General features: G+C 68.4%; 43 protein-coding genes and 5 pseudogenes (1 of these 48 running past the window's edge). 28 read left to right on the forward strand and 20 right to left on the reverse strand.

Annotated elements, in window-relative coordinates:
- Window positions 1-101: 101 nt before the first annotated feature.
- Window positions 102-512 (forward strand): hypothetical protein, encoded by a 411-nt coding sequence (locus J7I98_RS26755; protein WP_214927074.1) that lies wholly within the window; start codon window positions 102-104, stop codon window positions 510-512.
- A gap of 325 nt (window positions 513-837) precedes the next feature.
- On the opposite strand, the gene mihF is transcribed toward J7I98_RS26755, so the two are convergent.
- On the reverse strand, window positions 838-1,152 hold the full coding sequence (mihF, locus tag J7I98_RS26760) for an integration host factor, actinobacterial type (protein WP_214927076.1): 315 nt from the start codon (window positions 1,150-1,152) through the stop codon (window positions 838-840).
- A gap of 313 nt (window positions 1,153-1,465) precedes the next feature.
- A complete protein-coding gene (locus J7I98_RS26765) occupies window positions 1,466-1,891 on the reverse strand; it encodes a hypothetical protein (protein WP_214927078.1) in 426 nt (141 codons plus the stop codon).
- A gap of 756 nt (window positions 1,892-2,647) precedes the next feature.
- Here J7I98_RS26765 and J7I98_RS26770 point away from each other — a divergent pair.
- The gene (locus J7I98_RS26770; protein ID WP_214927080.1) at window positions 2,648-3,454 is read left to right on the forward strand and encodes a hypothetical protein; all 807 of its coding nucleotides are present in this window, start codon (window positions 2,648-2,650) and stop codon (window positions 3,452-3,454) included.
- A gap of 185 nt (window positions 3,455-3,639) precedes the next feature.
- Here the strand turns inward: J7I98_RS26770 and J7I98_RS26775 are convergent, their stop codons facing one another.
- Window positions 3,640-3,813: a hypothetical protein gene (locus tag J7I98_RS26775; RefSeq protein ID WP_214927082.1), complete on the reverse strand. Its 174-nt coding sequence runs from the start codon at window positions 3,811-3,813 to the stop codon at window positions 3,640-3,642.
- A gap of 259 nt (window positions 3,814-4,072) precedes the next feature.
- On the opposite strand from J7I98_RS26775, the pseudogene J7I98_RS26780 reads away from it, so the two are divergent.
- A pseudogene (locus J7I98_RS26780) lies at window positions 4,073-4,996 on the forward strand (site-specific integrase); the annotation flags it as partial.
- Window positions 4,997-5,017: 21 nt separating this feature from the next.
- Here the strand turns inward: J7I98_RS26780 and J7I98_RS26785 are convergent.
- Complete coding sequence (locus tag J7I98_RS26785) at window positions 5,018-6,235, reverse strand: IS110 family transposase (RefSeq protein ID WP_214927255.1); 1,218 nt, start codon at window positions 6,233-6,235, stop codon at window positions 5,018-5,020.
- Between the two features lie 257 nt (window positions 6,236-6,492).
- On the opposite strand from J7I98_RS26785, the gene J7I98_RS26790 reads away from it, so the two are divergent.
- The 3 genes from J7I98_RS26790 to J7I98_RS26800 all read left to right on the forward strand — a co-directional run bounded on the left by J7I98_RS26790 (window position 6,493) and on the right by J7I98_RS26800 (window position 9,039).
- Window positions 6,493-6,840: a hypothetical protein gene (locus J7I98_RS26790; RefSeq protein WP_251021244.1), complete on the forward strand. Its 348-nt coding sequence runs from the start codon at window positions 6,493-6,495 to the stop codon at window positions 6,838-6,840.
- A 675-nt stretch (window positions 6,841-7,515) separates the two neighbouring features.
- The gene (locus J7I98_RS26795) at window positions 7,516-8,616 is read left to right on the forward strand and encodes a hypothetical protein (RefSeq protein WP_214927086.1); all 1,101 of its coding nucleotides are present in this window, start codon (window positions 7,516-7,518) and stop codon (window positions 8,614-8,616) included.
- Window positions 8,617-8,649: 33 nt separating this feature from the next.
- A complete protein-coding gene (locus J7I98_RS26800; RefSeq protein ID WP_214927093.1) occupies window positions 8,650-9,039 on the forward strand; it encodes a hypothetical protein in 390 nt (129 codons plus the stop codon).
- A gap of 41 nt (window positions 9,040-9,080) precedes the next feature.
- On the opposite strand, the gene J7I98_RS42320 is transcribed toward J7I98_RS26800, so the two are convergent.
- From J7I98_RS42320 to J7I98_RS26820, 5 genes are all read right to left on the reverse strand, one after another.
- A complete protein-coding gene (locus J7I98_RS42320) occupies window positions 9,081-9,212 on the reverse strand; it encodes a hypothetical protein (RefSeq protein WP_285438087.1) in 132 nt (43 codons plus the stop codon).
- A gap of 521 nt (window positions 9,213-9,733) precedes the next feature.
- The gene (locus J7I98_RS26805) at window positions 9,734-10,948 is read right to left on the reverse strand and encodes an IS110 family transposase (protein WP_214927100.1); all 1,215 of its coding nucleotides are present in this window, start codon (window positions 10,946-10,948) and stop codon (window positions 9,734-9,736) included.
- Window positions 10,949-11,215: 267 nt separating this feature from the next.
- Window positions 11,216-11,986: a hypothetical protein gene (locus J7I98_RS26810; protein ID WP_214927112.1), complete on the reverse strand. Its 771-nt coding sequence runs from the start codon at window positions 11,984-11,986 to the stop codon at window positions 11,216-11,218.
- Between the two features lie 4 nt (window positions 11,987-11,990).
- Window positions 11,991-12,770, reverse strand: coding sequence for a hypothetical protein (locus J7I98_RS26815; protein WP_214927130.1), 780 nt, complete (start codon window positions 12,768-12,770; stop codon window positions 11,991-11,993).
- A gap of 426 nt (window positions 12,771-13,196) precedes the next feature.
- A complete protein-coding gene (locus J7I98_RS26820) occupies window positions 13,197-13,592 on the reverse strand; it encodes a cupin domain-containing protein (RefSeq protein WP_214927137.1) in 396 nt (131 codons plus the stop codon).
- Window positions 13,593-13,644: 52 nt separating this feature from the next.
- On the opposite strand from J7I98_RS26820, the gene J7I98_RS26825 reads away from it, so the two are divergent.
- The gene (locus J7I98_RS26825; RefSeq protein ID WP_214927139.1) at window positions 13,645-14,637 is read left to right on the forward strand and encodes a GlxA family transcriptional regulator; all 993 of its coding nucleotides are present in this window, start codon (window positions 13,645-13,647) and stop codon (window positions 14,635-14,637) included.
- 39 nt (window positions 14,638-14,676) lie between these two features.
- Here J7I98_RS26825 and J7I98_RS26830 read toward each other — a convergent pair.
- A pseudogene (locus tag J7I98_RS26830) lies at window positions 14,677-14,796 on the reverse strand (site-specific integrase); the annotation flags it as partial.
- Between the two features lie 307 nt (window positions 14,797-15,103).
- Here J7I98_RS26830 and J7I98_RS26835 point away from each other — a divergent pair.
- The 4 genes from J7I98_RS26835 to J7I98_RS26850 all read left to right on the forward strand — a co-directional run bounded on the left by J7I98_RS26835 (window position 15,104) and on the right by J7I98_RS26850 (window position 19,759).
- On the forward strand, window positions 15,104-17,629 hold the full coding sequence (locus tag J7I98_RS26835; RefSeq protein WP_308377946.1) for a DnaB-like helicase C-terminal domain-containing protein: 2,526 nt from the start codon (window positions 15,104-15,106) through the stop codon (window positions 17,627-17,629).
- Complete coding sequence (locus J7I98_RS26840) at window positions 17,629-18,201, forward strand: hypothetical protein (RefSeq protein WP_214927141.1); 573 nt, start codon at window positions 17,629-17,631, stop codon at window positions 18,199-18,201. The genes J7I98_RS26835 and J7I98_RS26840 overlap by 1 nt, the downstream gene beginning before the upstream one ends.
- 73 nt (window positions 18,202-18,274) lie before the next feature.
- Window positions 18,275-18,730 (forward strand): hypothetical protein, encoded by a 456-nt coding sequence (locus J7I98_RS26845; protein WP_214927143.1) that lies wholly within the window; start codon window positions 18,275-18,277, stop codon window positions 18,728-18,730.
- A 129-nt stretch (window positions 18,731-18,859) separates the two neighbouring features.
- Window positions 18,860-19,759 carry a hypothetical protein gene (locus J7I98_RS26850; RefSeq protein ID WP_214927145.1) on the forward strand — a complete coding sequence of 300 codons (900 nt, stop codon included), beginning with the start codon at window positions 18,860-18,862 and terminating at the stop codon, window positions 19,757-19,759.
- Window positions 19,760-19,910: 151 nt separating this feature from the next.
- On the opposite strand, the gene J7I98_RS26855 is transcribed toward J7I98_RS26850, so the two are convergent.
- Window positions 19,911-21,347: an IS1380 family transposase gene (locus J7I98_RS26855; RefSeq protein ID WP_214927264.1), complete on the reverse strand. Its 1,437-nt coding sequence runs from the start codon at window positions 21,345-21,347 to the stop codon at window positions 19,911-19,913.
- Window positions 21,348-22,230: 883 nt separating this feature from the next.
- Between J7I98_RS26855 and J7I98_RS26860 the strand changes: the two genes are divergently transcribed.
- The 5 genes from J7I98_RS26860 (at window position 22,231) to J7I98_RS26880 (ending at window position 34,243) form a co-directional block, all read left to right on the forward strand.
- Window positions 22,231-25,734 (forward strand): LamG domain-containing protein, encoded by a 3,504-nt coding sequence (locus tag J7I98_RS26860; RefSeq protein ID WP_308377947.1) that lies wholly within the window; start codon window positions 22,231-22,233, stop codon window positions 25,732-25,734.
- Window positions 25,735-25,846: 112 nt separating this feature from the next.
- Entirely contained in the window at window positions 25,847-32,308 is a 6,462-nt protein-coding gene (locus tag J7I98_RS26865; protein ID WP_308377948.1) for an RHS repeat-associated core domain-containing protein, read from the forward strand.
- Window positions 32,309-32,316: 8 nt separating this feature from the next.
- The gene (locus J7I98_RS26870; RefSeq protein ID WP_214927147.1) at window positions 32,317-32,679 is read left to right on the forward strand and encodes a hypothetical protein; all 363 of its coding nucleotides are present in this window, start codon (window positions 32,317-32,319) and stop codon (window positions 32,677-32,679) included.
- Between the two features lie 500 nt (window positions 32,680-33,179).
- Window positions 33,180-33,719, forward strand: coding sequence for a winged helix-turn-helix domain-containing protein (locus J7I98_RS26875; RefSeq protein ID WP_214927149.1), 540 nt, complete (start codon window positions 33,180-33,182; stop codon window positions 33,717-33,719).
- Window positions 33,644-34,243 (forward strand): transposase, encoded by a 600-nt coding sequence (locus tag J7I98_RS26880; protein ID WP_308377949.1) that lies wholly within the window; start codon window positions 33,644-33,646, stop codon window positions 34,241-34,243. The genes J7I98_RS26875 and J7I98_RS26880 overlap by 76 nt, the downstream gene beginning before the upstream one ends.
- A gap of 168 nt (window positions 34,244-34,411) precedes the next feature.
- Here J7I98_RS26880 and J7I98_RS26885 read toward each other — a convergent pair whose 3' ends face one another.
- From J7I98_RS26885 to J7I98_RS26900, 4 genes are all read right to left on the reverse strand, one after another.
- Entirely contained in the window at window positions 34,412-35,674 is a 1,263-nt protein-coding gene (locus J7I98_RS26885) for an IS110 family transposase (protein ID WP_214927153.1), read from the reverse strand.
- Between the two features lie 303 nt (window positions 35,675-35,977).
- On the reverse strand, window positions 35,978-37,483 hold the full coding sequence (locus tag J7I98_RS26890; RefSeq protein WP_214927274.1) for an ISL3 family transposase: 1,506 nt from the start codon (window positions 37,481-37,483) through the stop codon (window positions 35,978-35,980).
- 49 nt (window positions 37,484-37,532) lie between these two features.
- Window positions 37,533-38,567: an IS3 family transposase gene (locus J7I98_RS26895; RefSeq protein ID WP_308377950.1), complete on the reverse strand. Its 1,035-nt coding sequence runs from the start codon at window positions 38,565-38,567 to the stop codon at window positions 37,533-37,535.
- A 20-nt stretch (window positions 38,568-38,587) separates the two neighbouring features.
- Window positions 38,588-38,971 (reverse strand): hypothetical protein, encoded by a 384-nt coding sequence (locus J7I98_RS26900; RefSeq protein ID WP_214927155.1) that lies wholly within the window; start codon window positions 38,969-38,971, stop codon window positions 38,588-38,590.
- A 1,101-nt stretch (window positions 38,972-40,072) separates the two neighbouring features.
- Here J7I98_RS26900 and J7I98_RS26905 point away from each other — a divergent pair.
- From J7I98_RS26905 to J7I98_RS26920, 4 genes are read left to right on the forward strand one after another with little or no spacing between them, the layout of a single operon-like run.
- Entirely contained in the window at window positions 40,073-41,671 is a 1,599-nt protein-coding gene (locus J7I98_RS26905) for a TIGR02677 family protein (RefSeq protein WP_308377951.1), read from the forward strand.
- Complete coding sequence (locus tag J7I98_RS26910) at window positions 41,668-43,125, forward strand: TIGR02678 family protein (protein WP_214927157.1); 1,458 nt, start codon at window positions 41,668-41,670, stop codon at window positions 43,123-43,125. Before J7I98_RS26905 ends, J7I98_RS26910 begins: the two co-directional genes overlap by 4 nt.
- Window positions 43,122-47,231 carry a TIGR02680 family protein gene (locus J7I98_RS26915; RefSeq protein WP_214927159.1) on the forward strand — a complete coding sequence of 1,370 codons (4,110 nt, stop codon included), beginning with the start codon at window positions 43,122-43,124 and terminating at the stop codon, window positions 47,229-47,231. The genes J7I98_RS26910 and J7I98_RS26915 overlap by 4 nt, the downstream gene beginning before the upstream one ends.
- Window positions 47,221-48,498 carry a TIGR02679 family protein gene (locus tag J7I98_RS26920; protein WP_214927165.1) on the forward strand — a complete coding sequence of 426 codons (1,278 nt, stop codon included), beginning with the start codon at window positions 47,221-47,223 and terminating at the stop codon, window positions 48,496-48,498. Before J7I98_RS26915 ends, J7I98_RS26920 begins: the two co-directional genes overlap by 11 nt.
- 102 nt (window positions 48,499-48,600) lie before the next feature.
- Here the strand turns inward: J7I98_RS26920 and J7I98_RS41370 are convergent.
- Window positions 48,601-48,744 (reverse strand): annotated as a pseudogene (locus J7I98_RS41370) (DNA-binding protein); the annotation flags it as partial.
- 127 nt (window positions 48,745-48,871) lie between these two features.
- Here J7I98_RS41370 and J7I98_RS26925 point away from each other — a divergent pair.
- Complete coding sequence (locus J7I98_RS26925) at window positions 48,872-49,969, forward strand: integrase core domain-containing protein (RefSeq protein WP_214927177.1); 1,098 nt, start codon at window positions 48,872-48,874, stop codon at window positions 49,967-49,969.
- A 24-nt stretch (window positions 49,970-49,993) separates the two neighbouring features.
- Here the strand turns inward: J7I98_RS26925 and J7I98_RS26930 are convergent.
- Window positions 49,994-50,167 (reverse strand): annotated as a pseudogene (locus tag J7I98_RS26930) (integrase core domain-containing protein); the annotation flags it as partial.
- Between the two features lie 35 nt (window positions 50,168-50,202).
- Between J7I98_RS26930 and J7I98_RS26935 the strand changes: the two are divergent.
- The 4 genes from J7I98_RS26935 (at window position 50,203) to J7I98_RS26950 (ending at window position 53,549) form a co-directional block, all read left to right on the forward strand.
- Window positions 50,203-50,478 carry a DUF5372 family protein gene (locus tag J7I98_RS26935; protein WP_214927179.1) on the forward strand — a complete coding sequence of 92 codons (276 nt, stop codon included), beginning with the start codon at window positions 50,203-50,205 and terminating at the stop codon, window positions 50,476-50,478.
- 174 nt (window positions 50,479-50,652) lie between these two features.
- A complete protein-coding gene (locus tag J7I98_RS26940) occupies window positions 50,653-51,144 on the forward strand; it encodes a helix-turn-helix domain-containing protein (protein ID WP_214927187.1) in 492 nt (163 codons plus the stop codon).
- Window positions 51,145-51,184: 40 nt separating this feature from the next.
- The gene (locus J7I98_RS26945) at window positions 51,185-51,529 is read left to right on the forward strand and encodes a hypothetical protein (protein WP_214927189.1); all 345 of its coding nucleotides are present in this window, start codon (window positions 51,185-51,187) and stop codon (window positions 51,527-51,529) included.
- Window positions 51,477-53,549 (forward strand): recombinase family protein, encoded by a 2,073-nt coding sequence (locus J7I98_RS26950; RefSeq protein ID WP_214927191.1) that lies wholly within the window; start codon window positions 51,477-51,479, stop codon window positions 53,547-53,549. Before J7I98_RS26945 ends, J7I98_RS26950 begins: the two co-directional genes overlap by 53 nt.
- A 24-nt stretch (window positions 53,550-53,573) precedes the next feature.
- Here the strand turns inward: J7I98_RS26950 and J7I98_RS41375 are convergent.
- Together J7I98_RS41375 and J7I98_RS26965 are read right to left on the reverse strand one after the other, a co-directional pair.
- Window positions 53,574-54,254, reverse strand: a pseudogene (locus tag J7I98_RS41375) (helix-turn-helix domain-containing protein); the annotation flags it as partial.
- A gap of 34 nt (window positions 54,255-54,288) precedes the next feature.
- Window positions 54,289-55,056 carry an IS3 family transposase gene (locus J7I98_RS26965; RefSeq protein ID WP_308377956.1) on the reverse strand — a complete coding sequence of 256 codons (768 nt, stop codon included), beginning with the start codon at window positions 55,054-55,056 and terminating at the stop codon, window positions 54,289-54,291.
- Between J7I98_RS26965 and J7I98_RS41380 the strand changes: the two genes are divergently transcribed.
- The 3 genes from J7I98_RS41380 (at window position 54,991) to J7I98_RS26975 (ending at window position 57,388) form a co-directional block, all read left to right on the forward strand.
- The gene (locus J7I98_RS41380) at window positions 54,991-55,194 is read left to right on the forward strand and encodes a hypothetical protein (protein WP_251021262.1); all 204 of its coding nucleotides are present in this window, start codon (window positions 54,991-54,993) and stop codon (window positions 55,192-55,194) included. The genes J7I98_RS26965 and J7I98_RS41380 overlap by 66 nt on opposite strands.
- A 237-nt stretch (window positions 55,195-55,431) precedes the next feature.
- Window positions 55,432-56,043: a hypothetical protein gene (locus J7I98_RS26970; RefSeq protein WP_214927195.1), complete on the forward strand. Its 612-nt coding sequence runs from the start codon at window positions 55,432-55,434 to the stop codon at window positions 56,041-56,043.
- Window positions 56,044-56,725: 682 nt separating this feature from the next.
- Window positions 56,726-57,388, forward strand: coding sequence for a GPP34 family phosphoprotein (locus J7I98_RS26975; RefSeq protein WP_214927197.1), 663 nt, complete (start codon window positions 56,726-56,728; stop codon window positions 57,386-57,388).
- Window positions 57,389-57,403: 15 nt separating this feature from the next.
- Here J7I98_RS26975 and J7I98_RS26980 read toward each other — a convergent pair.
- Window positions 57,404-57,671 (reverse strand): IS5 family transposase gene (locus J7I98_RS26980; RefSeq protein ID WP_374225176.1) (it continues 592 nt past the right edge of the window). Within the gene, window positions 57,404-57,671 belong to an annotated coding region that runs on past the window's edge; the region does not span the whole gene.

The raw sequence follows: 57,671 nt of genomic DNA on the forward strand, positions 1-57,671 counted from the left end.
GCGTTAGAGCGATAGTCCGGCGTGTGCGGCGGAGACGGGAGACGACGGCCGCGCACAGTGGATCGGGGCCGGCCGCGGCCCTCCAGGGAACGGAGACGCCGATGATGGCCACGGACGACATGACGGGCGAGGAGCTCGCCGACAGCCTGCTGCGCGACGTGGGCAACGAACGGATGCGGGCGGCGACCAGGCTCCTGGGCGCTCACCGCGACGGCTTCTGGCTGCGGCGCTTCCTCGACGACCAGGAACTCTCGGACGCTGCCGGGAACCCGCTGATCGACAGCTCGGGCACCCACCCCTCGGTCGACTGGACCGCGCTCGGGCGGCTCATGCTCACCCTCGGCTGGTCGCGCCGGTCCTCCAGCAGCGAGGTCGCCGTGCCGGAGTTCGCCGCCTCCCTCGTGGGCTCCGGCGCCGTACAACTCCAGCAAGTCATCCAAGCCGTCGACGAAGGCGAGTTCCGGCTCCTCGTACGGGCGCTGGAGGAAGCCGCGTACGGCGAAAGGCGCTGAATCCACGTCGGCGGGCGGGTGATGACGCACGGCCCGGGTGCTTCACCCGGTGCCGCGTAATCCGGCTGAGCCTGTGGCGTCAGGCGGGAGTCGGCGGCGTGGGTGTTGACGCGGGGCGTGTCCTGCCGGGCCTGGTGGGCGTTGGGCGGGTGACGCGGGCACGGGTCGAACCGACCCCACGGGGCTCGTGCTCGTCAGCCGTCCCCGGGCATCCAGCGCTCTGGCGTCCGGGGACGCAGCACGGTCCACCCCTCCGGACCGGACGTGAAGGCCCTGGTGTCCACCCGGACACCAGGGCCTCCGTGGTCTTGCATGGTGTCGCTGGTCAGGCCGCTGACGGGAAGAGTTCGAGGAGGCGTTCCTTCTGGCGGGCGCCGAGGCCCTGGACGCGGCGGCGCTCGGAGATGTCGAGGTCGGCCAGGAGCTGGAGGGCGCGGACCTTGCCGATGCCGGGCAGCGACTCCAGCAGGCGGCGGACGTACACCTTGCCGACGACGGAGTCCTCGCGCTCCAGCACCTCCTTCAAGGTGACCTTGTTCGTCTTGAGGGCTTCGAGGACCGCGCCGCGCTCCTTGCGGACGGCGGCGGCCTTCTTCAGCGCCTCGGCGCGGGCCTCGGGTGTGAGCGGGGGCAGAGCCATGATGGGGGCGGTCCTTACGTCGTACGACACGGAACGCCCCCATCATGGCCCCACACAAAGGGCTTTGACCAGCAGTAATGCGGCTCCGGACACCTCAGCGCCCTTGAGGGCACTGTCCAGCCCCACACTGAGCAGTCGGGCGGCCCGTCACCAGCCGCAACCAACTGGGGAATTACGTGGAGCCGAAGGTGCCTCCGATGGGGAATTGCATGAACGCTCACAAGGCGCGCCCCTCATGGCTCGGCGGTCTGGCTGGAGTTGCTGTGTCTCCTTCAGATGAGGTGGCGCCCGGAGAGGAACCCACGCCACTCGTTCACAGCTTCTTCGGTGATCTCCAAGACGTCGTGCTCCTTGCCACCGGACGCAGTGTAGAAGCGGTGCGCTGAGGTGCCCGTGCCGACGAATACGACGACGTCGTTCCGCGCGATTGTCGTGGAGTGGTACCGGTCTGCGTGCGATGCTGCGGGTCCAGTTTGAAGTGCTTCGAGCCGTTGGCGAGATCTGCACAGAGCTGGAGAGCCGGGCTGCCATCGATCAGGGTGTGCACCTCAGCCGTCGTCACTCCGCTCGCCGGATCGTTGGTGAGCCAGTCCTTCAGGTGGTGCACGGTTTCGAAGAACGGCAGAACCGCGTCGATTGCAGCGTCAGTGCCGCCCGGCGCGCCTTTGTAGACGGCCCGCACATCCTCAAGACGGCGGCCTACCCGCTCCCACTGGGACAACCAACCTTGACCAAGCATGGAACGAGTGTGGCAGCAGGAGGAGCCCGCACTAGACATTTGATCGTCAGCGACCCGGGTGCACCGCTAGGTTCGAAGACGGTTGCTCAGCCAGCGCCGTGGACGACGCCGCCGTTCCGCACGATCGTGAAGCCTCCCCCGAAGACCTCGCGGCCGCCGCCCAGATGAAGGAAGAGCCCGGCCACTCCATGCGCCGCGGCTCCATCCAGGCCCTGCTCGACGCCGGCAACCCGCCCGGGGCCGTCGCCCAGCACTCCCGCCAGGGACGGGGTTGTGGGCTCGGTTCGGGATCGGCTACCCGGCCACGGGGTCGCCGGACAGCTGGCCGGGAACGGTCGCGGCCCGGGCTGTCCCGACGGACGGCCCGGGCGTGGGCAACCGGGGCGTGAACGTGGACCCGCGGCCCTTCGACATCTCCACCAACACGGCCCTGGCTGCAGCGCAGTCGCCGGCCGCGCGGTGCCCGCCCCGAGCGGGAGCCACCGGATGGAGCCGACCCAGGCGGCGTAGTGTGCGGCCCAGCACTCCCGAAGCTGTTGCGAAGTGACAAATAGCTCTGTGTAATCGACATTCTGGTCCTCATCCAGCAGCGTCCAGACGTCGAGGCGACCCCTCTGTACCGGTCAGGCGGACTGGAGCACCTCGCCCGGCTCCGTGAAAGCGGCGTGCTCGGTTCCCCGAAGCCGTCCGCGGTGTTCACTGAGGTCAACACGAAGTAAAATTCCGCGCATTGATCCGCTTAGCCTAGGAGGAATCGTGCTGCCAGAGACTCTGACCGCGGTGGCCTCGATGGCAGGGACCGCAGTAGTACGGGCTGCTGGTACCGACGCCTGGACCAACTTCCGAGGCCGATTCAGCCGGACGCTGGGGCGAGGCGAGGAGCAGGCCGCGAACGGCGAGCTCGCACGGCTTGACCGAACGGCTGCTGAGCTTGCCTCTGCCGATCCGGCGGAGGCCGACGCAGTGAGGGCGTATCAGGCTGGAGTGTGGTGCACCCGGGTAGAGCTGGCGTTGGAGAACCTCGAAGAGTCGCAGCGAGAGACGTTCGCAGCCGAGCTGCGTGCCGCCGCGGAAGAGGTCGTTGGCAATGACTCGAATCGGCAGGTCGGGAACAGCACCGTCAGCACAGACGGCCGCACGACCGGCGGTGAGGACGCTTCCAGTGTGGCAACGAAAGTAGGAATGTGGATCGGTATCGCGGTGTCGCTCCTTGCGGTGCTGGCGTTTTTCGGCATTAACGGTGTTGGCGACCTTGATTTCAGGACAAAGAAGGTCTCCGAGCTCAAAGCCTGCGAGCTGGCCAATGACGTCTGGACAGAGTATTTTCCGGCTCGGGATGCTGATCCGGAGGAATTTCGCACTTACGCTGACAAGCTTGCGAAGGTGAAGGAAAGAACCGACGGCGACTCGTGGTTGCATTGGTTTCTGGAGAGCGATATTGAGTATCAAAATGGCTGGGCTAGCAGTGCGGAAGACTATCCTGAGGGGATAGAGGGGGATCCAGATCCTCCTGATTCGAGTTCCTGGATAGAACACTGCGAGGAGATAGCCGAGAACAAGTAGCTCTGTGTAATCGACATTCTGGCTTCCTCCAGCAGCATCCAGACCTCGATCAAGTCCTCCGGTTCCCACTCACGAGGCACGCCCAGCTCCTTCCCTCGATCACCACTACGCGACCAAGGTGATGCGAGCACAACAGAGGCAGGGCCAGAGTGCTGGATGAGGACCAGAATGTCGATTACACAGAGCTACTTGTCACTTCGCGACAGCTTCGGGAGTGCAGTGCAGGAGTCCATCAGGCAGTACCAGTTGTCCCAGGGCTCGAGGTGCATCGGCTGCTTGCCGGCCCGCCGGGTGTCGCCGAGGACGATGTTGCGGTCGAAGGAACTGTTGTACGCACAGATGACACGGTCGCGGGTCACCTTGCAGAGCCGGGGCAGCACGTTCTCCCACGGCCGCCCCCCCCAACGTCCTCGTCGGACAGGCCGTGCACCCAACTGGAGATCCGACGGGTTCCCGTACAGCCCTCGCGTGTACATACACGCTGTTCGTGCTGGTTGTGGCTCTGCGGGGCCGGTCCACACGAACGTGTGAGGTTCTCGCGGTTACTGGCAGATTCCTGGAGATCGGCCCGTAATTTGCTGGCTCGTGGCGGATTCCGGGACTCGTCGCTTCTCGCTCATCACGGGCGCGAGCGGTACGGGCGTACAGGACGAGGCCCGGCCGGAGGCCGGGCTTGCCGACGTGTTCACGCTTCAGCGGAAGGCGGCCGAGACCTCCACGCCGGCGGACGAGCGGGCCCTGTTCCAGGACACGCTCGCCGAGTACTGCTGGGCGAGGGACGTGGCGGGGTTGTCCGCGAAGACGCTCCAGGCCCTGGTGGCGCCGGTGCTCGAACTCTGCTCGTTCTACGACGTCGTCCCGTGGCGACTGACCTCGCGTGACCTGGACCGGTACTTCGCCGGCCCGGGCAAGCCGGGTCGGCATACGACGCTGCGATCCAAGCTGACGAAGATCGACGGCTACTTCGCCTTCCTCGAACAGCGCTACGCGGGCGAGATCCTGCGGCGGTTCGGGGCGGCGGTGGAGTCGCCCATCGACCCGTTCAACCGGCCGCGGCACCGCGGCGACTTCGGGTTGAGGATCCCGCCGTCCGCGCGGGCCCTGAAGGAGTTCTTCGGCTCCTGGCGGGACGCGCTGCCGACCGAGCGGAAGTATCCGGTGGCCGCCCGGAACTACGTGATGTCCAAGCTGACCTACATCTCCGGGGTTCGGGCCGCCGAGCTCTGCGCGGTGCGGATGGGAGACGTTCACTGGGAGAACGGCCAGTGGGGCCGCTTCCTCGTCTTCGGCAAGGGAGCCCGCGGCTCCGGACCACGCGAGCGCGAGGCGTTTCTGTTCCAGGAGGGCCGTGATCTTCTGTGGTGGTACATCGAGGAGATCCGCGGCGAGTTCCGCGACGACGCGAGCGATCCGCACGCACCGCTGTTCCCCTCCGAGCGGCTGCCGAAGGCGATCGCGGCGCTGAACATGCCGATCGCCCCGGCGGTGCTGCCAGACACCTTCCGGAGGGCCCTGAAGGCCGCTTCCAAGCAGTACTTGACAGACATCCCATGAGCTGGAGTGTCAAGCGGCGAGTGCGTGGGCTCGGTGGGACCAAGCTGTCGCCTCGTCGTACGGTGTGCCGGTTTTGAGGCAGCCGTGCAGGATGCCGACGAGCCGGTTGGCGAGTTGGCGCAGGGCGGCGTTGAATTCGATGCCGCGAGCTCGTTGCCGTTCGTAGTAGGCCCTGGCTCCGGCGGAGACTCGCAGCGCGGAGAAGGCCTGGGCGATCAGGGAGTCGATGAGCCGGTCGTTGCGAACAAAGCGGGCGGTCACGACTTTCTTCTTGCCGGAGGCGCGGGTGATGGGGCTGGTGCCGGCGTAGTTCTTGCGGGCCTTGGCGCTGGCGTAGCGGTGCGGGTCGTCGCCGAACTCTGCGAGGACCCGGGCGCTGAGCATCGGGCCCAGTCCGGGCTGGGAGCGGATGATCTCAGCGTTCGGGTGCCGGCCGAAGTAGTCCTCGACCTGCCCGTGCACGAAGTTGACCTGCTCGTTCAAGGTGACCAGCAGCGCGACGAGCGCGCGTACCGAGTCGGCGTAGGCCGCAGTCACAGCGGCGGGCTGACCCAGGTGCTTGGCGCGCAGCACGGCCTGGATCCTGGTGGCCTTGTCGGCGATGTTGCGCCGGCGGGCGCGCTTGAGGGCCGCGCTGATCTGCGTGGTCGTCAGCTTTGCCGCGGCCGCCGGATCAGGTGCCTTGGCCAGCAGCTCCAGGACGTCGGGCGCGTCCAGGTCCTCGAACGCCTCCAGGGCGGCGGGGAAGTAGTCGAGCAGGGCGTGCCGCAGCCGCTGCGTGGTGCGGGTCCGTTCCCAGATCAGGGTCTTGTGGATGCGCGTCACCACCTTGACCGCTTCGGCGTCGGCGGTGTCCCCGGAGATCGGGCGGAGCTGGTGGGAGTCGGTGCGCACCATGTCGGCGAGCACGTGCGCGTCGGCCGCGTCGCTCTTGGCCCCTGACACCGCCAAGCGTTCCCGGTACCGGGAGGCCTGCAGCGGGTTGACCGCATACACCGTGTAGCCGGCAACGATCAGCGCCTGCACCCACGGGCCCCGATCGGTCTCGATCCCGATCACCACCTCGTCCTTGCTGTCCTCACCGAGCTCGGCACCGATCATCGCGTGCAACCGTTCGATTCCCGCCACGCCCTCCGGCAGCCGAGCCTTGGATAACCGGCGTCCTGCGGCGTCCATCAACTCGACGTCGTGGTGGTCCTGGGCCCAGTCGTCCCCAACGAACAGCAACTCGTCCTCCGTCATCGACCTCGATCGGCAGTAGCCCGCAGGAGAACCATCAGCGACCTAATAAGGCTGTGCTCACTCCGCAACCGGGCGGGCACGACATCCCATCAGCGATTTCACTCCTGGCTGACCGGCAGGGGCACGATCTGTCAACAGGACTCGATGTCCAGGGAACAAAGGGTGCTCACCTGCCGGTGGCTACCGGGCACCGAGTCTGCCGGATGGAGCCTCGGTAGGTCTTATTAGGGAACGGCGACCACATGGGCCACCCCCTGTACTGCGGGCTCACCCTGGAGAACTTCACCGACCGGCGGAAGGCCGAACGCGCCTCGACCGCCGGGCAACTCCACATGCGCGACGCCGCTGCACGCGTCCTCCGCATTCGCGCATCGGACTTCGACCACCTGGTTCGTGCCGGACTCCTGACCCACGCGGCCACCGCCCGCTCCGGCTGGAACAAGCACGACGTCGTCCTGCTCTACCGCCAGGCCGACCTGGACCGGCTCGCCCGAAGCCGCCGTATCGACTGGGATGCCGTCCGCGTGACCCCCGAGGGCCATCGGTCCCCGCTTGCCGCGCTCCCCACCCAGCAGGCGGCCGGGCGATGACGGCGACTGAGCCGGGCACGGACTGGTACGCCGAAGTCGCGGCGGGCTGGGCGGCGCTGCAACGTGCCGAGGACGAGAAGTGGTGTATCCCTGAGGGCGGGCTGTTCCGCACCCACTGCGGGCGGTGGGTCGACGGTGCCGGCCGGGACTGCCCCCGGGTGATCGCACACTCCGGGCCGTGCGGGCTTCCGCCGGACAGCGAGGACGACGGTTGCCGCCGCGACTGCCCCGAGGGCGAGTGCTACTGCCCGATCCCCGGGGAAAGCCCGATCAACCCGGCCTGCGGGACCTCCAGTCGTCGGTGTGCGACTACGGGTGCGGCTGCTGCACCCTGTGCGTCGGATGCCACTGCTGGGAGTAGCCCCGTCCTGAGACCTCGCCTTCGCGGCCCCGGCGCCGCTGACCATGTCCTGCTGTGTGTGTCTTTGGCCATCGGTTCCGGCCCCGGTCGCGGAGCGGTAGGGTGCGGGCAGGTCGACGCATCGGCCCAAGCCCGCACCCCGGCCCATGACCGGGCGCGCCACGGCGAAGGTGCCCGCGGACTCTCACACGAGGTTCCGGTCTGTGCAGCATCAGTGCGAGGTGTACGTCAACTCCCGGCGGCCACACAGCCGTTGGGCCTTCCGCATGCTGCTCTTCATCGCGCGCATCGGGTCATGGGGCCGGAGCGCGGAAATGAGAGAGCCGTATGACCAAGAGCCGCGGCCGCAAGAGCCGGGCGAGGAACAAGAGCCGCAACCGGGGCGCCGCGTACGCCGCCGCCAACGCCGCACCCTCCACCAGCACGACAGCGGTCCGACGGACAAGGACCTCCAGCTGGCCGACCCCAGCCGGTGGGGGGTCGAGACCGTGCCGGACATGCGGACGGCGTCCGCGCTGATCGGCGCATGCGTCGAGCGGTGCGCACCGTGCCAGCAGTCCCTTGCCGCGAAGCTCCTCGATGAGGACCCGATCGTGCTGGCGGTGACGGCCGGATCCGTCTACAGTCTGCACGCCGCTCACGAGCCGGGTGCGGGGAGCCTCGCCTCCCGGCCAACCCAGGTGTTCTTCCGCCTCGTTCAGCAGGCCCGCGACCACGGCGGCGACGCCCGGATGATGCGCGCCGGGGTCGAGATGATGAACCGCGGCGACCGTGCGGCGCTCCTGGAGGACGCGCTGGACCTGTGGACGTTCTACGGCCACAAGTTCCCCGGCCTGATGCGCGGCCAGGACGCCGGCCCGGAGAACCTGGCGGACATCACCATCACCGTGCCGGGCAGCGAGCCGCAGGACGCCGGCCCGGGCACGGTGGTCGATGTCTCCGGTCTCATCCACCCTGCCACGTACGGCGCCCGGGCCGATATGACGGTGACCGGCTTCGGCCGCGTCGCCTCGGTCGCGCTGTTCCCGCACCCCCAGACACCCGAGGCCGGATACGACGACCTGCGCGAGCGCTGCGCCTGGGAGCCCCTCATTCCCCAGGGTCTGCCCGAGGAGGATCCGGCCTGGGTAGTGAAGGTCGACCAGGCGAGTGGCGCCCTGCTCGGCATCGTCCGGCTGCTGGATGCCACCCTGCTGCCCGACCAGCCGCACTGGGAGTGGCGCAGCGACGTCTACGACGTCATCTTGTGGCGGGCCCCGGTGCTGAAGCCGGTATCCGCCACCTGGCTTGAGGCCGCCCGCGACCGGGGCTCTGCCCTGCTGTACGGACCGCTCGATGCGACCGGCGCGACGCCCGCCGACCCGGCCCGCCTGCTGTCCGTGCACGCGCGCTGCCACTTCACCGACCGCCTGTAACTCACACCCGCGCCAAGGAGAACCCGGATCAGCATGAGCGAGAACACCGACAACACCGAGACCGTCGAGCAGCAGGCGGAGGGCGCGGCGCGCTCCCTGGTCGAGCTCGTCAGCGCCCTTGAGAACGGCGGGCTTCAGTACCCGCTGGAGGCGTACCGCATCTACAGCTACTTCACCCGCGCCGCCGCGGAGATGGGCAACGCCCTCGATCTCATCGGCGCCTGCGTCCAGGGCCTGCACGAGAAGGGACGCCTGATGTCCGACTACCGGGGCGAGCCCCTCGACGAGGTGCTCGAGCGCTTCACCCAGTCGTCCGGGAAGGCGCGGGACCTCGCGGGCGAACTGCACGGCAGCTTGAGCAAGGCCCACGCCGCGGTCGGACGCATCGCGTACGACGACGCACCCGAGGTCGGGCGCCGGTAAGAATCCGGTCAGGAGCCGCAAACGGCGGTGAGAGGGCCTTGTCAGTCGGTATGCCGGAGGGCTTTGAGGACCAGGGGGCGGGACATCGCGCCGCGGACGCGCTCGGCGAGTTCGTTGGCACTGGCGCCGGTCTTTGCCTGCTCGGCTCGCAGTGCGACGCCGAGCCAGGGCACGGGCCTTGTCGACCTTGTCGAGTGCGTCCAGGACGGAGTCGACCGCGTCGGTGATGCTGGGCGGTGGCTCGGTGGTCAACGCCTTGACCGCTTCGACGGCGGGCTCGGACCCCCCTGGGTCCTCTTCCGGTTCGACCTGGGGGTGGTCAACGGGTTGACCACCCGTGGCGGGTGCACCTGGGTACCGGCGGCTGGAGAGGTCGAGGACCTCCCGCTGCCACGGGGCGGGTTCGGGGTAGCCGATGGACCTACCTTGCCGCAACCGGCCGGCAAGTGACCAACGCGAGCCCAGGTCGTTGAACTTGGCGCACGGAGAGTGAACGGACAAGCCCCGGGTCCTCGTGGTCCCGGGGCTTTGTGCTGTTCCTCGAACCGGGGGACAGCCGGCCAGCGACAGCTCCCAGTCGCTCCCTGTTCCGAGACCGCGCGGGGGTGGCCTGGCCCCCGTCGGCGCACCGGGGGGGGTGCCTCTATGTCTTTCGTCAAGCCCGCGCTGTCGTTCTTGGGGGCGTTTGTCCAGTTCATGCGGCAACGGTTTCGGCGGGGGTTCGGGGTTCGTAGAAGGTGCCGTCGCGGAGCATGGCGAACAGGACGCTGATGCGCTGGCGGGCGAGGCGGAGGAGGGCCTGGGTGTGGGTTTTTCCGCGGGCTCGGTGCTTGTCGTAGTAGGCGCGGGAGGCGGGATCGGCGTTCATGCAGGCGAAGGCGGAGAGGAACATGGCGCGCTTGAGCTGCCGGTTGCCGCCTCGGGGTGCGTGTTCGCCGTGGATAGAGGTGCCCGACGACTTGGTGGTGGGGGCGAGTCCGGCGTAGGAGGCGAGGTGGGCGGCGGTGGGGAAACTGGTGCCGTCGCCGACGGTGGTCAGCAGGACGGCGGCGGTCCTGACGCCGACTCCCGGCATCGAGGTCAGGACCGGGGAAAGAGGGTGGGCCTCCAGCAGGGTGTTGATCTGGGCTTCCAGGGCCCGGCGTTGAGTGTGGACGGCGGCAAGCGAGCGGGCCAGGGAGGGCACGACGATGTCGAGGGTGCCGGTGCCGGGGACGATCACGGTCTGCTCGTCGAGGGCGTCGAAGATGTCGTCGATCAGCCGGGTGGCCATGCGCGGGGCCTTGGGCCGGATGAGCTCGACGAGTCTGCGGCGGCCGGCCTTTCGCAGGGCGGCCGGGGATCCGTGGCGTTCCAGCAGCCAGGTGACAGCCTGGTGATCGAGACGCGGGCCCAGGACGCGCTCCAGGCTGGGGTGGAACTGGGTGAGCAGGCCGCGTATCCGGTTGCTGGTGCGGGTGGCTTCGGCGGCGAGGTCCTGGTCGAAGCCGGTCAGGACCGTGAGTTCGGCGGTGATCTCGTCGGTGAGCTCCAGGGAGCGCAGGGTGTGGGGCATGGTGCGGGCGGCGTCCGCGATCACCGCCGCGTCCTTCGCGTCGGTCTTCGCCTCGCCGGGATACAGGTCAGCGATGCGGCGCATCGCCAGGCCGGGCAGGTAGGCGACCTGGCAGCCCGCGTCGCGGGCGACGGTCAGCGGGAGGGCGCCGATGGAGGCGGGCTGGTCCACGATCACCAGGACGGTGCCGAACTTCGCGGTCAGCTTGTCGAAGACGGCCCGCAGCTTCGGCTCACTGTTGGGCATCGGCTTGTCGAAGACCTTCTTCCTGGCCGGGGTCAGGCCGTGGCCGTGATGAGCGGTCTTGCCGACGTCCATGCCAAGGAAGACGCCCACGTCGCTGGTGTCGAACATCGCACCCTTCCAGGGGAGTTGACCGGGCTGGCCTCGGCGATGGTGTCGTACGCGCGCATCCACGTTATGCAGACCTGCCGCCCGCGAGCTGTCCGGCATTGCGCCGGACCGGACGGTGGCCGGACCTCTCATCAGCGTCTCCGACGGCACCTCCCGGGCCCGGTGACACCACCCCCCAGGTCATGCCTTCGACAGGGGGACACAGTCATGCCGGGCCCGGAGGCCAGCGGCCCTCTTGCAGGACCGCGAAAAACATAACGCGGAGGGTCAGAAGGGGCGCGGGGTGCCGATGCGGTAGAAGACTCGGTTGCGACACTGCGTGGCGAGGCGGCTGTTGCCGTAAAAGCGGGCCTGGTCCCGGACGACAACCGGTACCCAGGAGAACGGGAACTCGGCAAGGTCGGCGTTGTACTCGATGCCCACCTGGTAGGGCGAGTGGAACTTAAGTGGGCTGGAGTTCTCGTCAGCGAACCAGAGGGTGCCGAAGTCGAACAGCCCGGAACCGTGGAAGTAGTACCAGTCGCCGTCCGTACCAGGGGCGATCGCACCGCCGGTGAGGTGGCTGCCGTCCCAATCGTACTTGTACTGCCAGTGGTGCCAGGCCTCGTGGACCATGACCGCGGCCCGGTTCGCCGGGTCGTCCGAGGGACCGTTGGCGTGGAAGACCGGGCAGTGGAAGTTGGTGCGGTCCCGGGCTGCGACGCGGCCGGTCTCGGCTGCGGCCTCGCCGCTGTCGCGGTTGAGGAAGCGGGTGTAGAAGGGGCCGTGATACTTGCTGTCGATGGCCCGCGCCACGGCCAGGTAGTCGCCGCGGGCGTGCCACTGCGGGATGTACTCGTCGCGCAGTGCGTAGGCCAGCAGGTAGGTCGAGTTGATCATCTTTCCGTAGGGCAGGATGCTGCTCCACGCGTCCAAGCGGCCCGCGCCGTTCCAGGAGTCGTCGTTGATGGCGAAGGCGTCGTCGGCCCAGGAGTAGTACTCCGGCCACTGCGAGGGCGCAGGGATGAGGCGGCGGACCGCCAGTTCGGTCAGGGTCATGCCGTCAAGACACATCGCCGTCTCCCTTAGGTCGGTCAAGGTGGCCGGGCAGGTCCACCACGGAGCCGAACTCCGCCTGCTGGCGCTCGACGGCCCGGTCGAAGGCCTCCGCGTCGAACCCCCCGGTGTCCGGGTCGGCGGCCCGCCGGGGAAGGCTGACCGCCCACTGGTCCTCCTCGCGGGCCAGAGCCCGGAGCCGGTCGAGTTCGCCTGGGTCGTCGTCGGCGGCGTACGCGCAGGCGTCCAGGGTGGCCATCCGCACTTGCTGGGTGGGGTGGTCGGTGAGAATGCGTCGGATGGCGTGGGAGCCGGCGCCCTGCAGCACCCAGACGAACATCTCGGCGGCCCTGGCCTGCAGGGCGCCTGCGGCGGAGAACACGCAGCCGGGGCCGGTGACCGGGGTGGCCAGCAGCTCCCCGTCGTCGAGCCAGAGGAACCGTTCCAGCGGCTCGACGGAGGACAGCTCGCGCAGCTCGCCGGTCAGGGACAGCAGCATCAGGTGTCGGCCGAAGTCGCGGACCGGCAGTTCGAAGAGGGCCTCGTGAAGCAGGGCGGCCACCCGCTCGCGATCACCGAACTCGGCGATCGTGGCGATGATCAGGCGTCGTTCGCCGGTCGGGGTAGTGGCCACGGCGCGGACCAGTAGTTCGAGCTCGTCTCGGTCGCGCGGGGGCGGCAGCGGCAGGGTGGGCGACTCGATCTCCTCGCCGGGCGGGGCCGGGTCGTCGGGCGAGCGGAAGCGCAGTTCGGGAACGTCAAGCAGGGGTTGGTCTCTGTGATCCATGACGCCCTCCGTCGGGTAGGCGCACAGCGGTGTCGCGGTTATGGCGGCAGAGCAGGCCGCAAGCAACTCCCAGCGTCTCTTCCCAGCGTCTCTCCGGCTTCCACCGGGCGCATCCCCGGCATCAGGAGAGGTCAGGCGCCCCGCGCGACGAGGCGGTGGCAGCGGCCCGCAGCTCCAGCGCTCCGGGCGTGTGGCACCTGGTGGAAGGCCCGATACATGAATACCGGCCCAGCAGGTGGATGTGGTGCCGAACGACCGCGTAACCAGCAATTGGCTGGCCGGATCGGTGACACGATCGTTGACGGCACTCGGCTGTCCGATGAACGGCCCCGACCTGGTGGCGAGCGCGGAGCCCGGGCGGCGGCCGGAGTGATGAGCTGCATGGGGTCGACGAACGGGTGGTCGGGGCAGGGTGCCTGACGGCCTTCAGGAGTCGAGCGTGTGCCCTGTCGTCGCGTCCACATGGGCCGGGATCTCGTCGTGGCGATCGCCGACCGTCGGTGTCCCGGTGGGCTCGAACATGAGGATCGCGGTGCCGGACGGAGCGTAGGGCTTGTGCTCCGTACCGCGGGGGACAGAGAAGACCGCCCCCTGGGGGAGCACGACCGTGCGCTCCCCCGCAGGCTCGCGCAGGGAGATGTGCAGCTCGCCGTCGAGCACCAGGAAGAACTCATCGGTTTCGTCGTGGGCGTGCCAGATGTGTTCGCCCTCGACCTTGGCGATGCGTACGTCGTAGTTGTTGACACGCGTGACGATGCGGGGGCTCCACAGGGCGTCGAAGGAGGCCAGGGCCTTGCTGAGGGCGATGGGTTCGTTGATCACGGGCTCATCCTTCCCCGTGACGCGCGATCGGCGTGAGTGCTAGAAATAGCGCATGCCGCAAGAATCCTCGCACGCAGTCCATGCAGCCGGCCCGCATCGCGTCGTCGTCATCGTGGATGAGAACTCGAACCCCTTCGAGCTCGGTTGCGCGACCGAGATCTTCGGCCTGCGCAGGCCCGAGATCGGCCGTGATCTCTACGACTTCAGGCTCTGCTCGCCCGATCCCCGCACGCTGATGCGGGACGGATTCTTCACACTCACCGGAGTCGCAGATCTGCAAGCGGCCGACTCGGCGGACACCTTGATCGTCCCCAACCGGCCCGACACCGAGGTACCTCGCCGCCCGGCCGTGCTCGACGCCGTCCGACGGGCGCACACACGCGGTGCGCGCCTGGTCGGCTTCTGCAGCGGTGCCTTCACACTGGCCGAAGCCGGGGTCCTCGACGGGCGCCGGGCCACTGCGCACTGGCAGTGGGCGGACTCCTTTCGAGCCCGTTTCCCTGCCGTACAGCTCGAATCGGATGTGCTGTTCGTGGACGACGGCGACATCCTCACCGCTGCGGGGAGCGCGGCCGCACTTGACCTGGGGCTGCACGTGGTCCGTCGCGACCACGGTGCGGAGGTCGCCAACTCGGTGAGCCGGCGGCTGGTCTTTGCGGCGCACCGGGACGGTGGGCAGCGGCAGTTCGTGGAGCGGCCCATGCCCGACCTGCTGGACGAATCCCTTGGGCCGCTCCTGGCCTGGGCCCAGGAGCGGCTGGACTCACCACTCGCGGTGTCCGAGTTGGCGGCGCATGCGACGGTCAGTTCAGCGACGCTGCATCGCCGCTTCCGGACGCAACTGGGCACGACGCCGCTGGCCTGGCTCACGGGGGAACGGCTCTCCCTGGCCTGCCGGTTGATCGAGCGGGGGGAGCCCCGCTTCGACGTGGTCGCTCGGCGCAGTGGGCTTGGCACCGCTGCTAATTTGCGCGCTCTGATGCGCCGCGAAACAGGGCTCAGTCCGATGGAGTACCGGCGACGGTTCGGGCCAACGGCGGGTTAAGGACCGGGCATCCTCTTCTGGCGAACTACCGGCTGTGACTCAGCACCTGCTGTCGCTGGGGGCGAGAAGGCTGGTGACCGGGGCGATGGCTTCCGGAGAGGGCTTGAAGTAGCGGCGCACGTTCTCCGGCTTCTTGTGCCTCGACTTGGCCATCAGCATCCCTGACAGGATTCTTACCAGCACCCCGAGGTGCAGAAGGAGCAGGAGCCGACAGCGCGGAGCTGACCTCGCGCTCGGGTGTGATCGTTTGCGGACGGAGTGAGTTGAAGGCCGGGGCCGAAGTAAGAGCCCCGGCCTTCAACGTTGCCCGACTGCTGTCGGAGCCGATAGAGCCGCACTCCAAGCCGTCAACCCACACCGAACAGCTCACAAATGAGTGAAGTGCCAAAAAAACATAGTGACTTGAGTCCAAATAATGGGTGGGATCTGATATCATGATGGGGAGTTGAGTGTTCTAGGAGGGTGAGTGAGTCAGTCGCCACGGGCGCAGTCCGCGATGAACGCGACCGCAGCCCGGACCGCCCTGTACGCCTTGGTGAAGAAAGCCGAGGAGGAGGGGATCGCGACGCGGGTCCACAAGCGGCAGGATCACGCCCTGTTGGCGCCGCTGGACCGCCTCCCCGCGGCCCGGAAGCCGGACGGCCTGCCCTCCCACTCCCTGAGTGCTGCGCAACGGGAGTTCGGCGACCTCATCACGCGTGCGGCCCAGGGTCACCCGCAGGTACTCCTGCGCGGCACCGCGCCGGTCGCCGTGCTGCTGCCCGTCGACGCCGACTCCGGTGTCCTCTCATCCGATACGGCCACGCACACGGGTGCGGCTCCCGCAGGAGGTGCGGTGAACAGCCCACGCAATCCGGACCGCGACAGTGCGCCGCGCAGGCTCGCCACACTGGGCGACGCGATCGGCGCCGAACTCACCTCCGGCCCGGCCGGAAGCCTCTCGTTCGGACTGCCCGGCCTGGACGCCGCGACGGGCGGTCTGCAGTCCGGCCGGCTAACCCTCGTAGCGGCGCCCCCGAACGTCGGCGGAAGCCTGCTGGGACTGGCCGCCGCCAGGAAGACCGCACTGGCCGACAACCGCAAGGTCCTGTACGCGGCGTCGGGACCCAACCGGGCCGACATCTTCCGCCGGATCCTCGCCGCGGAGAGCGGCGGCGACTACCCGCGCCTGAAGCAGGGCCGCCTCACCGAGCACGAGCAGCAGGTCGCCCAGCAGCTCCGCCAGCAGGCCTCCGTGCTACTCATCGACGACGGCAGCGACCTGACGGCCGAAGCCATCGCGGACACCGCCCCGCACGTCGAGGACCTGGCGCTCGTAGTCGTGGACCGCCTCCAGGCCGCCCACAACCCCCGCCTGCCGCTATCCGGCGACCGCCTGCCGGACGCCTCCCAGGTCCTGGCCAGCCTCGCGCGCACCCTGCACGTACCGGTACTCGCCGTCGTGGACAGCGACGATCCGACACTCCTGGGTCTCCTGGACTCCGACGTCCTGGTGACGCTCGCTGTGACCGCGGACCCTTCCAAGATTCAGGTGACGGTCGCGGAGCGGGACTTCGGCACCATCGGCTCGGCCTACCTGCAGCCCGACCTACTCCACGCCCGCTTCGCCGATGCCCCCGCGAGCCGCGCGGCGGAGCTGGCGGAGGCGGCGCTTCCCTACACGTCCGGCGCCCACCAGGGACTCCCCGCCGACGCCACTCGCCTACTGGCCGCACTGCGCACCGCGGTAGGCGACGGCGACGACGCAGCCGTGGAGAACCTCAGCTCCTATCTGGTCCCCGCCTTCACGTCGGTGACGCAGCTGCCGGACACCGCCGAGGGCCTTCGCCTGGCCAATGCGCTGTGCGCTTACCACCCGGCTCTGCGCGCCGACGACACCGAGGCCGCAGCCGCCGGCACCACCGAGCAGCAGGCGCCCACGGAACACCCGGCTGCGACGCCTGCCCCGTCGGCTGAGGACGCCGGGCAGACCCCGGACGACGTCGACGAGGAAGACACCGGGGACGGTCTGGTACCGGGGGATGAGGAGGACGAGCCCGAGGGGGCTCCCTTCCCCGCCCTCGTGATCCTCAAGGACGCGGTCGGCCGCTCGAAGATGCACCCGATCAAGGTGATCCGCAACGAGGAACGCGACAGCGGTCCGTGGCCGCTGATCAGTGAGGACATGGACGGCGAGCCCCGCTGGGTCCACCCCGACGTCACCAGCACCCGCGTCGCCCACACGAAGGCGAACGGAAAGCGCGTGAGGCGCGACCAGCTCCTCGTGCCCGACTCATTCGGCGACGGCGTGATGTGCCTGATCGACCGCAACGGCAGTTATCCTTCCGCCTGTTCGGCCGTCCCCCTCGCGCCGAACAAGCTGCTGCACACCGGCCCCCTCGACGCGTTCGACAAGACGAAGGCCGGCATCTACCTCATCGACATCCCGCAGTGGAACCGCTCGGACATGCCGCACCCCCTGGGGCGGATCATCGAGCGGCCCGACGACGAGGGCCGCGTGTGGGTCACCACCCCGCACATCAAGCAGCTGGAGAAGCTCGTCCGCGAAGGCCACCTCGACGCCATGCCCACCATCCACGACTCGTGGACAGGGAAGGCGAACGAGTCGCTCTTCAAGCCCTTCTACGCCGCGGCCCGGCAAGCGCGCATCGAGCTCGTGCAGACCGGCGGAGAACCCTACAAGGCGTACAAGACCCGGCTGTCCATCGCGCTGCGCCTGCTGTGGCCCAAGCGCCAGGAACAGCGGTCCCCGTTCTGGCGGCCCGACTGGCGCATGAGCATGGTCGCCGAGGCATCCGTCCGCCACTGGACCATGGCCTTCAAGGCCGTCCAGGAAGGCCACAAGCTCATCGCCCTGCGCAACGTCGACGCGGCCGTCTTCTGGACGCCCCCAGGCACGCCCCCCGCCACGTACCGGATCGGGACCGGCTTCGGCGAAGTGAAGGCCAAGTTCGTCCAGCGCGGCGAGATCCTCCCCGAGGGTGACGACTGATGGCCGGGCCCACCGGCCACGGAGGATCCCTGGGCGCCGCCCTCAACGCCCTCCTGCGCTCCCAGGTCACCCCCCGCCACCGGCTGTCGTCGTACAACGCCAAGCACTGGCACGCCCAGCTCAGCCAGCTCACCGCAACCCACCGCGGATACCAGGCCCTGGAAGAGGCCGGACTCCACGTGACCACCAAGACCCTGGTCAACTGGCTGTCCGACCCCGAGTACAACATCCGCCGCAGCTACCGCGACCTCATCCACACCGCCTACGAAAACGTCGCCGTCGTCCCCGCCGACCCGATCCCCGACCACGTCAAGAACGGCCAGTTCGAGATCAGCGGTGTCGTCCGAACGGGAGATGACGAACGCACGCGCGGCACACGCGAGGCCGCGCCCTTGCGCATCGACGGGCGCAGGGGCAACTGGGACGAGATCGAGGAACTCTGGCTCGCCGGTGAGCTCACCGACGACGAGTTCGAGGATCACTTCGTCGACGACGTCATCGTGGAAGACATCGGCGAAGGCACCGACGGATGGGACTTCCCCGGAGGTTCCTACTCCATCGAACTCAGGTGACACCGCTGTCCACAGCGGCACCCGCCCGAGACTCGGCCCGCCCACGACCGCCGTAGCCGCAAAGGAACCGCAAATGAACCACCGCACAGAACAGCCGAAGTTACCGCTGATCGCCGTGCACCCGCAGACCGCGGCGAACGCCCAACTCCGTCTGGGCTCGCTGCTCGCCTCGGCGGGAGCGAGCGCCGGCGAGGTGCAGTACCTGGTCGCGGCGATCCAGGCCGGGGCCGTGGAAGCCGCCCAGGGCGAGGCCATCGAGTTGGACACCCCACCAGGTGGGCGTGGTGAGCAGTTCGAGGAAGGCTGGCTCGCCGCGGTCCAAGCCGTCACGAGCAGGCTCGCCCACATTGCCGACCGAACCCTCCAACAGGCGCCGGCCGACACGCCGGATCCACCGCACCGGACCAGCACCAGGAGTAGGCGCAAGCCCTCCGGCGAGCTCGCGCTCACACACGGTAGAGCCCCCGACCGCGCGACGAATCCAGGGAGCGGGCCCTGGTGTCTGCGGTCGGTGCCCGCTGGCGTATAGCCACAATGGCACGGCTCCCGTAGCCGACGCCATGCCGACTCCGCACAGGGCTCAACGCGGAAGGAGTGTGCGTGAGCCGTTCCCCGGCGCGCGGAGGTCTGTGGCCACTACGGTGGCACGGTGAGCAGCATGGTTCCCAAGATTGCCCAACTGCCCGCCGATCCGTCCCTGATCAGTCTTGCCTACCACTATGAACACCCCGTCCAGGTCTATGAGTTCGAGGACACGCTGGAGGTGTGGACGGTGACGGCTCGGATCGACGCGGACGTCCTGGCCGAGGACATGGCCGCGTACAGCGACATGGATGATGAGGCGTTGGACGCGGTGCAGGACGTGACCGTGGGCCGGATGTCGTTCGCGCGGGTACGGATGTTCGGCCCCGACCATCCCTTCGAGGCGATGGACTCCTACACCGGGGATGTCGCCCGTATCGGCGAGGTGGTCCTGGACGTCGGCGCCGACGGATGGGAGCCGGCCTTCGAGGCTGCCCTCGCGCACCCGGTCGGTGATCTGCTGGTCATGGATCGGATCATCCTGGAGCCCGAATGGCGAGGTCATGGCCTGGGGCCGGTGCTGGCGGGAGCGGCGATCCGCCGTCTGTCCCAGGGCTGCGTCGCGGTGGCCTGTGAGCCCGGTTCAGCCGACGGCCGCGAGCTGAGCGAGGACCAGCACCGCGACGCAGCCGCCACACTGGGACGCGTGTGGGAACGAATCGGCTTCGAACCCTTCCAGGACGGCGTGCACATCCTGGACTGCCACCTCCAGCAGCCCCAGGACCTCCTGGCCGAACGCCAGGAGGAGTTCGGCCCGCGCTGTGCCGCGCCTGGCAGGCGCACCACCGGCCGTAGGCTCACGGGCGGGTTCGTAGCTGATGCGCCCCGCCCACGCCGAGGGCATCACCGATCGGCAAGCCCGCGGCGTCCCCTCGACGCGACGCCGCGTTCAACGAGCAATCGCCCGAGTCGGCACGCTAATCGCAGACATATCTTCATGCCTCGGATTTCGGTTTCAGTAGCGAGTACTTACTAGCCTCGCCATTTCGGCTGGGGTGAGGCGGCGTCGCTGGTCACGAACTGTTGGGTGGCCGAGGTGATTTCGGTGCTTGGGCATGGTGGAGTCCCGGCGCGGTGGTCGGGTTCTCCGGGGTCCTTCGGGTCGTGGGCGGGCGGGAGTTTGCCGGTCAGCCGGCGGGTCGGGGCAGTGCGGCGAGGCGATGGAAGGCCGTGGCCAGTTCGTGTCTCCAGGGCCAGGTCGCCGAGATCCGCAAGCGCAGGCGGCGGCCGCCGCAGGTGAGGCGGGCGGCGACGTGCAGCAGCCGGTAGCGGAGCTTCTTCGGCTCGGCAGTGGCGAGTTCGCCGTCCAGCAGCAGGACACGGGTCCAGGCCAGCAGATCGATCGCTGCGAGGCTGAGTTCGAGCCAGACGGTGATGACGCGGAAGTCGCGGGAGGGGAAGCGGCCGAAGCCGGTGGTCTTGCCCATCCGGATGTGGTCCTCGACGGTGGCATGCCCGCGGTGGCGGACCTCCAGGAACTGGGCGGAGCCGCCGCCGGAGGACGGGGTGTCGGTGAGGAACACCTGATGACGCAGACCCTCGTCCTGATCAAACAGGGACAGTTGGGCTCCGGGGTGCGGCCGCTCTCGGCGCACGATTATGCGGGTGCCGGTCGGACAGCCGTCCGGATCGACCATGCCGGTCAGCTCGGCGACCTCGGCGCCATCACGCAGAGTCCCGTCCTGGTCCAGGGCGGGATGCCAGAGGTGGTCGGGCATGGCCCGGACAGCGCGGCGGACCGGCTCGGTGATGGCGTATCCGACCGAGAAGAAGGTACGGATTCCTCGTTCCCGCGCGTCGCGGACGTGGGCAAGGAATGCTTTCGCGGATCCGGCACTGTCGGTGCGGACGAGGATGTCGGTGCCGTGCCGGTGCGCGTCGGGGATCTGCGCGAGCGCCTGGCCGAGCACCGTGATGTGGTCGACGGCGGTGTTGGCACTGGCGTTCCCGGGCCGCAGCCGGCCGGAGAGTGCCTCGCCGGTGTTGGCCAGGAAGCACAGCAGCGGGTGGAAACCGAAGCCGCCCTTGTAGGTGGGTGCAGCCTGCTCCTTCTCGGAGTGGCAGGTGATCAGCGTGGCGTCGAGGTCCAGGACCAGCCCGGGCAGAATGCGTCCCGCGGCGCGGGCTGGGGGAATGCCCTCGCCTTGCTCGGCGGCCTGCAGCCAGGCGACTTCCCGGGCCTGCGCACGGGCCGAGCGCAGAGAGGACAGTGCCCTCTCATCGGTGTCGGCGAGCAGCCGCCAGGCCGTCGGTGTCGAGGCGACCGAACCGAACACCCCTGCCTGGTCCCGCAGCACGGCCAGATCCGCAATGGCCTCGCCGCCGTCGGCGAGCATCACCGCCAGATCGGTGGCGATCCGGCCCGGATCATGCCCGGTCCCGCGCGGCCGAAGCGGTCTGAGAGCGGTGGAGTACGCGGCGGTGAGCCCGGTGGCATCAGCGAGATCAGCCAGCAGCCGTGCCCCGGCATGACCGACCACCCCCGAACCATCGGTACTGACCTGGACCTTGGGACGCAACCCGATAGCCTGCACGTAGAAAGTGCCCTCCGCCTGGACCGACAGAACCCCTCAGCAAGGTTCATCGTCCCAGGTCAGGAAGGCACTTTCGCGTTTCCGCCCCATAGTCAGCCGTCCCCAAGTGAAACGGCGAGGCTAGTGCGGAAAGTCCTTCCAGAAGGCGACGCTCGCCTGCGGGTTCCAGGGGGCGTCCTCATCGACCTCGCTGCATTCGTGAATCGATGTAATCGGCCAGGTCGTGGCCGTAACAGATGATGTAGGCCCCAAATCGACAGGACGGGGTGCCCATGAGCGCCGCGTCCGGTAGCACGAACTGGTGCCCGTACACCGGAACCAGCGTCGGCGCCCGGGCCAGCATGAGTCTGGCCACTTCGAGGTCAGGTCGACTCCTCCCAGCGACTTCGGTGAGAGAGCCCGACAGGGGTGACGTGTGAGTCCATGCTGGGTTTTGCACTGCGCTTTGCGCAGCAACTTCCCGGTGGTGTACGAGAGTCCCATGTCAGAGCGAAACGTGGAGCTTGGGCAGCTAACAGCCTTGTTCCTGTGGTTAGTTGGCTGTTTGGGAGCTCTCTAATACCCGACGCCCGATAAGTCAGCTGTTGGGATCATTGTGGAGTGAATGGGCGGGCGTTCCTTCTGCAACCGGTCGAGGCGGCTACGGGGGCTGCTCTTGACTGGTCTTTACCACCGAACCATATTTGGCGGACTTGTGTAAGAGTCGTGTAAGAGTCGGGGCGGGCCTGTGAGTGGTGGGGTGTGGCGCAGAGCGCGTCACAGAGTGTGTGTGCTGATAGTGGCGTCAGTTGTTTTCGGAGGGCTTCCCGCGCTTGAACAGCCGGCTGCGGCGCATCCGTCAGCGGCTGCTGCCAGCGAGCCAGTTTCGCCCGAGACGCAGGCTGCGCTGCGTGCAGTCGATTCGGGTGAACGCGTGGAGGTGGCAGCGCAGCGCACTGAGCTCTCTCAGGTGTTCGCTAATCCCGATGGCACGTTCACGCAGGAAATGAACGCTGCTCCTGTGCGGGCCCGCCAGGATGACGGGACGTGGGCTCCGATCGACACCACGCTGCGGCGTGATGCAGATGGTCGGGTCCGCGCGAAGTCGACCACCACCCACGTTGAGTTCTCTGGCGGCGGGGCTGGAAGCATGGTCAAGCTCGCCGCGGACGACAAATCTCTAACGCTTGGGTGGCCTACAGAGCTTCCTGCCCCGCAGTTGGAGGGCAAGTCCGCAACGTACGCGGACGTGCTTCCCGATGTGGATCTGAAGCTGTCTGCGACAGGGACCGGATTTACTCAGGTCCTCATAGTGAAGTCCGCTGAGGCCGCAGAGAATCCACAGCTGAACAAGCTGAGACTTTCTGTCGGGGCCAGGGGAGTGGATGTCCTCCCAGGCGTGGATGGTGGGCTCCGGTTCGTAGACGAGAACGGAGCGAAAGTCTTCGAAGGCCCCGGCGCACGCATGTGGGACTCCGCAGGTGATCAGCCTCAGGCCGCGCCGTCTGGGGCGCGAGTTTCGCGGGCCGCCGCAATGCGGGGCGCAGAGCCAGACGATGGGGGAGGGGATGATCCGGCTGCCGCGCCCACTGCCGGCGATGCGACAGCAGCTGTTGCCGTGGAGATCCATGGCGATGCGCTGGAGATCGTGCCTGACCTGAAACTGCTGCGCGGCGAGGACACTGTCTTCCCTGTCTTCATTGATCCGCCGACTACGGGACTCACCCGCACGGACTGGACGGCGTTGTCTTCCGACGGTGACCGGTTCTGGGAGTGGGACGGCGAGAAGGGGGTGGGGTACTGCAAGGACTACGCGGGCTACCTGTGCTCCTACACCCCGTACACGCAGCGCCTGTATTTCGAGTACCCGCTCACGAAGCTGCACGGCAAGAAGATCCTGGATGCAACAGTCGAGGTCTACCAGGCGTGGACTTTCACCTGCGATCCGCACTGGTACGACCTGAGCCTGGTCGACCGCGGGATCTCATCCTCGACATCCTGGTCGTCGAGGCCTGTCGCCAAGGACCTGATGGGGGACAGGAATGTCGCCTACGGACGCGGCGGCCTCTGTAGCCCCTCCCAGCCCGCTGACTGGGTCCGCTTCTCAGACAACACGGGGGAGGAGACGAATGAGAATCTGACCCCCACCCTGCAGTCGCATGCCGACGATCAGAAGTCGCAGATCACCTTCTCCTTGACCGCGCACGACGAGTCTTCCACCGCCTCGTGGGCGCGTTTCCGGGACGACGCGAAGCTTTCGGTCACCTACATTTCCAGGCCCTCGGTGCCCACCTCCGTCGGCGTACGCCAGGGGACGACTGGGAATGCGTGTGAACACTGGTCGGAGCCGTTCGCGACCAGTGACAGGACGCCGAAGGTCAACGCCACTGTCCAGTCGAGCGACGGAACAAATTCTCAGCTCCGCGCCCAGTTCGAGGTCTGGAAGGAAGGCGCTACGGCCAAGGCGTGGGGCATCAACGACCCCAGCAGCGCTTGGGCGACGGACAATTCGAGACGGGATGCTGATGTCGCCAGCAGCACTGGTGCTGCCGTCTTGACTCCGAACGTCCAGTATCGGGTGCGTGCACGCACCCAGGCTTATTACAAGACAGACCGTGGCGCCACCGGAGTCTTGGATTCCGCCTGGTCTGGGTGGTGTTACTTCCGCGTCGACACCGATAGCCCGCCGCCTCCGACGGTCAAAAGCGCGGACTGGAAGTACCCGCCTGCCGACACGTATCCGGCCTCTGGAGGGGTAGGAGAGAGCGGGATGTTCGTCTTCACGCCCGGGGATGCTAATCCTTCCACCCCGGACATCGACTCGGACGTCACTTCCTATCGCTACCGCCTCAACAGCGGAAAGCTTTCCCCATCGCTGCCGGTTCCGATCGGAAGGGCGAAGGTGGTGTTCATCAAGCCCGACCAGCCCGGAGAGAACACCATCCGGGTGTGGGGGTACGACGCCGCAGGCCATAGCTCACTCACCGGCTACTACAGCTTCAATGTCAAGGGCGCGGAGCCCCCCTCAGGCCAATGGCACCTCGACACCAGCGGTGCCGACACCACTGCCGGAACGCAGCACCCGCTGACCACCGGAGGTTCGGCTACCTACACCACGCTGGAGCGCGCCGGCACGCACGCCCTCAAAACCAATGGCACCACCGCCTACGCTGCCAGCAGCACCGCTCCGATCGACACCTCGAAGTCCTACACGGTGTCGGCCTGGGCCCGCCTGGCCCCGGGAGGCACAGGTAATCAGACCGTCCTGGGTGTCAGCGGCTCCTTCTACAGCGGCTTCTATCTCTCGTACCAGGACTCCGAGAAGACCTGGACGATGCGGTCCTCCTCCAAGGACGATGAGACGGGCAACCTGTCTGATCAGCTCGTGGTGGCCAAGCAGCCGGCAGTGCGCGGTGTGTGGACACATCTCGCAGCGTCCTACGATGCCGCCGATCAGCAGATCCGCCTCTACGTCAACGGCCACCTCCAGGGAACGGACACCGCTCCCACTGCCTGGAAGGCGACGGGCGGCCTTCAGGTCGGCCGCGCGCTCTGGCACTCCTCCTACACCGATCACTTCAACGGGTCCATCGATGAGGTGCGAACCTGGTCCCGTTCCCTCGCGGACGCGGAAGTCCTGCAGGACGCCCGGCTGGAGGACGAGGATGCCAGCGACGGTACGTCGGGCGACCCCATCGTCTCGAAGGTCGGTCACTGGGACGCCACCAAAGCCTCCGGCACCAGCCTCACCGACGACTCCGGCTACAGCCGGACGATGACGCTGACGGGAGCCACGCTCGGCGCGGATCCGGCCGACGCAGAGAACGCCGACCTCGGGTTGCCCGTCAGGCAGGTGATGACCTTGAACGGCACCAGCTCCTACGCTGCTTCAACCGGCCCTGTGGTCGATGAAACAGGATCGTTCACCGCCACTACTTGGGCGCGCCTGGACAGCAGCAAGCTGGCCGACACATCCAAGAGCTACGCCGTTGAGGTACTCGGCCAGGCTGGCACCACCCAATCGTCATGGGGTATCTGGTACGAGCAGCCTGCCGGATCGACCGTCGGCAAGTGGAAGTTCGGCCGCCCTAGCAAGGACGGCACCGGAGTTACCTGGACCTCTGCTCAGTCCGCCGTGGCGGAGAAGGACAAGTGGGTGCGTCTGACCGCGGTCTACGACGCCCAGCAGGAAACAGAGGAAGACGGCCAGACGAGCGTCGGCGCCCTGTTCCTCTACGTTGACACCGCCCAGATGAACGGGCCGACGGGCGTCATGTTCACGGCGCCTTGGCAGGGATCAGGAAAGCTCGAGACCGGCCGCGCCCTGGTCAACGGGAGCCCGGCGCGGTACTTCCCCGGCCACATAGCCGATGTGCGGGTCTGGGCCGGTGCCATGGACGGGTCCGTAGTCGGAGACCTGTACAGCGCTGAGCAATAGCCCGTCAATTGCCGCGTCTTGGTGGCCGGTGTCGTGCCGGCCGCCAAGACGCATCTTTCGGACCGCTCTCTCGCTCGGGCGGATTCCCACCACTCTCGAGGATGGAACAACAGTGACCTCCGCATCCCGTGGCGGCCGGCCCCACGCCGCGCTACGCCGCTGGCTCGGACGCGGTGCGCTAGCAGTCTCGCTCGCACTCGTCCCGCAACTCATCGTGCCCACCGGGTACGACTTCACCTCCATAGCCGAAGCCGCAACCCGGGAATTCCCCGACCCGCCCAAACCGAAGATCGACCGGGTTCTGCCGTTCACCGCGAAGAAGCACGCCACCCCTAAGGATCAGGCCGCGCCGGCCGCCCGTAAGACCCGGGAGAGACTGGACAAGACCCGCTGGCCCAAGGCAGGAAGCACGTCGCTCAGCCTGGGCACCGCCAAGCAGGCCAGGCATCAGGCCGGCGGTCTGCCCGTCACCCTGATGCCCACACCTGTATCGCGCCGTACCGCTGCGAAAGCGTCCGACAGCGCCACAGCGGTCGAGGGAGCGGTGAAGGTCCGTCTGCATGACCGCAAAACCGCCCAGAAGACCGGTGTCAACGGCGTCCTCCTCACCCTGTCCCCTGAAGAGAGGCTGAGTACCGGCGGGAAGCTGCGCTTCTCCCTGAACTACAGCTCCTTCTCCGATGCCTATGGCGGCTCCTTCGGTACCCGTCTCAAGCTGATACAGCTTCCGGCCTGTGCACTTACCACACCGAACAAGCCGTCCTGCACCACGCAGAAGCCCCTGGCCTCCACCAACAACCCCGTCAAGCAGACCCTGACCGTGGACCTGCAGCCCGCTGCGCTGGCTTCCGCGCAACCCATGCTGCTCGCCGCAGCAGCGAGTGCTTCAGGTGGCGGCGGAGACTTCGGCGCCACACCACTGGGCCCGTCCGCGACGTGGGAGGCCGGTGGCAGCACTGGTGACTTCACCTGGAATTATCCGCTGCGGATGCCGCCCAGCAACGGCCCGGCGCCGAGCCTGGCCCTGTCCTACAACTCGGCGAGCGTTGACGGCCGCACCGCGGCCGAGAACAACCAGACTTCCACCGTCGGTGAGGGCTTCTCCTTCACCGAGTCTTACATCGAGCGCAAGTACGCCGTCTGCAAGGACGATAGCGAGGCCGGCAAGAGCGACCTGTGCTGGAAGTACGCCAACGCCACCCTCGTCCTCAACGGCAAAGCCACCGAACTTGTCAACGATTGCGACACCACCGCAGCCTGCACCGCCGCCGCGAAATCCGAGGACACCGGAGGAACCTGGCGGCTGAAGAACGACGACGCCTCCAAGGTCGAGCACCTGGTCGGCGCGTCCAACGGTGACAACAACGGCGAGTACTGGAAGGTCACCACCCCGGACGGCACGCAGTACTACTTCGGCAAGCACAAGCTGCCCGGCTGGAGCGACAACGGCACTGCTACCGACGACCCGGTCACCGACTCGGCATGGACGGTGCCGGTATTCGGCAACAACACGGGCGAGCCCTGCCACGGCACCGACTTCAACGCCTCCGGTTGCACCCAGGCATGGAAGTGGAACCTCGACTACGTCGTCGACACCCACGGCAACGCCATGAGCCACTGGTACGGCAAGGAGACCAACAACTACGCCAAGTCCGGCGTTGCCGACCCCGGTACTAAGTACGTTCGCGGCGGATACCTCAAGCGCGTCGATTACGGCCAGCGCGACGGCCACCTCTTCGACCAGAAGGCTGCTCAGCGCGTCACCCTTAACTACGCCCAACGCTGCATCGTCACGGACGGCTGCACCAGCCTCACCGAGGCCACCAAACAGAACTGGCCAGACGTCCCCTTCGACCAGATCTGCGGCGACGGCAAAGCCTGCACCGGCCTTATCGGGCCCTCCTTCTTCACGCGCTACCGCATGGCCTCCATGAACACCTACGTGTGGGACACCGGAAACGCCGCCTACCGCAACATCGACAACTGGACCTTCAACCACTCCTTCCCCGACACCGGCGACGCCTCCTCACCGAGCCTGTGGCTGACCTCGATCACCGCCAAGGGGAAGGCCGGCGCGGACGTCGACGACCTCGCCATGCCCTCGGTCACCTTCGGCAGCGTCCAAATGCCCAACCACGTCGAGGGCGGTGACACCCTGCGCTACATCAAGCACAGGATCCGCACCATCGCCTCCGAGACCGGCGCGAAGATCGAGGTCAACTACTCCGACCCCCAGTGCATCCGCGGCACCAAGATGCCCACCGCCGCAGACGACAACAGCCTGCGCTGCTTCCCCGTCTACTACTCCCAGTCCGGCGCCACCCCGGAACTGGACTGGTTCCACAAGTACGTCACCACATCGGTCACGCAGTACGACACCACAGGCGCCGGGGAGCCTCAGGAGAGCTACTACACATACGACGGCGGAGCAGGCTGGGCCTACTCCGACGACGAAGGACTGAGCAAAGAGAAGTACCGCACCTGGTCCCAGTGGCGCGGCTACCCCAAGGTCACCACCACCATCGGTGACACCACCGGGCCGCGAGGCAAAACCGTCTCCCGCTACATGCGCGGCCTGGACGGCGACAAGAAACTCACAGCTGGCACCACCCGCGACGAGAAGGTCACCGACTCCACCGGCACGACCATCGAGGACTCCCGCCAGTACGCTGGCTTCGTCCGCGAGACCATCACTTACAACGGCAACGACGAGGTCGGCGGCACCATCCACGACCCGTGGTCACACAGCACAGCCAAGCACCCCTACAACTGGGGCACTACCGAAGCCTTCTTCGTGCAGTCCGGAACCGTCCGCGCCCGGCAGACCACTGCCAGCGGCACCCGCACATTGAAAACGACTACCGAGTACGACACCACCTACGGCATGCCTACCAGGGTCAACGAGCATGGCGACGTCGACAAGACCGGTGACGAGACCTGCAACACCACCAGCTACGCCCGCAACACCAAGGCGTGGATCGTCGACACCCCCTCCCGCGTGGAGTCCTACGCGGCGGCCTGCGGAACCACGCCCAGCTTGCCCAAGGACTCTCTCGCCGACACCACCATCGCCTACGACAACCAGGCCGTCGGCACCATTCCCACCAAGGGCGACGCGACCGCCACATACCGCGTCTCCGGCTACACGCTCGGCAAGCCGGACTATCAGAAAGCCAGCGCCACCGCCTTCGACGCCCTCGGCCGGAGCACGGCCACCACGGACGCCGTCGGCCGCACCACCAAGACCGCCTTCACCCCGAATGACACTGGTTACGGACCGCTGACAAAAACGGTCGTCACCGATCCCAAGGGCTTCATCACCACCACCGAGAGCGATCCCGCGTGGGGGGCTGCTACCAAGTCCATCGACCCCAACGGCAAGACCACCGAGTGGGCATATGACTCTCTCGGCCGCGTCACCTCGGTCTGGAAGCCCAACCGCTCCCGCACCCTCCAGGACACCGCCAGCATCCGCTACGCCTACAGCATCACCAAGGACAAGGCATCCTGGGTTCGCACCGACGCCCTCAATGCCGACGGCACCAGCTACAACAGCGCCTACCAGATTTACGACGCCATGCTGCGGCCCCGCCAGCAGCAAACCCCCGCGGCCAACGGCGGCCGGGTGATCTCCGAGACGCTCTACGACGACCGCGGACTCGGCTACCTCACCAACGCCGACATCCACGACACCACTGCCCCCACCGGCGCCCTGGCCAACACCCTGCCCGGCTCCACCCCGGCATCCACTGAGACCGTCTACGACGGCGCCGGACGCGCCACCTCATCAGTCTTCAAGGTCTACGACCAGGAGAAATGGCGCACCAGCACTGCTCACCAGGGCGACAGGGTCGCGAACACCGCAGCCCCCGGCGGCATGGGCACCATGACCATCGCCAATGCGCAGGGCAAGACGATCGAGCGCCGTGAGTACGCCGGCCCAGACCCGACCGGCAGCAACTACACCACCACCAAGTACACCTACACCCCGCGCGGCGAGATCGACACCATCACCGGTCCCGACAACGCCAAGTGGACCTACACCTACGACCTGCGCGGCCGTGCCATCGAGACCACCGACCCCGACAAGGGCAAGACAACCTCGGCCTTCAACCACGCCGACCAGGTCCTCAGCACCACGACCACGGTGGACGGCCAGCCCAAGACGCTCCTCTACGACTACGACGAACTCGGCCGCACCACAGCCACCTGGGACGGCACCAAGGACAACGCCCACCAGCTGACCAAGCACACCTACGACACTGTCGCCAAGGGTCTGCCGAGTTCTTCGATCCGCTACGTCGGCGGCACCACCGGGAAGATCTACGCCAGCCAGATCACCGGCTACGACGCCCTTTACAAGCCGACCTCCGTCAAGACCGTGCTTGCCGCCACCGACCCGCTGGTCGAAGAAGCCAAGGCACCGCAGACGTTCACCACCTCCACCGCGTACAACTGGGACGGCACCGTCCAGAACACGGCCCTGCCCGCCGTCGGCGGCCTGCCCGCCGAAACGGTCGCCTACAGCTACAACCCACTCGGCATGCCCACAGGCGTCCAGGGCTCCATGGACTACGTCCGATCAGTCGGCTACTCCCCACTCGGCGAAGTCGAAGAAACCCTTCTGGGCACATCGACCACCGCCAAGCAGCTGCAAATCCTCAACCGCTACGAAGACGGCACCCGCCGCCTGACCAACACCCACACCCTCGACCAAACCAACGCCGGCTACACCAGCGACACCGACTACGCCTACGACCCCAGCGGCAACGTCACCTCAGTCACCAACAAGGCCGGCGACGACGACACCCAGTGCTTCAACTACGACGGCCACCGCCGCCTCACCGAAGCCTGGACCCCCGCCTCCGGCGACTGCGCCCAGACCCGCTCCACGACCCAACTCGGTGGCCCCGCCCCTTACTGGAACAGCTGGACCTATAAGACCGGCGGACTGCGCGCCACCCAGACCGTCCACACCACCAGCGACACGACCACCACCAACTACGCCTACCCTCCGGTCAACGCCACTGGCGGCGGACAGCCCCACACCCTCACCAGCACCACCGCCGGCACCAAGACCAGCAGCTACGAGTACGACGAACTCGGCCGCACCATTGAGCGCCCCGGCCCCACCGCAGCCCAAACCCTCACCTACAACGCTGAGGGCAAGCTCGCCAAGACCACAGAAGGCGCCACCACCACCGACTACCTGTACGACGCCAACGGCAGCGTCCTCATCCGCCGCGGCACCAACAACACCGTCCTTTACCTCCCTGGAGGACAGGAACTCCACTACGACGCGGCGACCAAAAAGTTCAGCGGACAGCGCTACTACAGCGCCGGTGACGGCACCGCCCTTCGCACCAACACCGGTCTCAACTGGGTCATCGATGACCACCACGGCACCGCCTCAATGACCGTCGACGCCACCACCCAGAAAATCACCCGCCGCTACACCAAGCCCTTCGGCGAAAACCGCGGCACCAACCCCATCGCCTGGCCCGACGACAAGGGATTCCTCGGCAAACCCGCCGACACCACCACCGGCCTCACCCACATCGGCGCCCGCGAATACGACCCCGCCATTGGACGCTTCCTCACCGTCGACCCCATCCTGGCCCCCGAAGACCACGAATCCCTCAACGGCTACGCCTACGCCAACAACACCCCCGTCACTCTCTCCGATCCCACCGGCCTGCGTCCCGACGGTGCCTGCGGCGGCTCGGGCAGCTGCGTCGTCGGAAAAACGAAGAAGGGAGAACCGAAGTACGAAACCTGGACCTACGAGGGCAACGGCGGCTGGTCATGGGGCTGGTACACCCACACGCAGGACACCTTCACCTATCAGCACCGGTCCTACACCGTCTCCGGAACCGTCACCTATAACCGCAAGCGCGGATACACGGCCACAGCAGAACGACCTGTGCTGAAAGCCGGACCCAAGCGGCCGGCCGCGGTCTTCCACGGCTACGCCATGGGCACGAACCCCAACTACGATCCTTCCGTTGCCGACGAGACCGCGCGCCCGCCGCTTTCCACTCTGCAGAAAGTGCTCCTTGGTGTCGTAACCGCCGTCGGCCTCGTAGTCGCCGTTGGTCCCGTAATCGGACTAGCTACACCCCCCTGCCTCGCAGCCCCCTACGTCTGCGCCACAATCGGAGCGGAGGCTCTGACGGGTGGCGCAGGAACAGCTGGTGGCGTTGCAGCAGGCTCCAAAGCGGTCAAGGGACTACAGGGAGCTCAAAGTGCTGACAATGTCGTAAATGGACAGCGACTGGCCAGGCAGCTCGCGCAAGAGCGAGCTGGTTCGATCTTCACCAAGGATGGTTCGCTCACTCCGGAAGCCCTGCAGCAATCCAGGAAAATTATCGGCGGCGAGGAAATCGGCAACGCAGCAGTCCAGGCGGAGTTCGCCAAGAGGGGGGGTGCGCACCAGTGGGGTAAGTGGACAACCGCTAGGTACCCCAGCCCGCACGGGATGGACTTCGAAGTGCACTTCTATCGTAATCATGTCACTGGAGAAGTGCTCCAATATGATTACAAGGTGAAGCTTCCGAAGTCTATCCAGGAGTAGCGAACCAAATGAAAGTAGCATTCCTTGGGTGCGGGGATTCCCCCGAACGTGTCACGCGAGGCACGGCCGGGCTCGAGATCGGGCATGAGTACGACGTCCTCGAGCTGTACGGGCAAGCTGATGGTGCCAACTACCTCAGGGTGGAGGTTGCTGTGGGCGAGCTTCCCGCTATGTTCGACGCCAGGCTCTTTCGCGTCGTGGCGTCGAGCATGCACCCGTTGTGGGAAGCGCGTATTACAGAGTCAGGTACTCTCAAGATCGGACCCGCATCCTGGATGCGCACCGGTTTTTGGGAAGCCGTTATGGACGGCGAAGAATGGGCTGTACGCGCTTACAGCAAAGCGAGAGACGAAATCCTGAAAAATAGGTAACGCCTACTTCGTCTCGCCTGAAGCCGTGGGGTCGCTCTCGTCAGGCGACCCCACGGCTTTTGGATGGCGAGCCAGGGTTTCTGCGGACTTCGCCAAGGCACCACCCCGCGCCACCCGGTGGGGGCCCGTGGCCGTCTGTGTCGAGCTGGGCGATTTCGCGATCGGAACGCACCTCGCGCCGGAAACGGGCGCGCGGAACTCTTCGTCACCGGCCTGCGCTGGGTGTACGACCTTTACGGCCAGGCGCAGCCCGGATCCGTCCACCGCGGCATTGACGGTGCCCATGCCACCTGCTCCCACGCGCCCGACCACACGGTAAGGCCCAATGCGGCGCGGGTCACCCGGCTGCACCGCCTGGATCGGGTTGGGCACGCTGCTCCTCGATACGTCATCGCCCTGCACTGCACGCCTCGTTGCGGCGCTGAATGCTACTGAACTTGATTGGGTGATGTCGGGCTGTTCGCCTGACGGCGTCCGGGTCGGGTCGGTAGTTGTGGGCTGTGAGATACGAGCAGGGTGGTGGGCTGACCGATGCTGAGAGGGTCGGGCGGGAGCGGATTCGGCTGGAGGCGGTCGGCCGCTTCGAGGGCGGGGAGAAGAACAGGGAGATCGCTGCCGCGCTGCGGGTGAGCGAGCGGTCGGTGGAACGCTGGCGCCGTCAGTGGCGGGAGTGTGGTCAAGGCGGTGTCCGCTCGAAGGGTTCGCCCGGGCGTCCGCGACTGAGTGACGCTCAAATAACAAGACTCGAGCGGGAGTTGGAGCGTGGTCCGCTCGCTCATGGATGGGCGGACCAGCGTTGGACGCTCGCTCGTGTGAAGACGTTGATCGGGCGGATGTTCCATGTCAGTTACACGGTGGAGGGCACGTGGCGGCTGCTGAAGCGTCATGGCTGGTCATGGCAGCAGCCGGCCCGTAGGGCGATCGAGCGGGACGATGAGGCGGTCGAGTTGTGGAAGAAGGAGGTGTGGCCGCGGGTAAAAGCACCGCGGCGGCCCGCGGGGCCTGGATCGTCTGCGAGGACGAGGCCAGTCAGTCGCTGAGGCCGCCACGGGCCAGGACCTGGGGCCGGGTCGGCCAGACGCCAGTGGTCCGGGTACGGGGCCGGGGTTCCGGACGCGTCTCCATGGCCGGAATGACCTGTTTCAAGAACGGAGAGCGTTCACGGCTCATCTACAGCTTCCGCGTCCATCGGGGACGCAAGGGCGAGCCCAAGGGCTTCACCTGGCAGGACTACCGCGACCTGATCGTGCGGGCACATAACCAGCTCAGTGGCCCGATCGTCCTGGTCTGGGACAACCTGCGGACTCATCTGATGCCACAGATGAAGGCTTTCATCGCCGAGAACGACGCCTGGCTGACGGTGTTCCACTTCCCCGCCTACGCACCGGACCTCAACGCGCAGGAAGGCATCTGGTCACTGGTGAAACGCACCATCGGCAACCTCGCTGCCGCGAACCTCGACCAGCTGGCCACCGCTGTGAAACGCAGCCTCAAAAAGGTCCAGTACCGTCCACACCTGATCAACGGCTGCCTCACGGGCACCGGCCTGACCATGGAAACCTGACCACAATCAGACCGACATCACGCATTCAAGTTCAGTAGCGCGGTGGTTCACCGCACGGAGGCAGAGGCGCTGCATACCCTCTGACGACGCCGCACTGGCTCAGAGCGGTTCGCCGGTTACACTCTGCGGCTCGGGACTGACACGAAAATGACCCCTTGAATCGGCGGATCAGACCATGATCGGCTCGAAGCGGACGGTGAGTCCGAGGCTGTTGGCTTCCTTGACCATCCGTCGCATGGCGCGTTCGGGATCGCGGCGGGTGAAGTGGTCCGCTCCGAGCTCTCGGTAGGGGGCTTTGTCGTGCAGGACGTGCCAGATGGCGATGGCGAGTTTGTGCATCACGGCGACGAGGGCCCGTTTGCCTCCTCGTCTGGCTGCCAGCCGTCGGAAGAAGACACCGAGGTAGGAGTCCTTCTTCCTGATGGCGACCATCGCTGCGATCCCGAGCAGGCGTTTGAGGTTCTTGTTCCCGGGCCGGGTGCGTCCGGACCGGTTGACCCCGGCCGATTCGTTCTGTCCGGGACAGACCCCGATCCAGGAAGCGAGCCGGTGTGCTGAAGGGAACTGGGCCATGTCACCACCGGTCTCGGCGACAATGATCTCCCCGGCGAGACGTCCGATACCAGGGATGGTGGCCAGGTTGGCGAGGTCCCTCTCCCGCTCCGTCAGCAGGGTGGCGACCCGGGTATCGAAGGTCTCGATGATGGTCTTCCAGCGGTCGATCTCATCCAGATAGTGCCGGACCATGAACGCGTGATGACCCGTGAACTCCCCGTCCAGGGCTTCGATGAGTTCGGGAATCTTGTTCCGGGCCCGGCCGACCGCCAGGTCAGCGAGCCGGGCGGGGTCCCGTTCCCCGTCGATGAGGGCTCCCAGGATGGCCCGGCCACTGGCGCCGGTCACGTCGCTGAGGACGGAGGAGAGTTTCATCCCCGTGTCCTCGAGCTCCTTCTCAAGGCGCTGGGCTTCCCACCCCGCGGCCCTCGCCAGTTCTGTGCGACGGCGAGTGAGATCCCGTAGCTCACGGATGTCGCGTCTCGGCACGAACGAGGCCATCACCATCCCGGAGGCACCGGCCCGGGCAAGGAAGGCGGCATCGCTGGGATCGGTCTTGCGGCCCCGAATCCCCTTGAGATGCGCCGGGTTGACCAGCATCAGGTTCAGATGTGGCTGCAGCAGGTAGTAGACCGGACGCCAGTAGTCCGAAGTCGCCTCCATCACCACCACCTCGACCTGCCGCTCCACCAGCCAGGCCAGCAACCGCCGGACTTCGGCCGTGGTAGTACCGAACCGTTCGGTCTCCAACGACCAGCTGCCGGCCCGTTTCGTACTCGGCGCCCGTACACACGCGAGCAGGAACCGCTTGCCCAGATCCACTCCCGCGGACCTCAGATGAATTACCTCGTCCTTCGCGTCCTGGAGCCGGGCCATCCTGTTCTCCCTCCCGCCCGATGCCTCCATACTCAGCAGACGCCCCGGAGGGGCCAAGGGAGTAGCGGAATCTGACACGCGTGCTCCAGGTGGCAGACGACACCACCATGGCAACAATCCGTGGTCCCCTGGTCGGCCCCCATCGCCATCCTGTAAAACGAGCTTGCCAGCATCGCAGGCCCATCGGCTGACCGGGACATCCGACCCCATTTTCCCGTACCCGAGGTGATCAGCGCAGCCAATCTCGCCCACCTGTAAAACGTTCGGCTCTGTTCCGTAGTCGGTGGTGACGGTGAGTGCTCGTCAGTGGAGCAGGATGCGGTGGCGGAGGAGGTCGAAGCTCGCGCGACCGTGCATCTGCCGCATGATCTTCTTCGTGCAGGTGTTGATGCCTTCGGTGCGGCCGTTGTGGTGGGGCAGGGTCAGGCCGGCGTTGACTGCGGCGCGGTCGAGTTCCAGGCCGTTGCAGAAGCTGTGCAGGTGGGGCAGGTTGGTGGCGCGGACATCGGCGATCCACTGGGTGAGCTTGTTGTCGTTGGCCTGGGCCGGGGTCAGGAGGGCGGCGAACTCGCCGGTGAGTCGGGCGAGTGCGGTCATCTCCGGGCAGGCGGCTGTGAGGATGCCGAGCAGGTCGGTGTCCTTGGTCCACAGGTGCTCGGGGTGGGTGAGCAGGAGCCGGGTGAGGCGGCGTGGGGTTGTCACTGGGCGGTCGCCTTCGGCGCGGCCCTGGTTGAGGTAGCGGACCAGCAGGTTGGCACTGCCGGTGTAGCCCTGTTCCCTGATCTCGTGCAGGAGGTGGGTGACGGGGACGGCGGGGTCGGCGGCCCGGCGGGTGCGCAGGTGGTCGCGGTAGGGGTCGACCAGGGTGGACCGGTAGCGGGGGGCGATACGATCCGCGGGCGGTTCGGGGATGCGGGCGTAGCGCTTGACGGTGTTCAGGGCGAGGTTCAGTCTGCGGGAGCAGTCGAGCAGGCCGACGCCGGAGTCGAGGAGGGCGTGGACTTTGTGCCAGCGCTCGCGGGTGGTCTGCTCACGGACGCCGCCGGGGCGGGGCGGGTTGACGGTGGCCCAGCAGGGGGCGTGGGCCCGGACCTCGGCCAAGACCTTGTCGCACAGGTTCCGCCACAGATGCCAGCGGTCGCTGACCTGCACCGCGTCGGGCAGGGCCCGGCGGATCGCCTCGGCGTAGGTGGCCGAGCCGTCCCGGCACACGACTTCGATCTCCTTCTTCCCGCGCAGCCATGCCTCCAGGGTGGCAGCCTCGCGGTCGGGCAGGACGTCGACGCGTTCCCCGGTCTCGGCGTCGATGACGATCGTGGCATAGCGGTGGCGGCGGCGCAGGGCGAAGTCGTCGACCCCGACCACCCGCGGGATCCGCACCGTCGGTACGGGGATGCGTCGCAGCACCCGCAAGGCGGTGGCGAACGATACGGGTACGGCCAGCGACCGGGTGAGCCGGGCGGCCGCCCGGCCGCATAACTCCTTGACTACCGCCGAGACCTCGCCGCTCAGACGCGTGGTGCGGCGCTGGAGGCGCTCCAGCAGCCCAGGGACTTGCTCGCGGAAGGTCTGCCGCTGACAGCCCAGGACTGGGCAGACCAGACGTCGCACCTGGACGTTGACCACGACCCGGCGCCCATCCACCGGCACGTCCGCAACTGTTCGGCCGTGGTACCCGTGCACCTTCCCCGTCGGGATCCCGCACATCGGGCAGGGAAAGGGAACATCCCGCGTCCGGGCCAAGACCCGGATCACCTCGCCGTCGTCCGCAACGTCATCGATGACCAGCGCCGAGAGCCCAGAAAACACTGTTGCCACAAGGGAGTTGACATCTTGCATATGACGTCAACGACGGCCGTCACCTGCCGTCACCACCGACTACGGAACAGAGCCAGGTTTGTGGTGCGGGTTCCCGGCGCTTGGCCGGGTCGTTGATCCAGGCCGTCTGGGGTATCTCGGGTGGGCGGGGGCGGCGGCCGAAGCGTTCGGGGTGGCGGGTGTATGCCTCGGCGAGGGTGACCGCGCGCTGGTCGCGGACTTCCTCGGCGGTTCCGAAGCGGACGGAGGCGGGGGTGTGCCAGCCGACGCCTGAGTGCCGGTGCTCGTGGTTGTAATACGCGATGAACGCGTCGAACCACTCGCGGGCGTGGGCCAGCGAATCGAACCGCTCGGGGTAGTCCGCCATGTACTTCGTGGTCTTGAACTGGGCTTCGCTGTAAGGATTGTCGTTGGAGACCTTCGGCCTCGAGTGCGACCGCGTCACGCCCAGATCGATCAGCAGCTGGGAGACCTTCTTAGAGGTCATCGAGGTGCCGCGGTCGGCGTGCACGGTTTCGGGGACGATGCCGTTGCGGGCTATGGTCTCGCGGATCAACTCCTCGGCCCGCGAGGCCGATTCGGCCCGCTCGACGGTGTGGCCGACGATGTACCGGCTGAAGATGTCGAGGATGACGTAGGCGTGATACCAGACGCCCTTGACCGGTCCGGCCGCCTTGGTGATGTCCCAGGTGAACACCTGCGAGGGCTCCGTGGCGACCAGTTCGGGCACCGCCTTGGCGGGGTGGGTGGCCTGCCGTCGGCGCTCGCCGGACTGATCCTGCTCGCGCAGGATCCGGTACATCGTCGAGACGGAGCAGTGATAGCGCCCGGCATCCAGCTCCCGGGCCCAGATCTGCGCGGGCGCCAGCTCGGCGTACTCGTCGCCGTTCATCAACTCCAGCACCGCAGCCCGCTCTTCGGCCGTCAGGGCCGACGGCTGCACCTGCGGGGCACGTGCTTTGTGTGGTGGCGGGGGCCGGAGCCGGCGGTAGTGGGTGGCGCGGGAGCGGCCGGTCAGCCGACAGGCGGCGGTGATGCCCAGCTCAGCCTCGACGCCGGTGAACGCCTCGTCCACGACGGGGTCGGCGGCAGGCTTCAGTCCGCGCTCTCGGAGAGCATGTCCAAGAGCGCGGAAGCTTTTCCCATGACTTCCAGCGCGGCCTTGTTCCGGGCCAGTTCCTTCTGAAGCCGTTCCACCTGGCGGCGCAGCTGCTCGTTCTCCGCCTCGGCGGCCGACTTCTTCGGCCGGGCCGGGCTGGTGCGCTTGTCGACCAGCTTTTCCAGGGCCCCAGCGTCCCGCGCGGCCCGCCATTCCTTGACGTGCGAGTGGTACAGGCGCTCGCGGCGCAGGACCGCGCCCTTCTCGTTCTTCGGCGCGGCGTCGTACTCGGCGACGATCCGCAGCTTGTACTCCGGGCTGAAGGAGCGGCGCTTCGGCCGGGGGGCCGGGTCGGATCCGGCGGGCTTGGTGCTGGTCATGAGGGGGTGGTTCTCCTGTCGTGCCCTCTCAGGCTAACCCGCCGAAGCGGAACGTCTCACCCAAGGCTGACAGAGAGGGTTTGGACCAGGAAGCGTGACTCGCTTGCCTCCCGGGCTGCCGCAGTGCGAGCAGACCGATCTTGTGTTCGCCCAACTTTTATGGGCGGCGAGACGGCTCCGGAGTTGCCTCTCTGAGGGATTCATCACCGGACCTCCCTACCTGTCTGTTGCCTCGCATGTGACCACCCGCTCTGGCTGTCCGCCCGGAGAACGTCAACCAATCCCTCGATCGGGTGGACAGCGACGAGCAGCGGCATAGAAGCCATGAAGAAGCAGCTACGAACCCTTGATGAAGATTCCGGCGATGCGTGAGCGACGCGTGAGCGGATGAGGTGGCACAGGATGGATTGAGTGGCACCGGTGCGCGGGGAAACCGTCTCTGATCTGCGAAGACGGGATCATGCGTGATCACCCGGCACTACCCATCACGATCTTGCAGGCCCTCGTAATGCGTAGGTCTCGGGTTCGAATCCCGAAGGCGGCTCGGTTGAAACCCCAGGTCAGGCTTCTGACCTGGGGTTTCTTGGTGCTCGTGCTGGCTGGTCCAGGCGTGAACAAGGTTTCTGACCTCCGCAACGTGATGCGTAGGTCAGAGGTTCTGTCGCCTGGGATCAGCTGCACGGAAAGTGTATGAATGCGCCCTGGCCTGCTGGTCTTTCGGATTTCCTGACAGGGGTGGCTGGTGTCGGGGTGCGCGAGGGGAGCGCATCGGTGCGGAAGAGGTGCAGCGTGCCGAGTGTGCGATGGCCGGGTGCGTGGATCTGTCGGCCTTCTCCGGCGTTGTCGTTATCCTGCAGAGAAAGCCGGGGCTCGTTCGGACGTCCCCAGCCTGGGACGGACGGCCGGCGTGATCATGAGGCCGCGTCGGTTTCGGAGCCGTTCCGCGGCGAGGGGAAGGATCTGGACGGGCGCGTAGTTTACCTGCGCCAATGGATTCGTTGAGCGGGTTTTCCCAGCCTGGTGTCCGGGCGGCAGACTGGGGTCAGGTCCGGCTCTGTCCCGCCGGTTCTGTCCCGTCGTACGAGGAAGCCGCTGACGCCCGTGAGTGACGATTCCCTGGCCCCGCCCCCGGCTGTGCCGGCAGGCTCCGTGCCCCCGGGCTCCGTGCCTCCGGGCCCGACGCCCCCGGAGCACGGAGACGAGGATGCTTTCGGGATCGATGCCTTCACCCTCGACGACAGGCTGCGGCTCTTTCACTTCGCGGCTGCCGAGAAGCGTCACGAGTACCTGTGGCTGCTGCGTGCCTTCGAGAGGGGCCGGGCCAACTACCAGGTGCTGCTGCACGCTTCCGACGCAGCCGCCCTGGTGGGCAGGCTGGTCGCGGACCATCCAGGGGCGGCCGTGGGCGACGTACAGCCGCTGCTGGACGCGCTCGCCGAGTGGCGGGTCCTGGACCGCAGTTACGACGGGACGCGGGCGGCGAACCTGGCGGAGTACCGCAACCGGCACTACGTGTACCAGTTCACCCAGGCCGGATACCGGGCCTACCGGGCGGTGGAGGACGTGCTCGGTGCCGCCCTGGAGGACGCGCAGCTCTCCCGGCTCGTCTTCCCCGACATCCTCGCCGACCTGGCCGCGCTTGCCGAGGCGAACGCCGCGGGCGACGCCGAGGAGGTCTATCGGAAGCTGGGCCGCCTGGACTCCGTGCTGAACGAGATGGCGCAGCGGGCTGCCCGCTTCTATCTGATGCTCGGCGACCTGGCGCGCACCAACGACACCCGGCCCGAGGTGTTCCTCGCGCACAAGGACGCGCTGCTCGCGCACATGCGGGAGTTCACCGCCGAACTCGGGCGTTACGCCCCGCTGCTCGCCGAGGCGGTGGAGAAGGCCGCTGCCAGCGGCGTGGACCGGATGGTCGAGTACGCCGCGGAAGCCGACGAGCGGCTCTTCCGGACCCCGGCCGCCCGTCTGGATGACTGGCGGCAGCGGTGGGGCGGCATCGTGCACTGGTTCGGGGAGCGTGAGCACAGCGAGGCCGAGCGGCTGCAGGACGCCACGGTCACCGCGATCCGCTCGGTCCTCGCGCTGCTGCGGCGGGTCACCGAAGCGCGGCGCGGCGGAGTCAGCCGGGAGAGCCAGCTGCGCCACCTCGCCCAGTGGTTCACCTCATGTGTCAGCGACGACGACGCGCATACCCTGTTCCAGGCGGTGTTCGGGCTCGGTGCGCCCCGGCACATCGCCGTCCCCTATCCGGACCCCGAGCTGATTCCCGGACGTACCTCGTGGTGGGAGGCCGAGCCGGTGGAGCTGGCCCGCACCCTGGTGCAGTCCGGCCGCACCCCTGCCCTCAAGGGGCCGGGACGGATCGAGCGCAACGACGCCGAGCGGGCCCGGCTGCGGGCCGCGCAGATCAAGGAGCAGGCCGAGCGCCGGGGGGCGGCTGTCTCGCTGGCCCGCGACGGCGCGTACGGCAGGGTCCTGGACGAGGCCGAGACCCGCGCGCTGCTCTCCCTGATGGACGTGGCGCTGGCCGCGCGGGTGCCGGTCACCCGGGGTATCGCGGGGCCGACGGCCTCCGGCTCGGCGCATGGGGTGCGGCTTACCCTCCTCCCGACGGGGCCCGGCGAGGCGTTCACCACGGTGCGCACCGTGCGTGGCGACCTGCACCTGGACGGACTGCGCCTGGAGGTCACCGGATGAGCACCCGCGTCGCCGAGAACGTATCGGCCCTGGAACTGGCCGATTACCAGAAGGCCGTACGTCTCGTGCTGCGGCATCCGCTGATCACGCCGGTGTACCCGGATGGCGGCGCGCTGGCGACCGTGCGGCGCTGGGCCGAGCAGTTGCGCACCGATCTGATGGAGGTGCTCGGCTACCGGCTGATCACCACCGCCGACACCGCCCGCCTCCAGCGCGCCCAGGACCAGCTGGACCCCACCCGGCCCGCGCTCAGCCGGTCCGGTCGCCCCTTCGACCGGCGCCGCTACGCCTACCTCGCCCTCACGCTGGCCGCGCTGGGGCGGCACGGCGCGCAGGTCGCGCTCGGCGAACTCGCCGACGCCGTCGCCGCCGACGCCGCCCGCATCGACGGGCTCGGCCTGGACACCGGCCGCAAGCACGACCGGGACGCCTTCGTCGACGCCGTCAGCTGGCTCACCGAACGTGGCGCACTGCGCCTGGCCGACGGCTCGGCCACCTCCTGGGCCTCCGATCCGGAGCGGGCCGAGGCGCTGTACGACATCGACCGGGAGGTGCTCACCGCCGTCCACCAGCCCACCCGCGTCCTCCAGCACGTCACGTCGGTGACCGCGCTCCTTGACTCGGCGGGTGCGCGGAGTCTGTCCGAGGGGCGCCGGGCCCAGCGGCTTTCCGCGTCCCGGCGGGCGAGGCGCCTGGTCCTGGAGCACCCGGTCGCCTACTACGCCGACGCCGACCCCGAGCTGACCGGCCAGTTGCGTGCCCCCGCGCTCGCCGAGGACCTCACCCGCCTCACCGGCCTCACCGTGGAGCGGCGTGCGGAGGGCATCGCCCTGGTGGACACCTCGGGACGCCTCTCCGATACGCGGTTCCCCGGCGGCGGCACCGTCGCGCAGGCCGCCCTGCTGCTCGGCGCGCGGATCAGCGAGGCCGCGGCGCGCACCGGCCGGCACGCGCCCGAGCTGCTGCCCGCGCCGAGTGCCGCCGAGCGCCTCGCGGACCGGGCCGGCCGGATCGACCTCGTTCTCCCCGCACAGGGTGTGTTCGAACAGGCCACGGCAGACCGGGAGGACACGGAGGAAGGGGCAGAGGGGGAGAACGAGGCGCCCGCCGCCCCGGAGGTCCGCTACCCCTTCGTCACCACCTCCTGGCTGCGCGCCCGGACCAAGGAGATCACCGAGCAGTACGGTGCCGGGTTCGCCGCCGACCTGCGCGGCGACCCCGACCGGCTCCTCGACCAGGCCCTGGACCTGCTGGCCGCCATGTCGCTCGTCGTGCGGGTGGTGGGCGGGGTTCTCGCGCTGCCGCTGCTGGCCCGCTACCGCGGGGTGACGGCTGAGGTGAAGGCGCGCCCCCGCGTTCGTACCACCCAAAGCCCCGAAGGCCCCGGGAGCCCCGAAGCAGGGGCCCCCGACGCCCTGTTCCCCGCAGACGACATGAAGGACCCCGTCCAGTGAGCACCCCGCCCACCGACCTCCAGCCCCGGTTCGTGCCCACCCGCGCCGGGATCGTCAACCTGTGGGACTACCGCGACGAGGAGTTCTCCTTCGCCGGCGGTTGGCTGGTGCTGCGCGGCCCCAACGGATCCGGCAAGACCAAGGCCCTCGAGGTGCTCTTCCCGTTCGTTCTGGACGGGCGGATCGACCCCAAGCGGCTCAACCCGTTCGCCGCCGAGGACCGCACCATGAAGTCCAACCTGCTCTTTCGCGGGCAGGAGGGCGCGCTCGGCTACGTATGGATCGAGTTCACCCACCGCACCACCGGGCAGGCCGTCACCTGCGGCATCGGCCTGCACGCCCAGAAGCACCGGGACACCCCCGCCCGCTGGCACTTCGTCGCCGACGGCCGTATCGGCGAGGACTTCTCACTGCTCACCGACGACGACCGGCCGCTGACGAAGAAGCAGCTGGCAGCCGGACTCGCCCCGCTGAGCGCCGAGGTGATCGCCTCGGCCACGGACTACCGCACCGCCGTCGACCAGCGCCTGTTCGGCCTCGGCCGGGAGCGCTACGAACAGCTGCTCACCCTCATCCTCACGCTGCGCCGCCCGCAGCTCGCCAAGAACCTCGACCCGGCCAAACTCTCCGACACGCTCACCGAAGGCCTGCGCCCGCTGGACGAGGACCTGATCGGTGAGGCCGCCCGCTCCTTCGACGACATGGAGTCCGTGCAGCGCACCTTGGAGGGCCTGGTCGCCGCCGACGAGGCCACCCGGTCCTTCCTCGCCGCGTACTCGACGTACCTGCGGGTCAACGCCCGCGTCGCCGCCGACAGGCTCAGCGCCCGGCGGGCCGAGAGCGGCGAGCGCGAACGCGCCCACGCCGGGTCGGAAACAGAGCTCGACGAGGCCCGCGAGCAGCGCGAGGCGGCCGGAGCACGGGCCGACGAGGCCGAGGCCGCGCTCGCCGCGCTGCGCGCCCGCCTGGAGCAGCTGCGCTCCTCGGCCGCCTACCAGGCCGTCGAGCAACTCGCCGACCTGGAACGCCTGGTGCGCACCTGCGAACAGACCGCCCGGCAGGCCACCGCCGAGCGCGAACGCCGCACCGCCGCCACCGGCCGGGCCCGCGGCGAGGCCGAACGCGCCGGGCAGCTGGCCGCCGAACTCGCCACCGCCGTCAGCTCCTCGGCCGCCGCCCTCGCCGACCACGCGCACCGCGCCGGCATCGTCTGGATCGCCGCCGACGCCGCACCCTCCGCTCTCGCCGACCGCGCCTCGGCCCGCGCCGCCGCCCGCCACGAAGGCGTACGGGCGGTACGGGCCGCCGCGGCACACCTGCGGGACACCGAGCGCAGCCGGGACGCGGCCCGCGCCGGACAGGAGCGAGCCCAGGAGGCTGCCCGGGCCGCCGAGACGGAGGAGCGAGCGGCCCAGGACGCGCTCAGCGCCGCCCACACGCGGGCCCGGGAGGAACTCGGGCGATGGCAGGACCAGTACGGGCAGCTGCTGCCCGAAGGCGCCGCCGAGCCGCTCGCGCAGGCCCTCGACGCCGCCGCCGAACCGGACGGCCCGGAAGCCGGCACCCCCGCACTCACCGACCTGTTCACCGAGGCCGCCGCCCCCGCTGTCCAGGGCCTGCGCGACCGGCTCGCCGCCCTGCGCGGCGAGCGCGGCGCGCTGGAGGCCCGCCGGGCCGAGACCGAGGCCGAACGGACACGGATCGCCGCCGAACACGACGACGCACCGCCCGCCGCCCGCGGTCGCACCGCCGACCGTGACAGCCTGGAAGGCGCTCTCCCGCTGTGGCAGCTGGTCGACTTCGCCGACGGCCTCGACGACACGGAACGCGCGGGCGTGGAGGCGGCCCTGGAGGCGTCCGGCCTGCTCGACGCGCTCGTCACCGCCGATGAGCCCCCCACCGGTGACGGCGACGGATACCTGCGCGCCACCGCCCCCGTCGGCGGGCCTAGCCTCGCCGACCTGCTGCGCCCCGAGACCGGTACGGCCATCCCGGCCGCCCGGATCACCGCCGTACTCAGGTCGGTCGCCGTCGCCGATACGGCGGGCGCGGCCACCGCCGTCTGCCCGGACGGCCGCTACGCCGCCGGAATCCTCATCGGCTCCCACAGCAAACCTCACGCCGAGTACGTCGGCGCCACCGCCCGGATGCGCCGCCGCGCCGCACGCATCGCCGCCTGCGACGCCCTCCTGTCCGAACTGGCCGTCCAGCTTGAAGAGTTGGCGCAGGCCAGGTCCCGCTGCGAGCAGAGTCTTCAGGAGTACGACACCGCCCGCGCCGCCCTGCCCCGCACCGCTGCCCTCGCCCCGCACCTGCGCGCCCTGGACCGCGCCGTCGCCGCCCTGTGCGCCACCCGCACAGCCGCCGATGCCGCCCAGTCCGTCTACGACGAGACGCAGGCCGCCTGCGCGGTCGCCGCACGCGCCCTGCACCGCGCCGAGTCCGAGCATGGCGTCACCGCCCAGGACGCAGACGACACCGAGTCCGCCACTCGTGCCTTCGAACGGGAGGCTGGCGAACTGGCCACCCGGCGTCGAGAGCACACCAGGCAGACCGAGACCGCCACCGCCGCCGCGGACCGGCTCACGGCCGCCGCCGAGGACGAGGAGGCCGCCGCCGGGGTCGAACGCGCCGCCCGCCGCCGCCACGCGGAGGAGGCCGCCGGGCTCCAGGCGCTGCGCGAGGCCGTCGGCGCCGAGGCGCAGCAGGTCATGGCCCGCGTCGAGGAGACCGAGAACAGCCTGGAGACCGCCGCGCGGGAGACGGACGCCGCCCGCAGCGCCAAGGATGAGGCGATCGGCCGCCTGGCCGCCGCCGAGGCTCGCCGCACCGCCGCCGCCGAAGCGCTGCAGGTCGCCGTCGCCGAGGAGAAGGACACCGCCCGCGGCCTCGCCCCGTACGCGGCCCGCGAACTCCTCGACCTGCTGCGCTGCCCGCCCGGCCTGGCCTGGCCCGCCCAGGAGGCCGACTGGACGGGCGAGAGCCTGCCGCCCGCCGCCGTCACCGTCCACGAGGCGATCCTGACCGCCACCCGTGAACTCGCGCCCACCGAGTCCAGCGTCAAGCAGTCCGTCACCCGCCTCACCACGGCCCTGGAGGACCTGCACGCCCATCTCGCCGCCGCCGGGCAGGACTACCAGCCCGCCTGGGACAGCTCCAGCGGCGTCATCACCGTCACTGTCGCTGACGAACAGGGCCCGCTGCCCATCGCCTCCTTCGCAGAGAAGATCGCCTCCCACCGCCGCGACCAGGCCGAACTCCTCTCCGACTCCGAGCAGCGCATCCTCGAGGACGCCCTGCTCACTCGCCTCGCCCAGCAGATCCACGACCGCACCGTCGACGCCCGCGACCTGATCCGCCGCATGAACACCGACATGCGCGAGCGCCGCATGTCCTCGGGCACCACGGTCGGCGTCAGCTGGCTGCTCGCCGACGGCCTCGACGACGAACAGCGCGCCGTCTGCGCCCTCCTGGACGCCGACGCCGCCCGCCTCGGCCCCGAGAAGCTCGCCCGCATGCGCACCCACTTCGCCGCGCAGATCAAGAACGCCCGCGCCCGGCAGCGCGAGACCCCCTACCGGCAGCTGCTCGCCGAGGTCCTGGACTACCGGCGCTGGCGCCAGTTCGCCTTCCAGCTGGTACGCCCAGGCGGCGCCGAGGAACGCCTCACCCGCGCCCGGCACAGCCGCCTTTCCGGCGGCGAGCAGTCCGTCTCCCTGCACCTGCCGCTGTTCGCCGCCGCCCACGCCATGCTCAACTCCGCGCACCCCGACGCCCCGCGTCTGCTCGCCCTCGACGAGGCGTTCGCCGGCGTCGACGACACCGGGCGCGGAGAACTCATGTCACTGGCCGCCCAGTTCGAACTCGACCTGTTCATGACCGGGTACGACCTGTGGGCCGTGCACAGCGCGGTGCGTGCCGCCGCCCACTACGACCTCGCGCACTCCGCCGTCGACCACACCGTCTCCGCGCTCTTGCTCCTGTGGGACGGCGAACGCCTGCACGCCGACGACACCGGCACCCTGAGCGGCATGCTCGGCTCACCGGGCAGCCGCTCCGTACGCAGGCAGGACCGTCAGGTCCAGGAGGCCCAGCTTGTCGACTGACCAGCCGGCCCCGTCGTCGTACGCCGAACTCCACGAAGAAGGCTGGCGGCGCCTGCTCGCCGCCGCCCGCCGCTGCCTGGAGCGCACCGGCGGGGCCCTCGACGGCGACATCGGCCTCACTTCCCCCACCGAGGCCGAACGCCGCACCGTCATCGGCATCACCGGCCGCTACCGCCCCGAGACTGCCAAACGCCTCACCGTCCCCTTGGCCGACCTCGACGCCTACCTGCACACCCGCTACGGAACCGGCCTGCTCCAGACCCTGGGCCGCCTGCACGGGCCGCTGCGCGACCGCCCCGCCGAGCGCGCCGACGAGGCGTCCGCCAGTGCCCGGGCCCTCGCGGCCGCCGAGGCCTCGCCTCTCGCCGGCCAGGACTGGTACCCGGCCTGGCTGGAGCGGATCGCCGCCGACGGCACCCTCACTCGCCTCCTGCGGCGCGGCGACGCGGCCCTGCTCCAGGCCGCAGTCCGGGTCCTGGAGACACTTCCCGAGGTACGGGGCGACGGGGGCCGAAGCCCCCTGCCCCTGCCGGTCCTCGCCGAGTGGGCCACGGGCGACACCAAGGCGCTGCTGCCGGGCGGCCCGCTCGAACAGCTCGTCCTGCGCGCGCTCGCCCAGCGCACCGCCGCGGGCGACGGGCAGCCGGCCCGGGCCGTCCCCCGTGACCGGGAGGGGCGCCGCGCCCTGTGGGAGAGCGCCGGAGCCGTCGCCGACGACCTCGCCAGCCAGGTACTCGTCCTCAACATCGGTGCCCGGGGCGACGACGTGGTGTGCGACTGGCTCCGCGACGCCTCCGGCTTCGGCATCCCCTTCCGCCTTACCCTCCACCAGCTGACGGCCGCGGACGTCGTCCCCGCCGCCCGCGAGATCCACGTCTGCGAGAACCCGGCCGTGTTGCGTGCGGCCGCCGCCGAACTCGAAGACCGCGCCGCTCCCCTGGTCTGCACCGAAGGCATCCCGTCGGCCGCCTGCCACAAGCTGCTCGCCGCCGCCGCCCGGTCCGGGGCCCGCCTGCACTGGCGCGCCGACTTCGACTGGACCGGCCTGCGTATCACCGCCGCCGCCGTGGAGCGCCACGGCGCCCGGCCCTGGCGCATGACCACCGCCGACTACCGCAGCGCCCTGGCGGGAGGCGAGTCCACTCCGCTGACCGGACCGCCCGCCGCCAGCCCCTGGGACCCCGCCCTCGCTTCCGCCCTGAGCGAGTCGGGCCAGGCGGTCATGGAGGAACGACTGCTGCCCGAACTCCTCTCGGACCTCGGCTGATGCGCTTGGTACCGGCGGCGTGCCGACAAAGCCGGGCCCCGGACGTGACAGGCAGCGGTTGGCGCTGTCGCGAGTCTCCTGTGCACGGGGGTGCGGCGTGGGTCAGATTTTGATCACGCGGATGCCGGGGCCGCACAGAATGAGGAGATCCTCAGGGGCCGACGTCAGGACGGTCACGGGGGCGGGAGAGGTGAGGGCGGTGGCTGCGACGATTGCGTCGAGGGCGTATTTGTGGCCGTGCAGGCCTTGCGCTTGCCGATAACCTCATCCGCCCTGGTCGGAGCTGGTGTGCGGGGTGTATGGGATGTCGAGCGTGGTCGGTCGAGTCTGCGCCGTCGCGCGGCCGTCGATCAACGCGGCATGATGATCCACCATGCTGCTGCGACTGGCCTACCTGGGTGTGGCGAACGCGTTCACCCTGCTGCGCCTGTTGCCGATGAGCGATCGGGACAAGGTCGTCGAGATCCTCGCGTTGCGTCATCAGATCACGGTGCTGGAGCGCCAACTCGGCAAGGAGAAGGTGCGGTTCACCCCGAGCGACCGGGCGTTCCTGGCAGCGCTGCTGCACCGGCTGCCGCGGGACGTGCTGTGCAGGCTGCGGCTGCTGGTGCGCCCGGACACGGTGCTGCGCTGGCACCGGGCACTTCTCGCCCGCCGCCACGCGGCCGCCTCCCGGCCGAAGCGCCCGGGTCGGCCCCGCACCGTGCGCTCCATCCGCGTTCTGGTGCTGCGCCTGGCGCAGGAGAATCCCTGCTGGGGCTACCGACGGGTGCACGGCGAGCTGCTCGTGCTGGGCGTGAAGGTGGCCCCCTCCACGGCATGGGAGATCCTGCGGGAGGCCGAGATCGATCCGTCACCCCAGCGGAACTCCAGTACCTGGGCGGACTTCCTGCGCTCGCAGGCCGACGCCCTGCTGGCGTGCGACTTTTTGGAGACGGTCACCTTGTCCGGGGCACGGATGTACGTGCTTGCAGTGATCGAGCACGGCAGTCGGCGGATCCGGATTCTGGGCGCCACGGCCCACCCGACCGCCTCGTGGGTGGCGCAAGCCGCGAAGAATCTCGTCATGGACCTCGAGGACGCGGGCTGCCGGGCGCGGTTCCTGATCCGGGACCGGGACGGGAAGTTCCCTGCCCTGTTCGACGCGATCCTCAAGGATGCGGGGATCGAGATTGTGTTCAGTGGCGTCCGGATGCCGAGAATGAACTCGATTATGGAGAGATGGGTGCAGACCTGCCGGCGCGAGCTGCTGGACCGCACGTTGATCTGGAATCAGCGGCATCTGCTTCACGCCTTGCGCGAGTTCGAACAGTTCTACAACTCCCATAGGTCTCATCAGGGCATCGCGAACACCCGCCCACTACGACCGCTCCCCGGGCCCATCACCGATCCCGGGCAGATCGCCCACCTCGACATACGCCGACACGACCGCCTCGGCGGCATCCTGCACGAGTACCAGCATGTTGCTTGACCTGCGCGGACGAGGTTTTCGGCAGGCGCAGGGTGGTTGGCCGCCGGCGGTTCCATGGGGCCGGTGGTAGTTGTAGTGGATGTTCCAGATTCCGAGTGCTGCTGCGCGTTCATCTTCTGAGGTCCATTCGCGGGGGTAGAGGAACTCCTCCGCCAGGATCCGGTTGTATCTCTCCACCGTGCCGTTGGCCCGAACTGTCAAATGCCCCTGATCCGCATGGTGCGGAGCGACTTGTGACGGTCACGCACCCGTTCCATCCGTGGCATGGCCGGTCGTACGAGTTCGTCGTCCGGCGCAAGAACTGGGGCGAGGACCGCGTGTACTTCCGCGACGAGGCGGGAGAGGTGCTGTCCGCACCGACGGCGTGGACCGATGCGGGCGGCGAGGACCCTTTCGTGGTTCTCGCGGCGGGCCGCAGCCCGTTCCGCGTCGAGGATCTGCTGGCACTGGCCGGCCTGATCGACTACCTGGACGGTCGCGGCGGCGGTGCCCAGGAGATGGCGCCGTGACCGCCTTGGGATTCACGCCGCAGCGGTGGGGGCGTGTCCGGCGCACGGTGATCGAGACAGCGCACGCCATGCCGACTGGCCTGCACAGATCCCTGGTCCGGTGCCTCTGCGCGCTCTTGGCTGTGACCGGCCATGACGCAATTCTTGAGGCATCCAGTGGGCGAGGGAGGCGGCATGGCCGGCAACGCGACGAGCGACCCGAAGGAAGCCGCCCTGCGGGCGACGCGGACGCTGAACCCCCGGCCGGAGGCCGTGGTCGACGCGGTGTTCACCGCATCGCCGTTCTGCGATCCGCGGGATCTGGTGCAGGTGAAGTACGAGATGGTGCGGCGGGTGCGGGTGGACAAAGTTCCCGCGGCCCGGGCGGTGCGGGAGTTCGGGTTCTCTCGGCAGGTCTACTACGACGCTGCGGCCGCGCTCGACGCGGGCGGTCCGGCCGCCCTGGTGCCGGGCAAACCGGGCCCGAAAGGGCCGCGCAAGCTCACCGATGCGGTCATGGAGTACATCGAGACACGGCTGGTCGCCGAGCCGTCCCTGCGCTCCAGGGACCTGGCCGACGCCGTCGCCGTCGAGTACGGCCTCAGCGTCCATCCGCGCTCCATCGAGCGGGCGCTGGCCCGTCGCGAGATCTCACGCACCCAGGAGTCACCCAAAAGCCGCAGCTGACAGCCCTGCTGGAGCGAGATCCCCAGAGCCGGATGCAGTGGTGGCCCGCTATGAGGAACTACGGACGGCGGTCGTCGACGGCACGGGCGAGGGCTGGCGGCTGGGCCGGGGTGTGCTCGCGGCCAAGGGCATGGCCGCCTGGGCGGCGGCCTGGCGGTCTCTGCCCGGACCGTCGGCCCGGCCCGCCCCTGGGCGGCAGCCGCCACTCGGCCGCTCGGGTGACAGCGACGAACTCGTACGGGTCCTGGCCGCGATGGCCCTGGCCCATCTCCACCCGCCCGAAGAACTGGCGGAGCGAACCACCCAAGAAATAGAGGGAGTTGATGTCATCCATGGACGCGATGGCAGCAGCGGGCAAGGTGACCCGCGAACATCTGCAGCGTGACGCATACCTCTATATCCGGCAGTCCACCCTCAAACAGGTGATCAACAACACTGAGTCCACCCAGCGGCAGTACGCCCTGCGCGGCCGCGCCATCGCGCTGGGCTGGGACCACTCCCAGATCATCGTCATCGACACCGACCAAGGCCAGTCCGGCGCCTCCGCCGAGGGCCGGGACGGCTTCCAGCGACTGGTCGCCGAGGTCGGCATGGGACAGGCCGGGATCGTGCTGGGCCTGGAAGTCTCCCGCCTCGCCCGCAACAACACCGACTGGCACAGGCTCCTTGAAATCTGCGCGCTGGCCGGCACCCTGATCCTGGACGAGGACGGTCTCTATGACCCCGGGAACTTCAACGACAGGCTTCTCCTGGGTCTCAAAGGGACCATGTCGGAAGCGGAGTTGCACCTGCTCAAGGCCCGTCTTCGGGGCGGGGTGCTGTCCAAGGCGAGACGCGGAGAGCTGGTCCAGCCGCTGCCCGTCGGCCTCGTCTATGACCACGCCGAGCGGGTGGTTCTGGACCCGGACGCCTCGGTCCAGCAGGCCATCCGGCATCTGCTGGCCACGTTCGCCGCGACCGGCTCCGCCTACGCCGTCGTCAAGGCGTTCGCCGACGCGGGCCTGAAGTTCCCCCGCCGGATCCGCACCGGCCCCAACAAGGGCGAGCTGACCTGGGGCATCCTGCAACATCATCGGGTCCTGCAGATCCTGCACAACCCACGCTATGCCGGCGCGTTCTTCTACGGACGCCGACATGAACGCCGCGGTCCGGGCGGCAAGACCACCAGCCACGTCCTGCCGCGCGAGGAGTGGACGGTGCTGATTACCGACGCCCATCCGGGCTATCTGACCTGGCCGGAGTTCGAGGCCAACCAGACCCGGCTCGCGGAACTCGCCGCCGCCCACGGCACCGACCGCAAAGCCTCCCCGCCCCGCGAGGGCGCCGCGCTGCTGCAGGGCGTGGTCTCCTGCGGCAAGTGCGGCCGCAGGATGACCGTGCGCTACCAGCACTACAAAGGCACCGGCAAACCGATCTACCTCTGCCAGTTCGACGGGATCCGCAACGCGGTCCCGATCTGCCAGACCATGATCGGCGACCAGATCGACGCCGCCGTCAGCGAGCTGCTGCTGGCCACCCTCACCCCGCTCACACTGGAGGTCGCCCTGCGGGTGAGTGACGAGCTGGCCGCCCGCGCCGAGGAAGCCGACCGGCTCCGCGCCGCCTGCGTCGAACGCGCCCGTTACCGCGCCGACCTCGCCCGGCGCCGCTATCTGGCCGTCGATCCCTCCAACAGGCTGGTCGCCGACACCCTGGAGGCCGACTGGAACGACGCGCTGCGCGAACTCGCCGAGGCCACCGAGGAGTACGAGCGCGCGAAAAACACCGCCACCGGCCCGCTCTCGCCCGAGACCCGCGCAAAGATCACCGCGCTGGCCGCCGACTTCCCCCGGCTCTGGAACGACCCGGTCACCCCGATGCGGGAACGCAAACGCATGATCCGGCTCCTGGTCACCGATGTCACCCTCACCAAGACCGACCACATCACCGTCGGCGTCGTCCTGCGCGGCGGCCAGAGCCACCAGCTCACCCTGCCCCGCCCGCAAACCGCCTGGGAACTCCGCCAGACCGACCCCGCTGTCGTCGCAGCCCTCGACGAACTCCTCGACGATCACACCGACGCCCAGAGCGCCGACATCCTCAACGAACGCGGCCTGCCCAGCGGCATGGGCCGACCATTCACCCGCGGCATGATCATCCACCTGCGCAATGCCTACCAGCTACGCAGCCACCGCCAACGCCTGCTCGACGCGGGCCTGCTGACCGTCTCCGAACTCGCCCGCCACCTCGGCGTCCACTTCCAGACCGTCAAGCACTGGCGCCGGGACGGAATCATCACCGGCATCCTGGCCAACGACAAGGGCGAGTACGTCTACCCCCTGCCCGGCCCCGACCTGGTCCGGCCCATCATCGGCAGACCCCGCAGCAGCGTCCTGGACCCCGAACACTCCGCAACGACCCGATGAGGTGCAGTGTGATGACAAAGGTTTATGCCGGGGGGTGTACGGCGTGATCTGCTGGTGCCGCGTCCCGAGTAGCGCCTGAGTGAATGCCTTCCCGCGGTAGCAGGCGCCGTTGTCGGTGACGATCCGGTCGATGTGGGTGATGCCATGGGCCGCGAACCACGCGCGCGCACGGCACATGAATGCCATCGCCGTTACGGCCTTCTCATCGGAAAGCGCTTCGGTGTAGGCGATTCGGGAGTAGCCGTCGATGGCCGAGTGGAGGTAGACGTAGCCGCCTCGCTCGGCCTTTTTCTTCCGTCGAGCGACCTGGCGCGCCTGTCCGCTGTCCTTGCCGTGGATCCGCCAGCCGCCGCCGTCGGGGACTCGGCCGACTTTTTTCACGTCGACGTGGACCATGTGACCGGGCCAGCGGGCGAGGATTTTCTGCGGTTCGTGGTTGGAGTCGCCGTTGGGGTCGATGAACCGTCTTTGGCTGAGACCGAGTGACGCGAGCTGCCGTGTCACTGTGCGTCGGCTGATCGAAGTCCCCTCGGCCTGAAGTTCGAACGCGATCCGAGCAGCCGACCACTTGTTGGTGCGACGCATCTGCTCGATTTGTGCGACCACATCTCCGCTGGTCGCGCGTGGCTGATGCTTCGGAGTCGAGGCCCGATCAAGTAGCCCGAGCTCGCCGTAGCGTCGCCACCGGTTGACCCACTTTGAGCTTGTTCCGCTTTGACGGACACCATCGGTGTGTTGGTCAGGCTGCGAGTGCGGTCTCGTAATCTGCGGGACTGCGGTAGCCGAGGCTGCTGTGCAGACGGTGCAAGTTGTACCAGCCCTCGATGAAATCGAAGATCGCGGTACGGGCGGCGGCCCGGCTGGGCCAGGAGCTCGTGTCGAGCAACTCCCGTTTGATGGTGGCGAAGAACGACTCGGCGAGCGCGTTGTCCCAGCACTGTCCGGTGCGGCCGACCGACAGCCGGACTCCCAACTGATCGGCCAGAGTGGCGAATTGGTGGCTGGTGTACTGGCAGCCGCGATCCGAGTGGAAGATCACCGGACCGGTGGGGCGACGTTGCCTGCAGGCGGCCTCGAGGGCATCGGCGACCAGATCGGTTCGCAGATGGTCGGCCGTCGCCCAGCCGACCACGCGACGGGAGGCGATGTCGATGACGGTGGCCAGATACAGCCAGCCCTCGTCCGTTGCGACGTAAGTGATGTCGCCGCACCAGCGGGAATCCAGCGAACTGGCGTCGGGCTGGAAGTCCCGGACGATGAGATCGGGCCGCAGGGCAGCCCGTGGATCGGGGACCGTCGTCAGGTGCCGCCGTCTGCGATGCCGGCCCTGCAGGCCGGCGGCCCGCATCAGCCGCGCGACACGGCGCCGCCCGCACCCGGCGCCTGCCCGCTTGAGCACGGCATGGATGCGTGGAGCACCGTAGGTTCCCCGCGATCTCGTATGGACGTTGGTGATCTGTTCCGCCAGTTCGGCGTCGCGGACCGGTACGGAGATCCGGACCGCGATCCGAAGGCGTTGCTGAAGCTGTTCGAGGACTGGGAGACCGAGACCATGCACGCCCACGGCTGGGCGCGCGCCCCGCAACCCGAAGCGCGGCCCAGCCCACCGGCGCACCTGAGCCTCGTACCGCGCGGACAAGGCTGACGGGGGGAACGACGAAGCCTCCGGGACCAACCGGCCCTGGAGGCTGACACGAGCTGGTTGACCGCGCGGTGCATCGGCTCGGGCATCGGGGTGTATTCCATGGCCGCCCGCTTTTTCGCCTCTTTGGCGATTCCGGTAGTGCGGCCTGCCCCCGCTGCGGCATCGTCGGCCCCAGCGCAGCGCGTCTCCGTTCCGAGGCCGCGCTGGGGAACGGGCGGAACGAACAAAGGGGCGGCTATGGGTACGGGTGAGCGGGAGACGTGGACGACGGAAGAGTTCGGCCCCTCTCACGAGGGAGCGGTCGGCGTGCTCCTGGACGACGGCACCGTCCCGCCTCCGGTCTTCTTCGGGATGAACTCCGGTCCGGGCGGACAATCGGTGTCACAGTGGAGCGTCTACGACGGCCGTGACGCGTACGGACCCCGGGCGGCCGCACTGCGCGCCGTGTGTTCCTGCGGCTGGACCGGCCCCGAGCGCCAGCTGGACTGGGACGAGATCGGCGACCGGAAGCTGACCGAGGCGGCCGGAGACATGGCTGGCACTTGCACCCTGGACTGGGACGAGCACACTGCCGAGGTGGAGCAGTCGGCCATCCCCCTACCGGAGACGGTCACCTCTCTGCTGACCCAGCTACAAGAAGAAATTGAGAAGTTGGCGAAGGACTCGCCGTTGGCGGCCTTGCGGGCGGCCCGCCGCCTGGAGGTGGCCGCCGTGGAAGTCGGGTACTGGTCGGCCCACGACGCCCGGAAGGGCGCGACCCCCGAACAGGCCGCTACCGCCTTGGGGTTGAACGAAGACGCCGCACGGAAGCTGATGGCCCGCTTCGGCCGCTGGAGCCCATACCGGTAGGCGCCCTCCGTTCCTACTCGGTCCGGACGCAGTGAAGAAGATCCTCGGAGGCGTCGCCGGTCGGTGTGGCGCAGCTGCGCAGCCGGGGATACGGCACAGGGCATGGCCAAGCCAGCACACGCAGCGATGCATATCCGCCGCAGCGGTCTTCGCGGCATGCCGCTCCCCCGGGATCAGGGTGCCGACGCAATCCCACGAGACCCGGTTCGCAGTGCTGCGAACCGGCATGCGCTGCTTCCATGCCGAAGGAATCTCGCGAGGCCAAGCGGGTACGGAAGGCGGCGGCCAAAGCAGCCGCGAGGGCCCGTGCCGCTCGCATCCTGGCCGGTGAGATCCCCGACTACCTACAACAGTCGGTCCCGGCTGTTCGACAGCCTCAGCCGCCCAAGCACAAGGTGGTCCAGGCCCCGACCGAGCCGCCCGCCAGGGCGCTCATTCCCCCGAACAACACCCCGCTTCAACCGCGGGACCGGGAACAGTACGCGGACAATGCGCCGCCGGTGTGGGTGAGAGGTTGCTCCTGTGCCAAAGATGACTAGGCCGTTTCTTTCGGATCAGTCAGTGGACCAGGCCTGAGGTGAGAGGGGCGGGCTAGGGCCGGAATTAACGGGGGAACCTCTTAGCGGCTCCGGGCGTCTGATCATGAGAAAGCGGTCACGGGGCGTATACGGGGGTAGTGGGTATGGCGATCACACTGGCCGAGGAGATCATGCTGCTGTCTCTGGACGATGAGTCCGGGTCGGCGAAGCAGCGGCAAGCCGCTGGGTGGGCGGTGTCGGGAGGGATCCTGCTCGAACTGGTCCTGGCCGGGCGAGTGTCGGTTGCAGGCAAGCACCTCGAACTGACAGACACGACGCCGACCGGGGACCAGTTGCTCGACAGCCGGACGGCACTGATCGAGACGTGGCTGCGCGGTCGCAAGAAGCGACGGGTGACGGAGTGGCTGACGAAGGACCAAGCCAAGGCCGTCGGTGCGGCTCTGGAGAGCTTGTGCAAGCGCGGAGTGGTCGTGGAGGAGCAGCACAAGGCACTCGGCGTGTTCCCGATACGCCGCTATCCCGAGGCCGATGGCGCCATTGAGGTTGAGTTGCGGGAACGGCTCCGCGCCGTCGTACTGGGCGGCGCCGAGCCGGACACACGGACGGCGGGCCTGATCGCGCTGATCCACTCTGCCAAGCTGCACCGCCTGGCCTTTCCCGACAGCCCGCGCAAGCAGGTCGCCGTGCGGATGGCGGAGGTGGCCGCTGGGCAATGGGCGGCCGAGAGCGTCCGTGCTGCAATCCGCGACATGCAGGCGGCGATGGTCGCGGTCACCGTGGTCACGGCCGCCACGGCCGGGAGTTAGACCATTCCTTTCGGATCATCGGGCGGACCAGATGAGGATGCCTGCGATGTGGAGTCCGGCGAGGTAGCTGGTCGCGGTCTTCTCGTAGCGGGTGGCGATGCCGCGCCATTGCTTCAAGCGGTTGATACACCGCTCGACGGTGTTGCGCTGTTTGTATGCCTCGCGGTCGAAGGCGGGTGGTCTGCCGCCTCGGTTGCCTCGCCGTAGGCGGTGGGCCCGCTGGTTGGCCGGGACGGGGATGACCGCGCGGATACCGCGCTTGCGCAGGTGCTCGCGGATGGTG

Source organism: Streptomyces sp. ISL-98, assembly GCF_018614055.1.
In the GTDB taxonomy this organism is placed as follows: domain Bacteria; phylum Actinomycetota; class Actinomycetes; order Streptomycetales; family Streptomycetaceae; genus Streptomyces; species Streptomyces spiramyceticus.

Coding starts and splice junctions, on each gene's coding strand:
- J7I98_RS26755 (WP_214927074.1), top strand. CDS start 102: ATGATGGCCACGGACGACATGACGGGCGAGGAGCTCGCCGACAGCCTG.
- mihF (WP_214927076.1), bottom strand. CDS start 1,152: ATGGCTCTGCCCCCGCTCACACCCGAGGCCCGCGCCGAGGCGCTGAAG.
- J7I98_RS26765 (WP_214927078.1), bottom strand. CDS start 1,891: ATGCTTGGTCAAGGTTGGTTGTCCCAGTGGGAGCGGGTAGGCCGCCGT.
- J7I98_RS26790 (WP_251021244.1), top strand. CDS start 6,493: ATGGGCCACCCCCTGTACTGCGGGCTCACCCTGGAGAACTTCACCGAC.
- J7I98_RS26795 (WP_214927086.1), top strand. CDS start 7,516: ATGAGAGAGCCGTATGACCAAGAGCCGCGGCCGCAAGAGCCGGGCGAG.
- J7I98_RS26800 (WP_214927093.1), top strand. CDS start 8,650: ATGAGCGAGAACACCGACAACACCGAGACCGTCGAGCAGCAGGCGGAG.
- J7I98_RS26805 (WP_214927100.1), bottom strand. CDS start 10,948: ATGTTCGACACCAGCGACGTGGGCGTCTTCCTTGGCATGGACGTCGGC.
- J7I98_RS26810 (WP_214927112.1), bottom strand. CDS start 11,986: ATGACCCTGACCGAACTGGCGGTCCGCCGCCTCATCCCTGCGCCCTCG.
- J7I98_RS26815 (WP_214927130.1), bottom strand. CDS start 12,770: ATGGATCACAGAGACCAACCCCTGCTTGACGTTCCCGAACTGCGCTTC.
- J7I98_RS26825 (WP_214927139.1), top strand. CDS start 13,645: ATGCCGCAAGAATCCTCGCACGCAGTCCATGCAGCCGGCCCGCATCGC.
- J7I98_RS26840 (WP_214927141.1), top strand. CDS start 17,629: ATGGCCGGGCCCACCGGCCACGGAGGATCCCTGGGCGCCGCCCTCAAC.
- J7I98_RS26845 (WP_214927143.1), top strand. CDS start 18,275: ATGAACCACCGCACAGAACAGCCGAAGTTACCGCTGATCGCCGTGCAC.
- J7I98_RS26850 (WP_214927145.1), top strand. CDS start 18,860: ATGGTTCCCAAGATTGCCCAACTGCCCGCCGATCCGTCCCTGATCAGT.
- J7I98_RS26870 (WP_214927147.1), top strand. CDS start 32,317: ATGAAAGTAGCATTCCTTGGGTGCGGGGATTCCCCCGAACGTGTCACG.
- J7I98_RS26885 (WP_214927153.1), bottom strand. CDS start 35,674: ATGGCCCGGCTCCAGGACGCGAAGGACGAGGTAATTCATCTGAGGTCC.
- J7I98_RS26900 (WP_214927155.1), bottom strand. CDS start 38,971: ATGACCAGCACCAAGCCCGCCGGATCCGACCCGGCCCCCCGGCCGAAG.
- J7I98_RS26910 (WP_214927157.1), top strand. CDS start 41,668: ATGAGCACCCGCGTCGCCGAGAACGTATCGGCCCTGGAACTGGCCGAT.
- J7I98_RS26925 (WP_214927177.1), top strand. CDS start 48,872: ATGCTGCTGCGACTGGCCTACCTGGGTGTGGCGAACGCGTTCACCCTG.
- J7I98_RS26940 (WP_214927187.1), top strand. CDS start 50,653: ATGGCCGGCAACGCGACGAGCGACCCGAAGGAAGCCGCCCTGCGGGCG.
- J7I98_RS26950 (WP_214927191.1), top strand. CDS start 51,477: ATGGACGCGATGGCAGCAGCGGGCAAGGTGACCCGCGAACATCTGCAG.
- J7I98_RS41380 (WP_251021262.1), top strand. CDS start 54,991: ATGGACGTTGGTGATCTGTTCCGCCAGTTCGGCGTCGCGGACCGGTAC.
- J7I98_RS26970 (WP_214927195.1), top strand. CDS start 55,432: ATGGGTACGGGTGAGCGGGAGACGTGGACGACGGAAGAGTTCGGCCCC.
- J7I98_RS26975 (WP_214927197.1), top strand. CDS start 56,726: ATGGCGATCACACTGGCCGAGGAGATCATGCTGCTGTCTCTGGACGAT.